We start from the raw sequence: 57,671 nt of genomic DNA, 5'->3' as shown, positions 1-57,671 counted from the left end.
TACATCATCCAAATGTACATAGACAAAATCTTCTTGAATATTTAATTCAGGGATAAAATTTTGGATGCGGGTACAGAAATACTGCTGGCAAAGGCTTAAAGCAGTTTCTACATCGGTACAGCTGAGAAATGCAAAGCCTAAAGCCCCATGCGACGTCGGTCGTAATTTAAAGCCATATTCAATGCCTAGACGTGGATTACCCGTCAGCTTTAAGGCGTTGACCACCAGTTTTGACCACTGGTGCGCACTCATTTTGGCATCGGCTTGTTTCATTTCTGCGAGCCTTAATCCCGTACCAGACAAAACTGTTTCAGTATCAATGGCATAATCATGCACAATTTCTAATAATAAATGTGCATAAGAAACTGAAATAGTTTCCTGAAACAATCCAAACGGATCTCGCATCGAACATCCACTGTCCTAAAATGATCATCAATATGGCATAGTCCCACCTATTGTGCGAGTGTTTTATTGGGAATAATGACTGCAATCAAAAAAACAACGCAGAATGAGGAAGCGCTTCAATGACCACCATGACGCTTGATCAGCAACAGTCTATTTATGTTCTCACCTTAACCAATGGCGATCAGGACAATGTCTTAAACCAAGATGTGCTGAATGAATATATCGAGATCTTTGATGAGATCGAGCGCCATTCGCATAATGCTTGCCTAGTCATTCAAAGCGACCATCCTAAAACATTTTGCAATGGCTTAGACCTCGCTTGGCTAATGCAACAATCCATGCAAGATAAAAAAGCCTTTACCTTAGAACTGGAAAATATGCTGCTACGCTTGGCCTTGCTTAACCTCCCTGTGATTGCGGAAATTAATGGCAATGCTTATGCAGGTGGTGCAATCTTGGCATCTGCATGTGACTTCCGCTTAATGCGCGCAGACAAAGGACGTTTTTGCTTTCCTGAAGTCAAACTGACCATTCCTTTTACCGACTGTATTGCAGAAATTGTGCAACTCCTTCCCAATCAGCATGCGATTTGGGAGATGTCCTTAACAGGCAAATCCATGACAGGGATTGAGTGCTTAGACGCACATGTGGTTCATCAGCTTCATCCTGCCGAATCATTAAATACTGAAGTATTTAAGTTTGCCGAAGAAATGTCACAAAAGCATCGTCTAACCTATGCCGTGATTAAACGTCAGTTGCGCCATCGGATTGTTGAGATTGCCAAACAACGACAGCTCTACAATCCAGAAAAATTTGCACATCCTTTTATGATTTAAATTAGCCTTTATAACAACTCGAATATAGGACATCGACATGAGTAATATGCAAGGAAAAACCATTTTTATTACGGGTGGCAGCCGAGGAATTGGCCGAGCCATTGCACTGAAAGCAGCACGAGCTGGGGCAAATGTGGTCATTGCAGCAAAAACTGAAGTGGAAACAGCCAAATTATCTGGCACGATTTATAGTGTAGCTGAAGAGATTGAAGCTGCTGGCGGCAGAGCACTGCCCTTACTTTTAGATGTGCGAGATGAACAGCAAATTCATGCTACCATGCAACAAGCAGCCAAAAACTTTGGTGGCATTGATATCTTGATTAATAATGCAGGTGCGATTGCACTCACAGGTGTCGAAGCGACTTCATTAAAACAATATGACCTGATTCAAAGCATTAATCACCGTGCCACTTTTATTTGTGCGCAGGCCGCTTTACCTTATCTCAAACAAGCAGAGCATCCGCATATTCTCAGTCTATCTCCACCTGTGAATATGTCACCGAAATGGTTAGGTATGCTCTCGCCTTATGCATTGTCTAAATATGGCATGACCATTCTGACTTTGGGCATGGCAGAAGAATTTCGATACTATGGTATTTCCTGTAATACCCTCTGGCCTGAAACTTATATCGCAACAGCAGCGGTTTCGAAGAACCTAGGTGAGGAAAATACGCAACAACTCAGCCGAAAACCAGAGATTATGGCGGACGCGGCTTTTGCGATTTATAGTACGAAAAAAGGTGAACTGACTGGACAAAGCCTCACCGATGAACAAGCACTGGCACGGATCGGGATGACTGATTTTGCGCAATATGCCTGTGTCAGCGGCAATACCGAATTACAAAAAGATTTCTTTCTTGATTAATTCAACAATAAAAAAACGACCTTAAAGTTTACACATTAAGGTCGCTCTGATGATATTCAGCCAGTATTAACCTGGGAAAATACCACGCTCTTTACGTGCTTTTAAGATACGCTCACAGCCTAAAATGAAGGCAGCGGTACGTAAGGTACATTCTTTTTCGCTTGATTTGTGCCATACATCATTGATGGCTTGAATCATCAATTTGTCCAGTCTTTCGTTAATTTCTTCTTCAGACCAGAAGTAGCTCGACATATCTTGAACCCATTCAAAGTAAGATACGGTTACACCACCAGCATTACAGATTACGTCAGGCACAACTGTAATACCACGTTGAACCAAAACATCGTCCGCTTCTGGGAATGTTGGGCCGTTCGCACCTTCAAGCACTAACTTCGCAGTTAGTTTTTGAGCACGTTCAACTGTGATTTGGCTTTCCAATGCAGCAGGGATCAAAATATCCATCTCTACATTCCAGAACGCTTCATCACTAATCGCTTGAGCACCCTCAAAGCCACCCACCCCTTGGTGAGTTTGCATGTGAGTTTTTAATGCAGCAAGATCGATCCCTTCAGGGTTGAAAATCGTACCAGTGTGATCTTGAATCGTCACAATGATCGATTTCGAGTCAACGAATAAGTAAGCTGCTTCGCTACCAACGTTACCAAAACCTTGAACCGCAATTTTCGCGCCTTCTAAAGGTAATTTGATTTTTTCAGCCACTTGTTGACCTGTGATAAATACACCACGGCCTGTCGCTTTAATACGACCAAGAGAACCACCTAGGTGTACCGGTTTACCCGTTACAACACCTGTCACCGTATGACCTTGACCCGATGAATAAGTATCCATGATCCAACCCATGACGTTTGGATTAGTACCTACATCTGGAGCAGGGATATCTTTTTGTGGGCCAATGATATGGCTGATTTCACTGGTATAACGACGTGTTAAACGTTCTAATTCACGTGGTGAAAGTTGACGCGGATCAACACGGATGCCACCTTTTGCACCGCCGAATGGTAAATTTACCACCGCAGTTTTAATTGTCATCCATGCTGAAAGAGCCATCACTTCATTTAAATCTACATCTGGGTGATAGCGAATACCGCCTTTACCCGGACCACGTGACAAGTTGTGTTGTACACGATAACCTTCAAAATGACGAATTGTGCCATCGTCCATAACAATTGGCACGTCGACAATCAAAGCACGTTTTGGGCGCTTCAATGTGTCCACATAGTCTTCTAAACCATCTAGATATGGAGCAACACGCTCGATCTGTTCAAGATAAGTTGCCCATGGACCGTCATTTTGAGAGACATAAGATAAATTAGACATGTTTTAACCTTTTGATGAATTCACATGATCCATCAATCAAATATGTAGTTAAAAATTATATAAGCGGCTAATTTGGCAGTTCTACTATCCAAATCAAACCGTGGATTACATTCCGCCACATCAAAAACTTTAATCTTTCCGGTTTCCTTAATGGCCTCTAGTAATGGGTCAAAGACGGATAAATCAATCCCTTTAACCGCAGGTGCGCTTACACCTGGCGCAATGCTAGCACTAAATACATCAAGATCAACTGTAATATACAAATAGTCAACTTTTCCGGTAAAAGCTGTCAACTTTTCGATTAAAGTTTCAACATTTTGTTGCTGCAACTCATAATCGTAAATATAAGTACAATTCAGCCGATCTGCGGTTTCAAATAAAACCTTGGTGTTTGAATGTTTCGCTACGCCAATGCACAAATAATTAAATTCTTGTTGATGCTGTTCAGACAGTTTTGCTGCATTTAAAAAAGGTGTTCCAGAAGTCACCTGTTCAGCTTCACGCAGGTCGAAATGTGCATCGAAATTAATAATGCCGATCTTCTTATTCGGCTCATGATTTTGCAGATATTGAAACAGACCTGAGAAGCTACCAAAAGCCACTTCATGGCCACCGCCTAACACAATCGGCTTCATGCCCTGTTTGAGGCTTCTTTCAACTTGTTCAGCCAATTCAGCCTGTGCTTGTTCCAGTTTTGAACCGTCACATACTACGGTTCCAATATCTGCAATCGTGACAGCTTGATGTACAGGTAAATTGGCTAACTGCGCACGAATGCTATCAGGCGCATCTGCTGCACCCAATCGACCTTTATTGCGCTTAACCCCTTCATCCGAGCTAAATCCAATTAAGGCATAATCCGCTCTTGGCGTGGTATTGACGAGTTGGTGAATCCTTAAGTGTTCAGCACCCTCACCATCTTTACGTCCTTGCCATGTAAATGAATGATTCATCCTGCAAACTCTTTTAAAATAAGCCTAAAACTAGATTGAGATTTCATTGCCATGCTGAATAATCCGCTTTGGTAAATCTCCCCCCAACCAATAAACGATCTCGGATGGATGCTCAATATCCCACGCAATAAAGTCTGCAACTTTACCAGTCTCTAAAGTGCCGTGAGTCTCTTGCAGACCCAATGCATGCGCCGCATGCGTGGTTACGCCCGCTAGAGTTTGCTCTGGGGTTAAACGGAACAAGGTACTGCCCATATTCATCATTAGGCGTAAAGATAATGCTGGTGAGGTGCCTGGATTTAAATCACTCGACAAGGCAATCCTTACGCCATGTTGATGCAAGCTTTCTAAAGGTGGATATTTGGTTTCTCTCAAGAAATAGAATGCGCCAGGTAATAACACTGCTACCGTTCCAGCCGCAGCCATTGCCTTCACATCATCCTCAGTCATAAACTCTAAATGATCTGCCGATAAAGCCTGATACCGTGCGGCCAAGCTAGAGCCACCGAGTGAAGAAAGCTGCTCCGCATGCAGTTTGATCGGTAAATTTAAAGACTGAGCCGTTTTAAATAGGCGTTCAACTTGTGCAGGAGAAAAGGCCAAATATTCACAGAATGCATCGACTGCATCGACGAGCCCTTCTTGATGGAGTTTAGGCAGCATCTCATTACAGATATGCTCAATATAGGCATCGCTTTGATCTTTATACTCAGGTGGCAAAGCGTGCGCTGCCAAACAAGTACTGCGAACCGTCATCGGTAAAGTTTCTGCAACCTGACGAATCACACGCAGCATTTTCCGCTCATTGGCATAGTCCAGACCGTAACCCGACTTAATCTCAATGGTAGTGACACCATCCTTAAGCAGGCAGCGAATTCGTTTCAAAGCCGATGCAAGCAACTCTTGTTCACTTGCTTCACGGGTTGCACGAACGGTACTCGCAATACCACCGCCACTTGCTGCAATTTCAGCATAGCTAACACCTTGCAAGCGTTTTTCAAACTCAACACTACGGTTGCCACCAAATACACTATGGGTATGACAATCAATTAGCCCCGGTGTGACCCAAGCGCCATTCAAATCAATCGTTTCAGCATATACATCGGCAGGAAGGTCTTTAAATGCTCCAATCCAATGAATATGCTGTCCTGAAGTGACCATTGCAGCATGTTCAATACTGGAATATTGCCCATTTTGCATGGTGGCGATATGACAGTTTTTCCAAAGCTTTTTCATTCACAGTTCCTCTCACTGCTCAGGTGGGATAACACCTGAGCAGTTTGATATTTAACTTTCCATTTCGATATTTTGTTGCATGCTTTGATTTTCTTTTACCGTATTTTGCTTGGGCTTCACCCAAATGGTATAAGCAATCCAAAGTAAGATTAACCAGCCTGCCCCGACATAAATTGCAGGTCTGGTATTTGGGAAATATGCCATCATCCCCAAAATAAAGACTAAGAACGCAATTGCAAATGCTGGAGCATACGGCCAACCAATCACTGGGAAATCCAAAGCTTTAATTTCTTCTTTCGACAACTTGCGACGCATTGCAACTTGAGAAAGTAAAATCATCAACCACACCCAAACTGTTGCAAATGTTGCAATCGAAGCAATGATGATGAACACATTTTCAGGAATCAGGTAGTTCAGTAGTACGCCAACCAGCAATACACCAGCCATCACCACAACAGTCATCCAAGGCACCCCGTTTTTAGAGACCTTTTGGAATATCTGCGGTGCTTGTTTGCGATTCGACATACCATACAACATCCGTCCTGCACCAAATACATCACTGTTGATGGCAGACACTGCGGCGGTAATTACGACGATATTCAGAATTGTTGCAGCTGATCCAATTCCGAGATTTTCAAAAATTTGTACAAATGGACTACCTTGGCTACCAATTTGGTTCCACGGGAAAATCGACATCAATACGAAAATCGTCAAAACATAGAACAACAAGATACGTACAGGTACTGCATTAATCGCTTTAGGAATCGACGTTTTCGGGTCTTTTGACTCACCTGCCGTGATGCCAATGATCTCAATTCCACCAAAGGCAAACACAACAACGGCTAAACTTGCAATTAATCCAGCAATCCCGTTTGGCATAAAGCCGTCATGAATCCATAAATTTTGAACACCTGTGGTAAAGCCAGTATGATCAGCGTTAAAACCATAGAACATCAAACCTAAGCCGCCGATAATCATGGCAACAATGGCAGTGACTTTGACAATCGAAAGCCAGAATTCAAGTTCACCAAAGACTTTGACATGAATCAGGTTAATTGCCCCGAGAAACATGATCAGTGACAGAATCCAGATCCAACGAGGGACATCGGGATACCAGAAGCCCATATAGATCCCGAAGGCAGTGACATCAGCCAAGGCTACGATAATCATTTCAAAAACGTAGGTCCATCCCGTGGTAAAACCCGCGAGTGGGCCAATATATTGAGAGGCATAATGGCTGAATGAACCCGAAACTGGATTGCGTACAGCCATTTCACCCAATGCACGCATGACGATATAGACTGCAATCCCTGCAACGATATAAGCAAGTAATACGGATGGACCAGCCATTTTGATGGCTGTTGCTGAACCGTAAAAGAGTCCTGTCCCAATGGCTGAACCCAATGCCAAAAAACGAATATGGCGGGTGTTTAAGCCCCGCTGTAATGTGGAGTGTTGTGACATTATAATCTCCAATCCTTGAGGAAATTTAGTTAGATTCGGCCACTCCATGTGACCGATTTATTGATCACACTTCTGACAAACTTGGTAATAGCTTTGGAATGAGTAGTTCGTTCAAACAACCACTTGCAAGCAATTCACTCGCCTGCTCGATATCGGGTGCAAAGAAACGATCTTCACTGTAATAAGGCACTTGATCACGTAACACTTTACGCGCACGCTCAAGTTTTGGAGAACTCTTCAATCCTTCACGGAAATCAAGCCCCTGACATGCACCTAACCACTCAACTGCAAGAATGCCGCGAACGTTATCAGCCATATACCATAAACGTTTGCCTGCATTCGGTGCCATGGAAACATGGTCTTCCTGATTTGCAGAAGTCGGTAAACTATCAACACTGGCAGGATGTGCAAGTGCTTTATTGTCACTTGCTAACGCAGCGGCTGTTACTTGAGCAATCATGAAGCCAGAGTTGACTCCACCATTGGCAACCAAGAATGGCGGCAATTGTGACATATGACGGTCCATCATCATCGAAATACGACGTTCAGACAGCGAACCAATTTCTGCAATTGCCAATGCAAGGTTGTCCGCAGCCATAGCCACTGGTTCAGCGTGGAAGTTACCACCTGAAATCACATCACCTTCAGCAGCAAAGACTAATGGGTTATCAGATACCGCATTTGATTCAATTGCTAACACTTCTGCGGCTTGACGAATTTGAGTCAAGCACGCCCCCATCACCTGAGGTTGGCAACGAAGTGAGTACGGATCTTGAACCTTGCTACAGTCTTCATGTGAATGCGAAATTTCACTCGATTCAGTCAGTAAGTCACGATAGGCAGCAGCAACATCAATTTGACCACGTTGACCGCGGACTTCATGAATACGTGCATCGAATGGCGCACGTGAACCCAGCATTGCTTCAACGCTTAGACCGCCACATACGGTTGCAGCAGCAAATAAATCTTCTGCTTCGAACAAACCACGTAATGCGTATGCTGTAGAAACCTGTGTCCCATTTAAAAGTGCTAAACCTTCTTTCGCAGCTAAAGAAATTGGCTCTAAACCCGCGATTTTAAGTGCTTCAACCGCTGGCAACCATTCACCTTTATAACGAGCTTTGCTTTCGCCTAATAATACCAAAGACATATGTGCTAATGGTGCCAAGTCACCTGAAGCACCAACAGAACCTTTTAATGGAATATGCGGATAAACTTCTGCATTGATCAACGCCAAAATCGCATCGATCACTTTACGGCGAATACCCGAAAAGCCACGTGCCAAGCTATTTGCTTTCAGCAACATGATCAGACGCACCATCGCATCATCAAGCGGCTCACCCACGCCAGCAGCGTGTGACAGCACCAAAGAACGCTGTAATTGCTCTAAGTCTTCTGGTGCAATTTTAGTTGATGCAAGTAAACCAAAACCCGTATTGATCCCGTAAGCAGTACGGCCTTCATTGACGATTTGTTCGACACAAGCAACACTCGCATTGATCCCAGCAGAAGCGCTGTCATCGAGTTTCACTTTGATTGGATTTAAATAAGCGTGGCGCAGATCTGCTAAGCTAAGTTTGCCGGGTTGAATTAGAAGTTCCATTATTGGCGTCCTGTTTTGCACTCTATTGTTCGCTTACGATGCTGCTTACACAATTGCAAAAAGCATCGTAATGTCCTTGTCTGTTTATTGTGTGATCATTGGCAAGTTCAAGCCTTGCTCTTTGGCACAATCAATCGCAATGTCATAACCTGCATCGGCATGACGCATCACCCCTGTTGCAGGGTCATTGGTCAGTACACGTGCAATACGTGCAGCTGCTTCATCGGTGCCATCACACACGATCACCACACCTGAATGTTGCGAGAAGCCCATACCGACACCACCGCCGTGATGCAATGACACCCAAGTCGCACCGCCTGCAGTATTGAGCAAGGCATTTAATAACGGCCAGTCAGATACAGCATCTGAACCATCTTTCATTGATTCTGTTTCACGGTTTGGACTCGATACTGAACCTGAATCCAAATGGTCACGACCAATCACAATCGGTGCTGAAAGCTCACCGCTACGCACCATTTCATTGAATGCCAAGCCCAATTTTGCACGTAAGCCTAAGCCGACCCAGCAAATACGTGCTGGTAAACCTTGGAAGCTGATGCGTTCACGCGCCATATCTAACCAGCGATGTAAATGTTCATCATCTGGAATGAGTTCTTTTACTTTGGCATCTGTCTTATAGATATCTTCTGGATCACCTGAAAGTGCAGCCCAACGGAATGGACCAACACCACGACAGAACAATGGACGGATATAGGCAGGAACGAAGCCTGGGAAATCAAAGGCATTTGCTACGCCTTCGTCTTGAGCCATTTGACGGATGTTGTTGCCATAGTCAAAGGTTGGAACCCCCATTTTCTGGAAATCTAACATGGCTTGAACATGCTGCGCCATCGATTGTTTCGCCGCTTTGACCACCGCTTCTGGCTCAGTTTTAGCGCGCTGACGGTACTCTTCCCATGTCCAACCAATTGGCAAATAACCATTCAATGGGTCATGTGCGCTGGTTTGGTCAGTCACCATATCTGGATGTACACCGCGACGAACCAATTCAGGTAGAATTTCAGCAGCATTGCCATGTAGTGCAATCGAAACCGCCTTACCTTCTTTGGTATATTTTTCAATACGCGCCAAAGCATCATCTAAATCTGTTGCTTGTTCATCGACATAACGGGTACGTAAACGGAAATCGATGCTGGTTTGTTGGCATTCGATATTAAGTGAGCATGCACCTGCAAGTGTTGCAGCCAAAGGTTGTGCACCACCCATACCGCCTAAACCAGCAGTCAACACCCAACGACCTGTTAAATCGCCGTTATAGTGTTGGCGGCCTGCTTCTACAAAAGTTTCATAAGTGCCTTGTACAATGCCTTGGCTACCAATATAAATCCATGAACCCGCTGTCATCTGCCCATACATTGCAAGACCTTTGGCATCCAATTCATTGAAATGCTCCCAAGTTCCCCAATGTGGAACAAGATTCGAGTTTGCAATCAAAACACGCGGTGCATCTTTATGAGTTTTGAATACGCCGACTGGCTTACCTGATTGAACCAATAAGGTTTCATCTGTTTCTAAATTTTTAAGTGTTTCAACGATCTTGTCAAAACATTCCCAGTTACGTGCAGCACGACCGATACCACCGTAAACAACAAGCTCTTTTGGATTCTCTGCAACATCAGGGTCAAGATTATTCATCAGCATGCGTAAAGGCGCTTCTGTTAACCAGCTTTTTGCATTGAGCTTTGTACCACGTGGTGCGCGAATTTCTACATCACGAAATTTTGTTGTCGTTGTTGTCACAATCGGACTCCTTCCATTGAGTTTGAATCAGCAAATTAACCTGCTTTACTGTATAGCAATGTATTAACTTGTATATACATCCATATACTACACAAAACTTTTATCTTGAAAAGATGCTTTTCAATTCTTTTATGAAAATAAATTACAAACTAATGAAATAAATAGATTTATTTTTTGATCGACAATAAAAAACACATACAACCTGAGGTTGTATGTGTTTTAAGAAAAAGTGAAAAATTAGATTTTTGTGAGTTCGATCAGACAAATTTGCTTTAAACGCTGTGATTTTAAAACCAGTTTTTTCAATGCTTTTTGCTGCTCTATTTTAAGGCTTTGCTGGTGCGCTAAACGAAAAATCTGCCGATCTACTGCAATTTCTAGTGGTTCTGAGCTCTGATTAAAAATAAAAATCAGATCGGCTGAACTGAAAATCTCAGCGCTTGCTGAATCAAAAATCCATTGATAGCGAGAACGCCATTTTTCAGGATTATAAATCAGATTAAAATCCCGAATCGGCCCATCGCTGAGTTCACAACTGGTTGTGCTATCCCCACTGAATTGGGCGGATTCTAAGGTTTTCAAATGCTCGGAATCATCGTCAATATTCAATATGATGCCAGCACCTTCCAATACCGTGAGGATACGCTGCATGCCATTAAACTTGGAAAAATCACCCGAAGTTTTGACATCCGCCATCGAAATACGCCAATCAAAGGCATCCAGACTATCACCGTCACTTCGGGCAAGCTCAATGGTATAACCTGCGCCATTCTTCCACAGCATCTGCTGATAATCAGCTGCGCCTAAGTGTTGAATCATTGAGTAAATTTACCTTCTAGATAGTAACGGCTACCTGGATAGATCAATCGCGCACTAGAAATAAGTTGTTTATTCGACCATGTTCGACGACGAATCAATAGACACGGTTCGGTCTTATTGATTTTCAGCCATTTGCATTCTTGTGCAGAAGCCAAAATTGCTGTCACCACATGTTCGCCTTCGGTCACAGGTGCTTTCGACATTAAATATGCATTGGGTGTAATACTTTTAAAATCTTGTGCCAAGTAATCTGGAATCAACATCGGATCGACCAATCGATCTTCAATCTGTACGGGCACATCATTTTCATAATGCACAATGATCGAGTGAAAGAGCTTTTGTCCTTCTCTAATCTGCATCAACATGCTTTGTTCCGCATTGGCCTGAATCTGTTCCAGTACCAAGACTTCGGCATGGTGCTTATGATTTCGGGCAATGATTTCTTCGGCAATATTATTGACATGAAATAAAGCGGTACGTCCTTGCCCTTCGGCAACAAAAGAACCAACACCTTGGATACGTACCAATAAACCTTCACTGGTCAGTTCGCGTAAGGCACGGTTCACGGTCATGCGGCTACAGCCGAGTAAATTGACCAATTCACTTTCTGAAGGAATCTTTTTATTGACGGTCCATGTTCCTTCATAGATTTTTTGCGAAATCATTTGTTTCACACGTAAATACAAAGGAACAGGACTGTCTTCTTCTAAGGACAAATCTAAATCGTTTTGCTTTGTCGCTCTTGACATTGGCTAAAACTCATACTAAATACTATAAGTCATTGTATATTGAATTTAGAATAATTGTATATACAAGCCTATACAAATAAATAATATGTATTTAATTTATGCGCCAAGACTAAAATTGTCTTACCAACATTACTATCTTGATTAGATTATAAGCTGATCACTTTGATTTATCACCCCAACCTTATCGCTAGAAAAGCTATAGGGATACAACATACATTCAACTCTTTATAATAAATTTGATTATATCTTGCGCTGAACGATACATGTCCCTTTCATCCAGCCTCGAAAGAATGCTCCATCTTTGACAAACTTATTATAATCCTCCTTATTATTTTGAATTCGTTCAAAACCATCTTGTAATGTAATTTCAACAGCATCTAGACTATCGTAAACAGAATTTAGGCCCATATTGTTATAAGCCGCAGCAACCGTTAAAAAAGCATCTTCATGACTGAAGCCATGCTGAATTCGATTTGTATAATAGTCATACAGAAAATTACAGAATGTTTTTACCTGCTTGTTATATTCACGTCGTTCTATATCAGTCGCTGTAAGCTTCTTTCTTTGATAAAACTCTCTGTCCTTCTTGAGTATTGTCAGCCGATCAAGTTTATTTTTTTCTTCGATCTCTTTTAAGTTTTGGGCAGTAATCTGTTTAATCCGTTCAGCCTCTTCTTCTCGTTCCTTTCGCGCTTGTTCTTCCTGTTCCTTTCTTATTTGCGCTTCTTGCTCCTGTCTTATTTGCTCTTCTTGTTGAATTTGTTCATAGTAAAGCTGATCTCTAAATTCTTTTTCATCTGAGACACCCATACAACCACTCAGTATATAGACGTAGTAAAAATCTTCTTGATAATCTTTATCGCCTGACGCGAGATAAGATCCCCCATCGACATACATAAATGGTGTAAAACCGACATAACCTCCAAAAGCATTTTTTGCATTTACCTCTCCACAGACAGCCGTTTCTCCTCTTAAATTCTTCACCACTCGAATATGTTGAAATTGTGCTGATCTAGGGTCTTTTATACTCTCTCTAATACTTTGCTTAGCATTTTGAATAAGAGATGTATTATTTGCATGAGTCATTGCAGGAATAGTAATTAAAATGGCAAGCGTAAGTTTTTTAAGCATGACTTATAATCAAAATATATGTGAGATAAAAAGTATAAATGATCTTGCCAGAAATAAACCTAAGTTACCATTTTTTAAGATAGTATTGACTTAATTATTAAATGTTTTTCAAATCAATCTACATTATTTCGGATGCTCCTCCAAAAAATAATGTAAATTGATTTTCATGATACCTTGCAACTTTGAAAATAGGGTCAGTTATTTAGCCTAAAAGAGTTTTACTTATACCGTATATCGTTTACTTAAACCCCATTCTGCCAAGATACGGCGATACATAGTCGAAGAACGGTCGGCTTCAAAATGTGCTTCCATACTAATATCTAGAGGTAGTTCTTCTGGCTTTTGCGCCTCTACCATCTCTTGATCTTCGGCAAAAATCTGCGCATTAAAATCATACACTGCCTGTAAATCACCTGTGGTATCAAAATTACGGGTTAACGGTACAAATAAACGGGTCTTATTATGCGAGATGGGACAACAGGCATTTAAAATCTTGAGTACCCCGTCATTCGGAAAATGAATGGTCAGCACGGCTGAAAATGGCGGATAAACATCAAAGATCCGTTCCCATAAAAAATCCTCGGGTGCTAAATGCTGCATGCCATGCGGATAGTTGCTGACATTGCTGGTGTAGTTTGTGTGCAAGCCATAATCGGTGCGTTCAGTCGAATATTTAGGTACCACCGGATTATCTCGATCGGCAAAAGCCTGATGATGCACCCAAGCAAAATGTGCCACATCAATAAAGCCTTCCAATTGACGACCACTTGAACCTGCAATATCCACTGACGGCGGCAAAATGGCTTGATGTGCCACACTCTCCCATGTGTCTAATACAGGAAAATTCGCCAAACTTTCATCTCTGCCGAGAATACTGGTCCAGACCAATCCATATTTTAAAACAACAGGAAACTTGGTCAGGGAAAAACGCTCCGAGATTTTAGTTAAATCAGGTTGCGCTGGAATTTTGCTGCATTTGCCATCCTCATTAAAATGTAGTCCATGATAAGGACAGATCAAAGTATCCCCTTCAACCCAACCTTTGCTCAAAGGCACACCACGATGTGGGCAAATATCCCGAGCCAATTGAATCTGCCCTGTTTCGGTCTTATACAAAGCTAGATTCATATCCAATAAGGTCACTTGCTGCGGTTTACTGCTCACATCTTCAATACGTGCCACGGGATACCAATGTTGTGCAAGAATCTGCCAATCCTGATCATCAAATTGGCTATGGCATGGCTTATTTGGAAGATTGATGAATGGAATTGCGTTCATATCCTGCGCTCGTGATTTCGTCTTTCCGCTGTTGTTTGCAGTGTGGAATAGATCATTATTTTCGTCTATTAGAATGATTTACATGACTCATTCTAAAAATTAGAACAGCCTAGGCACTAAAATTGCTTTTGTATTGAAACCTGCTTTATCTCAAGTGAGTTTGCAATGGCGCTGCCATTTTCACGTTTTGCCGATTATTTTATTGCCGTTGCCAAAACAGGCAGTTTAAGAAAAGCGGCCGATCAACTGTTTATTTCTGTCTCCGCCGTGCATCGGCAGATCGTGCTGGCAGAAGAAGAACTCGGCGTGGCTTTATTTGAACGGTTACCCAGTGGACTCAAGCTGACTTTGGCTGGCGAATTACTCTATGCCGATCTACGCAGCTGGCAAAAAGAGTTTCAAATCACTCAGAAACGTTTGAATGAAATCCAAGGCATACAACGCGGTTCAATTGATTTTGGAATGATTGCAGCACTGAGTGAAAGCTTTGTCAGTGCGGTGATGCAGTCCATTATTGAGCAATATCCGTGGATTAATTTTAAGGTTCGTGTCTTGGACAGTGATCGTATCGCGGATCTGGTGATCAATGCTGAACTCGACTTTGGTTTGATTCTGAACCCTAAACATCAGCACCAATTACAAATCAGCGCCTTTATTGAAATGCCCTTGGGTTTCGTGATTCCCAAACAGCATCCTTTAGCCCATAAAGAAAAAATCTACTTCTCCGATACACTGGAATTCAATCATATTATTCCCGCCGAGCCTTTGGTCATTCATGACCATGTTACGGCCTTATATAAAAAGCAGGACTTTCACCCACGTCATACTATCGAGTGCAATGATATCCATATGATGATCTCCTTGCTCAGACAAAACTTAGGCATCAGCATTATGAGTTATCTGGATGCTGCCCCTTATATTGAAAATGGTGAGTTTGAATTTAGAGCAATCAATGACCATGGCCTACATCCAATTACGGTAGCACTTTGTGTTGCACCAAAACGGCAACTTTCTCGGATTGCGCAAATCATGATGAATCAAATCATTATCGAGATGGAGGCACTAAAATCGCGCATGTTAAAGAACATTCATCAATAACATGGTATTTTTGCACCAAAATAAAACACACAAGCTGTTGATTTAAATCAATATAATGTTTGACACTCAAAGATTTAATCGGGTAAGTTGATGTGAAGATTCACCTTTTTACGATTTAGGCATTGCTATGGTTTGGCCCAATACAGACATTGATTTAACAGCAGATTATCCACGTGATATGGTCGGTTATGCCGATCAACCGCCCCATGCCCAATGGCCCAATCAAGCGAAAATTGCGGTGCAGTTTGTGTTGAATTATGAAGAAGGTGGTGAAAAGCATATTTTGCATGGCGATGAAGGATCAGAGCAGTTTTTGTCTGAAATCAGTGGTGCAGAAAGTTATCCTGCGCGGCATCTTTCGATGGACTCGATTTATGAATATGGCTCACGGGTCGGTTTCTGGCGCATTCAACAGGAATTTGCCAAACGCCAATTACCCATGACCATTTTTGCTGTGGCAATGGCTTTGCAACGAAATCCATTGGTGGTCGAAGCGATCAAACAACATCACTATGATGTGGTATCGCATGGCTTACGCTGGATTCATTATCAAAATATGGATATTGAAACTGAGAAACAACATATGACGGAAGCCATGCACATCCTCAAAGATTTGTTTGGTGAAATGCCAACGGGTTGGTATACAGGCCGCGATAGCCCGAATACCCGTCAGTTATTGGCGGAATATGATCAGGTGCAATATGACAGTGATTATTACGGCGATGACTTACCTTTTTGGACAACACTCCGCAATGCAGCGGGTGCAATCCGTCCGCATTTAATTATTCCCTATACACTTGATACCAATGACATGAAGTTTGCATCTCCTACGGGTTTTAATCGTAGTGAGGATTTTTTTGAATATTTAAAAGATGCTTTTGATGTTCTCTATGCAGAGGGAGCAACTCATCCGAAAATGTTGTCTATTGGTATGCATTGCCGCATTTTAGGACGTCCTGCCCGCTTTAAGGCGCTGCAACGCTTCTTGGATTATGTACAAAATCATGATCGGGTCTGGATTTGTACCCGTCAGCAGATTGCCGAGCATTGGTATAGACATCATCCTTTTCAAGCTTAGGCTTTTTAAAACGTCATCATGTGTCATATATCCGATTTAAACAATTTTTCCAAAGAAAATAAGTTTTAAGATACTCCTTTAGAATAAGGAAATGATCAGGATGAAAGTACAATATTTTGCAGCGAGTACACTAGATGGATTTATCGCAACGGAAGATGATTCTTTAGAATGGTTATTTGCATTGGGCGAACTGGATAACTCGAGTTATCCCACATTTATTGCAAATGTTGGCGCTTTGGTCATGGGCTCAGCAACTTATGAATGGATATTGAATAACGCAGAGCAAGTTGCTGCCGAAACAGGTTCAGCTTGGCCTTATACTCAGCCAACTTGGGTATTTTCCAGTCGTAAACTACCCTTGATTGAAGGTGCAGATATCCATTTTGTACAAGGAGAAGTTAGCCCTGTTTATTCTGAAATAAAATCCATTATTGAGGATAAGAATATCTGGATTGTAGGCGGTGGCGAATTGGCAGGTCAGTTCTATGATGCAAATTTGCTTGATGAGCTTATTATACAAATTGGCTCAGTTACCCTTGCAAAAGGAAAAGCTCTTTTCCCCCGCAGAACACTTGCTCCAACACTTAAACTAAACTCTGTTCATCAAATGGGTGAAGGTATGGTTGAATTACATTATAGCGTTGCGCGGAGTACAACGATTTAATGGGCAGGATTTTGAACCTTCTAAACAGCCTGTTTTACCTACCGAGTAGATCGCATTAAGGTCATCGAGGAACACTAAAACTCAATCTAAATAGCCCACTTTGTTGAATAAAATGGGTTATTCGGAAGAGTTTTTCAGTTTTTAGCTGATACAATTTTATGACCTGATTGTAAATCGATGAGATGCGTTTATACGACATTTCTTAATACCCAAAAAGGAAAAATTAAAAAGGAAGAATGCTTATGGCGCTTATTTCATGCCCCGAATGCAGCCGTCAGGTTTCGACCCAAGCCAACTCCTGCCCGCATTGCGGTTATCCTCTGCAGACGCAACATAACACACCCGAGCCAAGAACATTGCAATCACCGCAGGTGTTAAGCCGCGCCATCATGGCACTCGGCGCTTGGTTGGTCACGCCCTGGATCGCGCGACTCCTGTTCGGACTAGCGGTGCTGGTATTTGCCTATCTTTCACTCAATAGCTAATCAAATATCTTCATTAAAGAACTACATCGCCATATTGTTATACAGGTGTATACATAAGTATTGTAGCCAAAGATAAGCATTCGAAGGACTTAAATCGACTTAATTAAAACAAAATACGGCCAACATATAAGTAGAGTGATTAGACATGTTTTCAATGAACAGATTCATGGTGCTAGGAATAGCATTGCTCGCGTGCTCCTGCACGAAGTCACCCTCGGCTGACGAGGAAAAGGTCAATGATGCGACTGCGAATACAGCCAAAGTCGCAGCCAAGTCCGCTGGGGATGTCGACTTCCCAGTAATTCCGCAGATCGTCGTGCCAGAGATCGTCGGTATCGGCCCAGCCCAGCGAGCGCTGGAAACATCGATGCAAGATATTATTGACCCAGTGGCTGGCATCAGTGTCAAGCCCGCCAACTGTACTACCGACGGCGCATTAGTCAACGATGCGGGCATTACCAGCATGGATGCGCAAGGCAATCTGTCGCGCAACGGTGATGAAGGCATCTTCCATATCGATGCAGACGGCAGTGGTACCGCCAACTACGAAGGCGGTGTCATCGTCATCAACGCCGATGGCAGTGGCACAATCAACGGCAATGGCGACGTTGGCGCTGACGATGGGATCATCTCGGTCGAGGCAGACGGTTCGGGCACATATAACGGCAAGTACGGCATCATCGTGCTGGACGGCAAAGGCGGTGGTACTTGGAACGGCGGCCACGGGGTGATTCGCAACCAAGGTGATGGTTCAGGCAGTTGGAATGGCCCACAAGGCATCGTCACCATCAACGCCGACGGCAGCGGTACATGGAACGGTCCACACGGGTTGGTGAGCAACGACGGTAAAGGCAATGGCAGCATTGGCACACCAGCACGTCAAGTGAAAATGGCACCAATTCCCAAGGTCGCTCCAGCTGGCAAGTTTCCACCGTTAAAAAAATTCGCCCCATCAGGCGCGCCATGCGGGTTCATCATCACTCTCAGTGATCAAGTGTTGTTTGATTTCGACAAGTCAGATATCCGTCCTGACGCAGCCAAGGTGCTGGACACCTTGGCCATGGCCTTGCAGAAAGTGCCAGCCAAGGCAATCGAAATTCGTGGTCATACTGATGCCAAGGGCAGTGATGCCTATAATCTGGATTTGTCCGAGCACCGTGCCAAATCCGTGGGCATGGCCTTGCGCCAGCGTGGTGCTGCAACCGATGCCAGCACGCGTGGTTACGGCGAGTCGCAGCCAGTAGCGCCCAACGAGGTCAGCGGTCAAGACAACCCTGCTGGCCGACAGTTGAACAGGCGGGTGGAAATCTTCGTGCGTACTTGATGATGCTAGCGGGCCAACAATGGTCACGTTTTATGCTCGTAAGCGTATTGCAATAGCTCAGTATTGCAATGCGCATTTGATGAACGATAAAACCTTGTATCTTGTCTATAATAGATTCCAATCTGGCAACTGATGATATGCCTAGGTTTTTTTATTACTCGCTGGACTTAGTTGAATGAATACTTAAAGATACCCGCAAATGCGATGAGTTTCCCCTGCTACAATATCTCAACTTTAGCTTAGGCTATTTTCGCCATTTCCATACTTCGCTGTTGTAACAGCTTCACCGCTTGCTTAGCTTGCCAACCCAACTCCATCATATCCAGATCAGGAATCTGATCATTTTCCATCACCATTTTCCCTGCTACAAACATCGCTTTAATATGCGCGCGCCCACCACTTGCCACAGGCCCAATCGCCATATCATGCAAGCCAAAATAACGAGGATCATCTAACTGATAAATGACCAAGTCAGCCTGTTGCCCCACCTCAATTGTACCGACTTGATCAAGTCCCAAGATTTTCGCACCACCCACCGTTCCCCAACGGATCACATCCTCAATACTAGCAGCATCTGCGCCACCTTCAAATTGTCCACCCAGATATTGTGGTGTCGCCAACATCCCTTTTCTGGCCCGTTGTAATAACCAAGCGGCATGGGTTTCAGACAACATATCTGCGGCTTCATTGGAACCCGCACCATCTACCCCAATCGAAATGGTCATGCCTGCCTGTTCCAGAGCAACCAGATCAGCAATACCGCTACCCAAACGCGCATTACTCTGCGGACAGTGCGCGATTCCTGTTTGAGTTTGGCCCAACAACTGAATTTCTTCTGGCAATAATTTCACCAGATGTGCAAACCACACATCACTGCCAATCCAGTCCTGTTCAGCACAGAATTGGACTGGGGTCATAGCAAACTTAGCTCTAGCTGCATCTAGATAATCCACTGTTTCGGATAAATGACTATGCATCCGAATCCCCAGTTGTCTGGCGATTTTGGCACTTTCCCGTAATTGCTGTGCTGTGGTCGAATGTAAAGTTGAAGTGGGTGCCATCACGATTTTTCGGAAAGCATTTGAATCTGGCTGATGATAGTGCTGCACCAAACGCTCAAGATCCGCTATATAGTCTTCAAATTTCTCTGGACGTAAGGCTTGAGGTAACTCACTTTCCAAACCACGGGTAAGTGTTGCGCCACCACGACACAGCACAAAGCGCATACCCAATTTTTCGGCTTCATCAAATAAAATTGCAGCACCATCAAAAGGCATTTGTGGCCAATATAAATAATGATGGTCTGCTACCGTTGCACAACCTGAACGTAATAATTCAATCAAACCAATACGCACTGCAATCCGAAAAGTCGCCTCATCAAATGCACCACGAAATCGATACGGTGTACACGCCAACCACGAAGTCAGACTTTGATTCAGTCCTTGTGGTTCACCCTTGAGTAAAGACTGAAATAGATGATGATGGGTATTCACCCATGCAGGGTAAATCACGCAATCTTTGGCATTCACAACCTGTTCATTCGGCTGCGCGATTAGCCGCCCTATTTCCGTAATTTTTCCTGATTGAATGCGGATATCGGTGGATGTGCAGCGTGCTGCTTCACCAGTTAAACCAGTCAAAATGGCATGAGCATTTTGAATTAAATAGCTATTATTTAAAGTCACTGAACTCATACTTGCTCACTCTCATGCCATTTACTTAAAAACAACTGGCTTAATAAAGACATGACGACAAATAAGCCCAGACCCGTACAGGTAATCAGGAATAATGCAGCAAACATCAAGGGTAAATCCAACTGAAAACCGGCTTGTAAGATTTGATAAGCCAAGCCTGCACTGGTTCCACCCGCGCCTGCAACAAACTCAGAAACCACAGCACCAATCAGCGCCAAGCCACAGGAAATCCGTAAGCCACCAAAGAAATAAGGCAAAGCATTCGGCACACGTAAACGCATCAGAATTTGCCAGCGACTGGCTTTATTGATTTGAAAAAGATTGAGCAAACCTTTATTGACACTACGCAGACCCAAGGTGGTATTGGTCAGTATTGGAAAAACCGCGACTAACATGGCACACACCACCAATGCCAAAGTGGTATTTTGAATCCAGATGATGACCAGAGGTGCGATTGCAACAATCGGTGTGACCTGAAATAAAATGGCATACGGCATAAAACAGGCTTCGAGCACACGACTTTGTACAAATACAAAAGCGATCAATGTGCCAATGATTACAGCGCAGATAAAAGCCAATAAGGTGATTTTTAAAGTTACCCATAAACTACCGAATAGCACACTAGACTGATTAATCAGTGCCATCACAATATCACTGGGCTTCGGCACGACATAAACAGGCACTTCCAGTTGTTGAAAACTCAGTTGCCAAAACATGAGAAAAATCAAGCCAAGCCCAAGTGGAGCAACAATACGTTGTACGGTTGGATGTTGTAGCAATGGTTTAATCATGATCATGTCCTCCGCTTGCCTCAGCCAATAATTGCGATAGATGTGAACATTGTTGAATAAAAATGTCTGAACTTCGGAAAGACTCATCACGTTGATAAGGCCCTTTAATGTTTAGATCCGCGACTACGCGTCCCGGTCGTGCACCCATTACAATGACCCGTGAAGACAGATACACCGCTTCGTAAATACTATGCGTGACAAATACCACCGTGAGATCTCGTTCTGACCATAATTGACGGATATCACTATCCAATTTATGGCGGGTAAACTCATCCAATGCGCCAAAAGGTTCATCCATCAGTAATAGATCAGGTTCAGTCACCAAAGCTCTGGCCAAAGAGGCACGCATTTGCATTCCACCCGAAAGTTCACGTGGATAAGCGGTGCCGAATTTCTCTAAACCAACGGCTTTTAAAGCAGCTTGGACTTTGGGCGTACTGGTTGATTTGGCAATATGCTGTAAATCCAAAGGTAAACGCACATTGTCTTCAATATTGGCCCATGGCATTAACGTTGCTTCCTGAAACACCATGGCCATTTTGCATTGAGATTGCATTTCAGCTTTGCCATTCCAGCGCACCAAACCTGCTGAAGGCTGTTCCAGATCGGCGAACATTTTTAGCAAGGTACTTTTACCGCAGCCTGATGGCCCCAATAATGAAACAATTTCACCGCGGGCAATATTTAAATCCAGTCGCTGTAAGGCATTGGTGCCATTGGGATAGGTTTTTTCAACTCCTCTCGCCATAATCATCGGCGTGATAAAGGTTGAAGATTCATGTATTGGTGTATCAATTGCTAAAGCAGAATTCATGTGGTTTCCCCTTCGTGCGAGTGTCCTATTTTGTTAACCCTTTCACCCTGACTTACTTTTCAGGCAAGTATCTAAGATTATTTGGCAGCTTTAACAAACTGCGTGGTATAAGCGGCTTTCCAATTGGTTTGGGCTTTGAGTAAACCTGCGTTCACCATAAAATCTCGGGTTGCTTTCCAACGTGCGTCTGTCATCACGCCAATGCCTTGGGTCTTAGCATCTCCACCATCAATCAGTTTTAATTTGCGCATTTGCCCGACCGCAAAAGTCAGCAGTTCATCATTCATATTCGGGTTTTCTTTTTTAATGATGCTATTGCCCAAACGTGGATCAGCTAAATAGTTTTTCCATCCTTCCATCGATGCCTGAACAAAACGGCGCAGTACATCAGGTTTATTTTGAATGACATCATTGCGAGTCACTAAAATGCCGCCATAGGCTGGATAACCCGCATCAGCAAATAAAAAGAAATTACTTGATGGTTCTGCTTTTTTCGCCTGAAAGACTTCCGAGGTGGCATAGGCTTGCTGTACTACATTTTTGCCTGCTAAGAATGGCTGCATATTGAAGGTATAAGGGCGTGCCTGCGCGGCATCTAATTTATATTTGCCTTTTAACCAAGGCCACCAGCTTGCTTGTCCGCTGGTCGAGACTAGAATGGTTTTGCTTTTGAGATCGGCCAAAGACTTTACATCGCTGTGAGTTAACACACCTTGTGGATCAAATTGAAATGGTGCTGCCACCGCTTTGATGGGAAAGTTACTTTCGATGCCTTTTAAGACCTGTAGATCATAATTAATAATAATGTCGGCACGTTTTGACAATAATAAGGTCATGTTATTGACCTGTGGGCCACCAATTTTAATATCGACATCAAGCCCGTATTTTTTATAAATTCCTTGTGCCAGTGCTTGGTAATATCCCCCTTGCTCGGCTTGTGCAAACCAAGTAGTTTGTAAAACCAGTTTATCGGCTGCAAAACTGGTTGAGCTAAGAACTGTACCTAGCCCTAATAACGCGCCCGCGATAACAGTACGTCGTCCTTTGCCCACATAGTGCTGAATATTCATATTAAGACCCCTAAATCTGTATGGATTCATCTTGCTATTCTTTTTAGGGGGTCAATCAATGTATAAGCTACACATTTCTCTCAAAACCAAAAATCAATTGGCTTTGTCCCCAAAAGAGGAACAGCAAACGCTGTAGAGCAATGTCCCGTATGTTTGCAACATACTGACCGCTTATACTCAATCATGATTTAGCAAGCTCTGTGCCAAGATTGATTTGATCTTGTTTTTTATAGCAATTCTCTAGGTTGGATTTATTATTAGTTGTTTTTAGATGAATCAACTGCATTGAGTCTTTGGTTTTGTATGCAGTTTAATGGTGCGTTAAGTAAGTACAGATGCACTCTAAATGAACTATGCGACCGAATAAATTGATCTTTTAAATAACGAGGTTACATGTCGACAATCATTCTGAAATTAGATTTAAAAAAATAAGTCGCCATCAAGTTCCCGAAATACATTCCTCAAAGTACCCATCAATCGTCACTATAGCGGGTAAAAAATCCAAATGTTGTGGTGACTCAAAAAGAATCATTATATTGATCCGATTATCACCACCGCCAAAATAATTTTCATCGGAGACCTCTATTTCACAAGGGGAAAGATACTGCCAGATATGATGCACATCAGAACCAAAGTCGCTTGGAAGAAGTTCACAATCCACAAAAACATCAACCATTGCCTTACTTGCCAATGTCTTGATGGTCGCAACATCAGAAAGCAAACGCGTCATTGCTGCAATCTGAGCATCGGTTGGACCACCACGTTTTGCTCGAACAATAACCCGAAACATCCCTTCGAATGCATCAAGTTCAACCTCTCCCAGCCAATGTGCACTGCCATATTTCAATAATCCAAATGGTGGGCAATTTATTGTATGCCGATTAAATACACTCATTACTGTCCTGTATTGCAGATAGCCTAGCTCTTGGTTTTATTCTACGCCCGATTGACGCCTTATATTTAAATGAAACACACCCCAAACTAAACCATTCAACATAGCTCAAAATTCAGGCCAATCTTAGCATCAATCTATTTCACTTTATAAACTGGCACAAAAAGTGCTTCATTCTTTCTGTCAGAGTAGAAGCGTTCAGCATAGTCAGTTACATCGACTGCTATGCGGGTCATTGCTCAGAAATCAGCTCATGCTCTTCATTAGGAAATGTCTTTTGAAGAACGTGCGGCTCTTTTTTGAATGTGGCCCCGTCTCTTTCAATCTATTTGATTGGGTCACGGTTTATCCAAAAGATGAGGTTGAAATATGAATAGCGCCAATATGACTCCAATCGCTGAACATGACTACAGCTTAGAAGAACTGCAAAAAGAAGCGCGTATGGGAGCTTTGGGTCAAGAAACTTTTGAACGCGAAGTTCGAGTAATTGATTTATCTGACTTTGAACAACGCAAATATGAAATTGCGGAACAACTCTGGGCGGCTGCCACTGATATTGGTTTCTTTCAGGTCTCGCATCATGGTATTCCGCTTGAGCAGATTCAAACTGCATTTGACATGACACAACAGTTTTTTGCTCTGCCTGAACCAGTCAAAGCACGCTACCCACTCCATCGAAATGCAGGTTGGGAAAGTAAGGCCCAAGTCCGTCCATCGACCAGTACCCCAGACCAAAAAGAATCCTACCAAATTACTCGTCCACGTATGGATGGGCTTTATCCAACAGAGCAAGAGCTACCTGACTTTAAAAATACCATGCTTGAATTTGAACAGGCGTGTTGGCATGTGGGTATGAAAATACTCTCCTGTTTTGCTTATAAACTGGGTTTTGCTGATAACTTCTTTAGCCTTGCCCATGATCCTGAACAAGACAGTTATCAAAGCACTTTAAGAATGCTGCATTACTATGCCATTGATCCAGCGTTAAAAGATCAATTAGGTCTATGGCGTGCAGGCGCACATACCGATTTTGATTGTTTAACCTTATTATTCCAACGGAATGGTCAAGGTGGTCTGCAAGTCTGCCCAGGTAAAGATATGGAACAACAGCAATGGACCAGTATCGAACCACGGGATGATGTCATCACCTGTAATATCGGCGATATGTTAATGCGTTGGAGTGATGATCAATTGCCATCTAATTTCCACCGTGTCAAAAATCCAGAAGCAGATGAATATCAAGGCGCACGTTATAGCCTCGCCTTCTTCTGCCAAGCCAATGAAGATGTGCTGATCGAAAGCCCACAACAGAAATATCCAGCAATTACAGCGAAGGAATATTTAAAACAAAGAATTAGTGCAAATTTTAAAGGGAAGTACTGATTTTAGCCATTCAGCCAGTAAAAATACTGGCTGAATTTAGTTTAAACACTAGCATTAAGCTCGATAATGATTAAACTTACCTTGTAAAGAACTTTATCATTTAAGAATATTACATTCAGGATTAGCTTTTTGAATTTCTGCATACTTAGCATTAATATCAGCTACTTTTTTCTTATCCTCTTCAGATGCAAATAATTCTGCAATATCAGGTTGAGGTATTTTTGATAATTCTGCTCGGTATTCGCTTTCAAGTTTTCCGCATTTAGCTTGATACTCATCTTTTTCTTTTTTCAAAACATCGAATTGATCTTTAGAAATACGCTCTTAAGTTACAAAATTAACTTTAAGTTCAGAATTATTTTCTCTTAAGCTAAAAACTAGAGGAGTTTCACCACCAGATGTCAGTGTATTACCTTCTGACCGAAGATTTCGAAGAAACTCTCCAGTAAGAGCATCTGACATATCATAACCACCATTATTTGCCTTATCTCAATAATTAGCTTATTTCTTAAATCTGGTGTTCCTTTATTTTTCCAATACCCTAAAAATAAATCATCAACTTTTTCACTGGATTTCTCTTGAGTTTGAATTGTTGATTTTTCATTTGAATTTCGATCACCTTCAGGTTTAGAACAAGCTGCAAGTAATACAATCAATAGTGACAATACAATTTTTTTCATTTTCACAGTTTTACTTTAAAATCGAAAAGCAAGAATAACTTAAATTAGTTTAAATAAATCATTACAGAGAATACTAATCTGTATAAAAAATGTTTAAACTACAACTGGTATTTTATTAATACCCAAATATCACTTTCCGACAGAACAAAATTCCACTAACTGATAAATATCACAATTAGTGCCGCCACCAATCCGATCTACTACCAGAAAATCGCTATTTACTTCCAAAGTAATTAAAGAATGCTGCATTACTATGCCATTGATCCAGCTTTAAAAGATCAATTAGGTCTATGGCGTGCAGGTGCACATACCGATTTTGATTGTTTAACCTTATTGTTCCAACGTAACGGTCAAGGTGGTCTGCAAGTCTGTTCAGGCAAAGATATGGAACAGCAACAATGGACCAGTATCGAACCACTGGATGATGTGATCACCTGTAATATCGGCGATATGTTGATGCGTTGGAGTGATGATCAATTACCTTCTAATTTCCACCGAGTCAAAAATCCAGAAGCAAATGAGTATCAAGGAGCACGTTATAGCCTCGCCTTCTTCTGCCAAGCCAATGAAGATGTGCTGATCGAAAGCCCATAAAAGAAATATCCAGCAATTACAGCCAAGGAATATTTAAAACAAAGAATTAGTGCGAATTTTAAAGGGAAATACTAATCGTTGATTCAGTGTAGACAGAGGCAAATTGTCTCTGTCTGCTATTAAAAAATTATCGATTTATTTTTCTGTTTATGATCTTTTCCGTGATCTCTCCAACGTATTTTAATATTCACGCTGGATTTTCCGTCCTAAAAACTTTTCTATTTCATCAAACATTTGGTCAATTTCAAGCACCAGCAAATCGGGGTGGTTTCTTAGCCATTGCCCGTTTAACAGGGTTAAATTTTCAGTATTATTTAAGTCATAAAACGCATCATTGTTAAGTGCATCTCTAGTTAGGTTAGGACCAAAATATTCGCTATTAATATATTTTTCCAGTTCACCATCGAGTAGGTTGTCTACTTTTTCACATTGTTGAATAAACAATTGCAAATGCTTCTCTGCACCTATTTTTTTAAGGCTATTGCTGATTTCCTCATTTAACTCTGGCGACCATTGTGTGTTCCATACAAACTGCGAAAAATTACCATTGTTGTATTGAGCTAAATAAAAATCCACGTAGAAACTGCTCATAGCATCGGGGTGGATAGACTCTATATCAATGCCTTCTTCTCTCAATACATTCACTACTGAAATATTAGATCCAATCAGTCTAAAAGTGTCACTACTCTCAAAGGCTTTTTTTGAGACAAAGATTTTGTTTAACTGCCGCATGAGTAAATTTTCCCTTTGGTTTTAAGCTGGAAGTTTCAGACCAAATTTAAAAGCCAATTTTATTTCTCTTTCATGAGAATAAGCTGATCCTTGCCAAAGCTCTCCAGCTTTTAACTTTGCAAATGTTTGAACAATATTACGCCGCCATGTTAATGGTCAGCTATTTAATTCTGACCCTAAACTATTGTTTTATCTGGTCTGAGCACGTTTGAGAATAGCATCCCAATCTATCTGCACGAGATTCGATAATTCAGTTTTGAAGTAACTATCATGGTGCCCGATATATGCGGGAAAATTTATTAATGTATGAATATTCCATTGTTGAGCAAACCATTGCTCTATCAGTGTTGACGCAGTTGCCAAAGGATCAACTTCATCCCATTCTTCATCATTGGCATAATTATCGTAGTCATATATCTCCACAGGAATTGCAATCGTATTATCAATTAGAAAGTCATGTGTATTAGAATTAATAGAATTACCGCACTCATCCATCGCCCATAAGCTCACAGAAAATTGACTATCAAACTGTGATGAATCGTATTCTATAAGCAAGAACTTTGTTGTCTCATGCCATGATCGATTAGACAACATGGCTAACTCTTTGTTTAATTGATGTTCTATAGATGTTAAATGTGCTTGCGCAACCTTAATAAACTTCTTTTTATCAATACTCATTAGGATCGCTCAACATCGATTCAATATATTTTAAATATTAAGATTTATAAGAACAAGGCAAAACTCTTGACTAAAAAATGATTTCATATTGCCTTCAAGAACATAAGACTTCTCTTGCAGGGGATCTTCTGGTTCTATTTCGTAAACCCTGTAAGAAATAAAATTATATCAAGGAAAGAACCTAAAAAACCTTCCAAATGAACTAGATTAATAAACAGAATAGGCCTTTTAAAAGAAAATATGAAAGCATAGTTTAATGGTTACAAATTCACGATCTCTGACTGTACTAAAGCCTCAGTGATCCAGCTCGGTTTAGATAAATGATGGACATCACAATTACTGCCGCCACCAATACGATCCACTACCAGAAAATCACTATTTGCTTCCAAAGTAATTAAAGGATGATGCCATACCCCTTGATGGTAGGTAATTCCCTGCTGCCCATTGCTGATAAAAGCTTGAATCCGCTGCTCATCAGGTCGCGTTTGATCAAAAGGCAACGCCACAACAACAATAAACTGCTGTTGCTGCAATGGAATAAAAGACTGTGAACCATAAGGATGTCGTTCTAACATCTCAATCTGAAATGGAATGGGAGTTGCAAAAAGATTATGAAAAATACTCATCCCTACGGCGACCTGATCACCTGATATCTGTGCCAGAGATAAGGCGTGATAGCGTTCAGTGAGTCCCTGATTAATCGGAATAAAGTCTTTGTTACTCTTTTCAATCACATCCCCAAAAGCAGCAAAACTGTCTTGAGTTAAAGGCCGAATTTCAATATTTTTTTCATGCATAGGTTTATTCTCTTCAATTTCTTATTGGCCTCATTGGGTCACAATGAGGCTATTCATTCATGAGAAATTATTTAAGCGCTTTCCCCCATAAACGAATCCGACTAATCCCGCCATCAGGAATCATATTGACGCGGATATAATTCACTTTTTGATGCTGAAGCACTTCTGCAACATATTCATGAATATTGTCCATGGTCAAAGGCTGCTGTTCCAATACAAAAGGCCAGAACATACTCTGCGGAATAAGTTGCGCATCAGTCGCATCTTCAACATAAGCGGCTTGAATCGAACAAAAAGCGGGAAAATTCCCTTTAAAATACGCGGTATCGACGTCAATTTTTTCAATCTGCCCGGTTTGTCCCAAGGCAATAATGCACCAGTCAAAACCAGGAGCACGGCGACGTTTGGTCTCCCAACCATCGCCCATATTTAAACCACGATCAGGGCTGAGTAAATTATTCGGATGGCCAAAATGCGCATCGCTAAAGGCCACAATACGCCCGCCATTTTTTAAACCAATCAAATCCATCTGCTGGGTTGTATCGACATTTTCGAGCAGCACACGGCCATAGACTCTTAAACGAGCAATACCGCCATCAGGGAAAATATTAATGCGAATATGGGTAATTTTCTGAGCAGCGCAGTCGAAAAAATGATGCTGATCTGGAGATAAAACCGAATTTTCTAATAACGTCGTCCAAGTGATACCTTCTAATTGATTATCTGGTGCATAGCAGCCCTCAATAGAAGCAGAGGCTGGATAATTACCTGTAAAGAATGAGGTATCAATATCAAATCCAGATACAGTCCCTGTTGCGCCTAAACGAACAATACACCAATCATAACCAGACTCACGTTTACGTCGCGTTTCCCACCCATCCATCCATTTGCCATTGTCATCATATTTTCCTTCAATGAATTGAGCGGGTGTGCTTTGCAACATTCTTGCCGCTTCTGCAAAAAACTCATCAGAACAACTGACGATACTTGCACCAATTCTGGCATCAGCAAGATTGGTGGACGCCTGCAAATGGGTCGGTAAAGCTACGGTTTTAGCAACATGCACTGTCATTGATCATTCCTGAAGGTTTCATTTCTATTCTATTATGCAAGATCCAGTCCAACTGGTCTGACCTGTTATTAAAAATATAGCTATTTTTAAGCAACAGCGCCAACAAAAAGATAAATTTTGTGTAGAATCAAACTGTTTATTTTATATTTAAGGTGTGTTGCTGATGAGTCCACAGGCGATGCTCAATGGAAAATCATCTCAGGTGACTGAGCAAGCGGTGGAAGTGATTCATCAACGCATTCAACAAAATACGTATGCAGTCGGTTCTGCCTTACCATCGCAACGTGATCTTGCCCTCCAGTTGGGAATCAGTCGTGCTTCTTTACGTGAGGCATTAACCCGTCTTGCCGCTTTAGGCTTATTGGAAATCAAGGCGGGTAAAGGGGTTTATGTGATTTCGCAACATAGCCAAGCCGCAGAACAATGGGATGGCGAACACCGTGTTTCGCTTAAAGATTTCTATCAATTACGTTATGTACTGGAAGGTTTCTGTGCCCTGCTTGCATGTGAATATTTAACCGAACAGGATAAGTCGACCCTACAGCAACACTACCAATCCCTTGCCAGTGCAATCAAAGAACAAAACTGGCAGGCAGCCTCTGAATTTGATTATGCTTTTCATCAGCACATTATTGAACTTAGCCATAATCAATCAATTATTCAAACACTTAAAATGCATACTGAATGGATTAAAAAAAGCCAGATCCTACCTTTTGTTCAACCTAATCTGGCATTTAAAACTATTCAAGAACATGAGTTAATTCTGCAAGCCTTATTTCATCAGGATGCAGCTGCGGCTGAAAAAGCTATGCAAGCGCATATTATTGGTGCTGCACAACGGGCGGGTGTGTACTTTTCTCGACATGAGAATGTTTAAAAAACTCCTTATTTAATTTGAATATATGCATCTATTCACTATCGTGACTGGCGGCATGGATGCCGCCTGTTTAGCTGTGGTATCAGGGAAGTACCATCAGCTAGACAAAGGATTTTTGTTACTTTTGATCCTTCAAAAGTAAAGTAAAAAACTATCGTATTAAAGTCTACCAAAGCAAATTATTTATAATGTGTTTTAAACATAGGTATCCTTTCGCAATCACACTCGTTTAAAAAAAAATCTTACTTGTGTTTTAGATAAAAACTTGAACTTTTATTAATGCACCACTTTGCCCCATGCTTTGAACCATATCCATGCAGCCTTTCTATTTTTGCTTTTTAATAAAGCAAATTGTCTGGTATGACCAGTAAAACCAGTTGCTAAAATTGGCACACTTCTCGCTTAGAACTGTTTAGAAACTTATTTATATTTTAGGGTCTGAACAATGAATATTGCGATTGTAGGTGCAGGTATGGGCGGTTTGACTGCTGGTATCGCTTTAAAAAAATTTGGTCATCAGGTCACGATCTATGAACAAGCTGCCGAAATCTTACCCGTCGGCGCCGCTATTTCACTGTGGTCAAATGGGGTGAAGTGCCTCAACTATCTGGGCTTAACCGATCAAATTCAGGCGCTTGGTGGACAAATGGAATCTTTGGCCTATGTGGATGGACTGAGCCAACAAACCATGACTCAATTTAGCTTATCACCATTATATAAAGAAGTCGGACAACGTGCCTATCCTGTCGCCCGAGCTGATCTACAACAATTATTAATGCAACAATTTGGTCTGGCAGATATCAAACTGGGCATGAAAATGACCGAGATTGAAAGCCATCAAGATGATGTCACCCTTCATTTTCAGGATGGCTCACAAATTACAGCCGATTTACTGATTGGTGCAGATGGCACACATTCGCTCACCCGAAAATTTGTCCTCGGTTACCAAGTTGAACGTCGCTATGCAGGTTATGTGAATTGGAATGGTTTGGTTGATATTGATGAAGCGATTGCACCTGCCATGCAATGGACGACGTATATCGGTGAAGGTAAGCGTGTTTCACTGATGCCCGTTGCCCAAAATCGTTTCTATTTTTTCTTTGATGTGCCGCTAGCGGCTGGTTTGGAAAATCAGCGTGAACAGTATAAGCAAGACCTGAAATCCCATTTCAGCGGTTGGTGTGAACCTGTACAAAAACTGATTGAACGTTTAGATGTGCAAAAAACCAATCGTGTCGAAATTCATGACATTGAACCGTTTATGGATTTTTATAGAGGACGTGTGGTGCTACTCGGTGATGCAGCGCATAGCACCACCCCTGATATCGGACAAGGCGGCTGTCAAGCCATGGAAGATGCGATTTACCTCGCCCGCGCCTTACAAATCAATACCTTTGGTTTAGAGGATGCATTGGCGCGTTATCAAAACAAGCGCAATGATCGCACTAAAGAAATGGTGCTCCGAGCCCGTAAGCGTTGCGATGTCACCCATATGAAAGATCCTCAAGTGACTGAAGAATGGTATCAATCGCTGTACCAAGAACAAGGCTCACATATCATGCAAGGGATTATCAGTAATATTATTGGCAATCCACTCGATTAGATTAAAAAGGGGGCGCTTATCAGCCCCCTCCTTTAAATCAATCACGATTTCTTAAGCCGCCAATAAGGCTTTTGCTGCAGCACGATGTTTTGCTTTCAGTTCTTCTAAATCAAGCCCTTGAATCTCTCCATGTTTGACTCGCCACTGGCCTGCGACCATCACATGTTCCGCTTTATCCGCACCGCACAAGAGCAAGGCTGCAATTGGGTCATGACTACCTGAGAATTTCAATTCATCGAGCTTATAACAGGCTAAATCGGCCTGATAATCAGGCGCAAATTGTCCTAAATGCTGTCCACGCCCTAATAGCTGTGCGGAACCGTGGGTTCCCCAATGCAAGGCCAACTCAGGAGTAATCCGTTCAGCACCGTATTTTAAACGTTGTAAATACATGGCCTGACGAACTTCCAGAATTAAATTTGAAGCATCTCCAGAGGCGGAACCATCAACGCCCAACCCCACCTTGGCACCTGCCTGCATTAAATCAAGGGTTGGGCAAATCCCTGAGGCGAGGCGCATATTGGAATGTGGACAATGACAGATTCCCACACCCGCCTGCCCTAAACGCTGAATTTCATCTGCATTAAAATGAATACCATGTGCCAACCATGTCCGTTCATTTAGCCAACCCACGTGTTCTAAATAATCCACCGTGCGCATGCCAAACTTTTCCAGACAGAAGCTTTCCTCATCCAAGGTTTCCGCAAGATGTGTATGCAATCGAACATCCAGTGTTTGGGCAAGTTGCGCGCTTTCTCGCATAATCTCCTGTGTCACCGAAAAGGGTGAGCATGGGGCTAAGGCAATATTGACCATGCCATTATCCCCGCGTTGATGATAGGTCTGCACCAAGCGTTCACTGTCCCTTAAAATGACCTCCATACTTTGCACGGTATGCTGTGGCGGTAAACCACCCTGTTCTTGTCCAAGACTCATCGAACCTCGGGTTAACATCACCCGCATTCCCAATTGCTGTGCGGCATTGATTTGAATATCAATTGCATCGGTCAATTGTTGCGGGAATAAATAATGATGATCCGCAGCAAAGGTACAACCCGATAACAACAACTCGGCCAAAGCCACTTGAGTCGCCACATGTAACTGTTCTGGATTTAGACGTGCCCATACTGGGTACAGATTAACCAACCATGGAAATAAAGGGAGATTAACCACAGGTGCCCAAGCTCGAGTCAAGGTTTGATAAAAATGATGGTGGCTATTTACCAAGCCAGGAATCACCACCAGGTCTTTGGCATCGAATACCTCATCACAGGGCTGACTGGGTTGCTGATCCTTTGCCAAAACCTCGATGATTTTATTATTTTCAATCACCAAGCCATTACTCGCATCGAGTTGATTCGCGGTATAAATTGCAAGTGGTTGTTTAATCCAGATTCTTGAACGGCAATTTAAGCTGGCCATCATGATTATTACCTCGTCCTTTAAAATTTGTAGCTCAGTGCAAAACGGTTTTGTAAGAAATTCTTGTCATAGCGCGGAGAAGTCTGAATCCCTGCAAAATTACTGACACTAAAACCTTTCAAAGCACCCGTGAAGTTATAAATGCCAAACAGCATGTATTCAGATTGGTTTCGACTGGCGACATTCTCTGCCTCCTTTAAATCCATAAATGAATAACGTGCTCCAGCAATCACTTGATCGGTGAGTTTGCCCTCCAAAGACAGCATCAAGGCATTGCCCGCGCCTAGATCTTGGGTACTGGTAAAAAAAGGTTGTGCAAAGATTTCACCAGACGATGTCTGACTGGCATAAGGCATAAGCAGCGCACCATTTAAATAGCTCTTTTGATCGGGCTTAATATAGTTATAGGCCAGCTTCAAACTGGCAGCCGGTAAAACTTTCAACGCAGCTTGAACACCCCAAACCTGACTATTGATCTCGCCTGCAAGTGCCTTGCCCTGATCCTTGCCAGACATATATTGCAGTGACAATTCAGGAGCATAATTCAATTTTGGAAATGCCAGATCCGCTTGGGTATAGATCAAACGCAGATAATCATCATAATCCTGATACCACAGTTGGGTTTTTAGGGTCTTATCATCCGCTAATGCAAAACGTTTCCCTGCACCAATCGACCAGACTCCATCAGTTTGCAAGTTTGGGTTTTGACGTGAGCTTTTGGTGAACTCATCTTCTGCATAACTTTTATATTTATTCACTTTGGTCAGGCGCAGGAAATCATTGTTATTCCCGATCTGTACATCCGCAGCTTGATATAAGAACATCAAGACACGGCGATCCGCATAATCGCCCATAAAAGGCAAATTGAGACGCTGATTACCGACGGTCACCCGAGCCATATCATTTTTCCACGTCAGATAGGCTTCTGCTAAACCATCACGATCTTCTTTTAATTCAGAGACTTCATCATTCTTGTTTTTCTCATCCAAACGACGCTGAATATCATAGCCAACCCCTGCCTGTACCCCATAAAAAGGCGCTGTTTCATATTTGATATAGCCGCCAATCACCGTGGTATCTTGATTTAAATTATTCACAAAATAACCATTATTGAGTGAATAATACGTAGACTTGACCACGCCATGCACACTGCCACAGGCCAATACAGCAGAGATCGATTCAATTGAATTGTCCTGAGGCTGACAATCTTGTTGCAGATTAAATAAAGCATTTAAGCTGGTATCAGCAGCCCATGCAGGTAGCGTTGTCCCCATTGCGACTGCGAAAGCAACCGATGTTAAGCGAATTTTTTGCATAGATATCCCCTAGATCTTTGATCTAAAAATTGATTTAAAACCTTTAAAACCGACCGGCTGATGCTTTAAAAATCTTGCTTTGCACTTTTTTAAAGCCAAAAACGCCCCCAGACCTATTCAAAATTAAATAAGCGACTTTTAACGATGTGCAGGTAAAAAGCAGGATTCAGTCTGAACATTCAAGCCTGAATCCCTGATGATTAATGCCCTGAGTTCAAGGGCAAGCTTGCCACTTCCACTGATTTTTTAGTGAATGGAAGATGATTAAAAATGATGTTCAGTAGAATTGCAGTGATACAGGTCGAACTGATCCCAGAGTGTAATAACATCTGCACAGAAACAGGAAATTGTGCATAAAACTCATGGTTTACAATCGGAATCATGCCGATCGCCAATGAGGTCGCGACAATAATCAGGTTCTTATGCTCGTTATAATCCACTTTCGCTAAAGTGCGAATGCCACTGGCTGCGACTGTTCCAAACAGGACAATCCCCGCTCCGCCTAATACGGGCATCGGAATAGATGCGACTAAACGCCCCACAATCGGCAGCAAACCTAAAACAATCAGAATTCCGCCTGCAGTTGCCACCACGAATCGGCTTTTAATTCCAGTAATCGCCACCAGTCCAACATTCTGTGCAAATGCCGTTTGCATAAATGAACCAAAGATCGGTGAGATTGCACTCGATAACATGTCGGCACGTAAACCATCCCCAATCCGTTTAGAATCGACTTTGCTGCCCACGATTTCACCAATCGCAATAATATCTGCGGTGGTTTCCGTCATCACCACCAAGGTCACAATCACCATGGAAAGAATGGCAGAAAACTCAAAGACAGGAGAACCGAAGTGGAAAAAGCTCGGCAAAGCAAAGATAGAGCCTGAACTGACATTAGAAAAATCAGTGAATCCTGCAAAATAAGCCAGAATTGTTCCCAACACAATGGCAATCAAAATCGCAAGCCGACGCAAGATCTGACTGCGTAACATACTAAAAATAATCACAATCGCTAGGGTCATTAATGCCAAACCAACATTGGCTGGATCCCCCCAGTTTTCAGCTTTGGGATTGCCGCCCATAATCCAGCGGATTGCCACAGGCGTCAGCGAAATACCGATCATGGTAATCACACAACCCGTCACCACGGGTGGAAAGAAACGGATAATTTTTGCGAAAAATGGCGTAAGCAGCAGGCCAATAATCGACGCCACAATCACAGCACCAAACGCCGAGGCCAAACCACCACCAGTGGTCACAATGGCAAGAATAGTGGCGACGCCTGCAAAAGAGACGCCCTGAACAATCGGCAATTTTGCGCCTAAATGCTTGAAACCAACGGTTTGCAAAACGGTGGCAATTCCCCCAACAAATAATGCAGCCGCCACCAGTAGTCCAATTTCAGAGGCTTGCAAGCCCGCCGCAGCACCAATAATGAGCGGCGGTGCAATGATGCCGCCATACATGGTCAAGACATGTTGCAAACCATAAATCAGGTTTTTGTTCATGCCTAAATATTGATGTTCTGCTGATCCGTGAGCCTCACGGTCTAGGTTGTCTTGCTGCATGGGTTAATTCCTCAAATTAAATTCATAATGTCCACATTGCTTGAGTTGGTTTAGCTGCCACGATAGGTTGAATATGAAAACGGACTGATTAATAACGGCACGTGATAATGCTGTTGAATATCCATGACCTTAAAATCAATACATACGCGTGGATAAAAACTTTCGGTATTTAAAGCTTGAAAATAATCGGCAACTTCCAAAATTAATTGGTAATTGCCTTGCACAAATACATCGATGTTGAATGTTTTAATACGGCCATCGGCATCAGTAAATTGTTGATCCAATAAGATGTAATTCTGATCTACTTGCTGCAGTAATTTCACCAGTACCTTTGACGCAGGCTGACCCAGTGATGCATTTAAAATATGTGTGCTGATACCCGCCATTATCGAATCTCCTGATTTAAACGAAGCAGTGCAATTTCCCCCAATTGCTGCTTCACTTCGGCCTGCTCTTGTTCTACTGTATTTTTGAGTCGGCGTTGCAGCTCAAACAATATCTGCTGCCCAGAACGACCTGCCGCACGAATCAGATAGATATGCCCAAATTTGTGCTCATAATCTAAATTGCCCTGATAAAGTGCCAGTTGCAGCACTGCATCGGTTTGGATCTGCCCTTGCTCTTGCTGAGAAAACTGCTGTTCTTTTTCAGACAACACCGCTGCCGCTTTTTTCTCACCAATACGTGGATGTTGCGCCAAAGCTACAGAAATTTCAGGCCATTGCCAGGTTTGCGCTTGTGCAAGCGCAGTTTGATAAAGCTGTTCTTTAGAGCTGTAAGGACGTTGCTGTAGCAGTTCAGAAATCCAAGTGGGAATGTGCACACAGCCTTGCAAAACCCGTTTGGCCGCATCTGAATCTAGCTGATTGAATGTTTCGAGTTGCATTGCTGCTCCAATTTAACGCATTGTCTGACTGGTCAGACCAGATATCGTAAATTAAGCAATGAATATGCCAACTCTTTTCTCTGAATAGAAAAAGCTATTTTTTGGTTTTAATTTATTTAATCAATACAAATTTAATTATTAAAAACTGAATAATCCATATTTTATTTATAATCTATTTTAAAAAATAAAAAATCACTCTTTGATATATAATTATTGACTATAAAAAACTCATCTGCTAGCTTTTTATATGCTCAAACGATCTTATGTATTTAGAGCACTTACATAATAATTTAAGATCAAATAAAAACCAAAAATCATGATTTATTCTAATAATCAAAAGAGAAAATAATATGTGTACCGAGTTTATTCTACCTCAAGCAACAGGCTATCGCATCTCTGGACGTACTATGGATTTTGCCGCCACCTTTACTTGGCAACTGGCTGCAATCCCATTGGCAACGCCCTTAAAGGCAATTGATAGCTTAAGTCCGAATACACCAACTTATCACTGGACTGCAAAATATGGTTTTATGGGGATTGGGATTAAGCTCCCTTTAAATCTGCTTGATACCAAACTATGTGATGCCATGAATACAGAAGGATTTTCGGCAGCTGCACTTTGGTTACCACCTTCCCGTTATCCTAAAAAAACTGATGCACCACCAAATGCCAAATTGATTTCAGCGTTGGATATTTGTGGCTGGGCTGCGTCTAACTACAACTCAGTTGAAACCTTAAAAAAAGATTTATACGCCATTCAACAAGGACAGCCCACTTCGCTAGGGGAAGTCTTATATTTTTGGGATCCGCTACAATTTTCTGAGCACAGCGAGTTTAATCATACAGATGAACTCAAAAATTTAATCCCGATTCATTTCCAGTTTCACGATAAAACTGGGGCGAGTCTGGTACTTGAATTTCGTGATGGGCAATTATCAATTACCGACAATACCGATATTGGGGTCATGACCAATACCCCATTTATTGAATGGCATCGTACCAACTTGGAAAATTATCTGGGCGTTACCAATGTTGAAACGGACAGCCAGACCATCATTGGTCTCAATGTGAATAAAGCTGGTAATGGTGGTGGTTCAATCGGGCTCTCTTCTTCCGCATTGCCTTCTGATCGATTCTTACGTACAGCTTTTACGCTGAATTACTCTATTCCTTGGTTAAATCAAACACAACGCCCAAGTAATACTGCCGCGATTGCCCATGTAATGAATGTGATTAAAGGCATCTATGTTACTCGCGAACAATGCATTGACCAAAGTGGCAATATCAAAGGTGACTATACTCAATGGGAAATTGTTCGTGATCACAGCAATCAGGTTTTCTATATCGCAACAACCGCAAGCTTAGGTTTTTGGCAAATTAACTTCTCGGATTACCAACTGGGGCAAAATGCTCAACCACAATTTGCTGTGATTTCTGATGCGACAGATATGCCCATGTTAAAGGCGACGGCTTAAGATCAAATCAATAAAAAACGGCAATCACTAAGATTGCCGTTTTGTTTATTTCAATTTCAGCTTAATTCAAACTATATGCAATCACATAATCACCATGATCAGGCGACTGACGTGCACCGCCCGCAGTAATCAGCACATACTGTTTGCCATTTTTTGGAGATACATAGCTGATTGGTGTCGCTTGACTCCCTACAGGTAAACGCGCTTTCCATAACTCTTTGCCCGAAGACGAATCCAATGCACGCAAGTAATAATCCTGAGTTGCGGCAAAGAATACCACCCCACCTTGAGTTGCCATTGGACCACCAATGGTCGGCATGCCAATTGGAACAGGTAAACCCATTTTGATTCCCATTGGGCCAGTATCCTGCACGGTTCCCATAGGTACTTGCCACGCCACCTGACGGGTTTTCATATCCACTGCCGTCATGGTGCCATATGGTGGTTTTTGACAAGGAATCATCAATTTCGACCAGAAACGATCTTTATTGACTTTGTAAGGTGTTCCTTTCATTGGCACCGCACCCATACCCGTATTGACTTTTTCACCACCATTGGCCTGAACAGCCAAGTCTTCTGGGGTTTGTTCAATCAACTGAATCCATAAGCCTAAGCGCATGTCATTGACGAACATATATTGATGGCTTGGATCAAAGGCAATACTGCCCCAGTTCATGCCGCCCAAAGAACCTGGGAAGCTCAATGACTTATCGGTACCTGGTGCAGTAAATAAGCCTTCATAACGCATTGATTTGAAGTTGATACGGCACATCAACTGGTCAAATGGTGTTGCACCCCACATATCCGATTCGGTTAAGGTTTGATTGCCAATCTGTGGCATTTCCACCGAACGTGGTTGAGTCGGGCTGTATTGCTCACCTTTGATATCGGCAGGTTTCACTGGCTGCTCAATCACTTTGGTGAGTGGTTGGCCTGTGACACGATCCAAAACAAAGAACTGACCTGATTTGGTGCCAATCACCACAGCAGGTTTATTGCTGCCATCTTGCATTGGGAAATCCACCAAGCTGGGTTGCATTGGCAAATCAAAATCCCAAAGGTCATTATGAACGGTCTGATAGACCCACTTTTCCTTCCCCGTGGTCGCATCTAAAGCCAGAACAGAAGAATTATATTTATGGTCTAAAGGTTGACGATTACCGCCCCATACATCCACAGATGAGCTACCCATTGGCAAGAATACCGTGTTCATTTGTGGATCATAAGACATCGCTGCCCAAGAGTTGGCAGAACTGCGCTTATAGGTTTCACCTTCTTTTAGCACATGGTTTGGATCAGGATTACGTGGATCAAAGGCCCAACGTAATTCACCTGTAATGACATCGTATGCACGAATCACCCCACCCGGCATATCTGCGGCAAAATTATCGGCAATACGGCTACCCACCACAATTACAGTTCCTGCAATGGTTGGCGCAGATGTCACCTCAAAACGTGGTGCAGTGGTGCCCTCACCTAGACCTTTCAGAAGATCTACTGTTCCCTCTACACCAAAATCTTTACAACGTTCGCCAGTATCTGCATTGACTGCGATTAAGCGACCATCTGGTGTATTGGTATAGACTCGACGTAAGCATGAAGTATTATTTGCCACCGCTTTTACCTGTGTCGCTCCAGCCAAAGTCGGCTGAACCAGCGCTTGGGTAGAATCAAAATAAGCAACACCACGGCAACGTTCCCATGCATCTGACTTGGAGTTGACTTCTGCTTTCCAAAGTTGTTTACCAGAGTCCGCTTCCAAGGCAAAAATATTGTTATGCGGCGTACACAAGAAAATCTTATTGCCTACTTGTAACGGTGTCATTTGGTCTTCTGCACCATTTCCAGAACCCGTGGTGAAATCACCCGTACGGAAACGCCAGACCTCTTTTAATTGATGTACATTATCTCGTGTGATCTGATCCAATGCAGCAAAACGGCTCCCCCCTGAATCTTGACCATAATGCTGCCAGTTGGTCTGTTTCATATCGGTTTTCACAGGAACCAAAGGCAAGGCCTGTCCAGAGGCTGCAACCGTTGGGTGTGGCTGGAACATCTGATAAAGACCAATCACCATGCCAATGACCGTCAATATCCCGAGACCATAAGCAGGTAGATCAGCGCTCGGTTGAAATTGATAACGGCGGATGGCAGGTAAAGTAAACATCAGCGCGGCAAATAAGCCTGCTGGGAACATCAGTCTTGAAAATAAAGGCCAGAATTCCCAACCCGCATCAATCAATGACCAGATGATCGTTCCTGCAAAAACTAGACTGAATAACCAGACACCCAGCGCTTTTTTCTTAAAAATAAAAACAGCAGAGATCAGCGTGAATACACCCGAGATCACGAAATACCATGATCCACCCAACGTCGCGAGTTGAAACCCACCGACGGTAAAAAACAAGCCTGTGAGTAACAAAACTAAGGCCAAAATAAAGCACCATATTTTGAGTATGGTCTGTGAGCTTGAAGTTTCAGTCATCGCTCATTCTCCTATATTAGAAATTCACGCGCATGCTCAGGCCTGCAACCCATGCATCATCGACCTCTTTAACACCCGCAGGTTGATGGATATATTGCAAGTTCGGTCTCAACATCACCGCAGGTGACCACTGATAGGTGTAATTCAGTTCAACATTGAGCTCATCACGCTGAACGGGTACATAATCTGCAGCAAGCGCATCGTATTGCTGATAACCGCGAGTTTCATTGAGTGCAATTTGACGATCTTTATAACGATCATTGACGAGATAATTGGCAATACCAAAACCAATTGAGTCATTTGGACGACCATCAAAAGGTCCTTTGTACCAGAGAGCTAATTGCTGCGTACTTTGAACTGCTGTGGTGGCTTTATCATTAATTACGGCATTGAAACTGACGTACAAGCCACGCTTTGGATCATTGCCTGTTTGACTCAGTTGTTGTTGTGCATTGAGCCAGAAACTATGTTTACCATCATGTACTTTACCGACGGTCGCAATATCATTGGCTTCGGCTGTTGAATAGAGTGCCCCGATTTTATATTCGCCTGATAAGCCATTAAAGGCAGCAAGTTTTGGTCGCCATGCCAGTTCGACAGGAATTGTTGCCCCTTTGACATGGTCCATATCCAAATTAAAACCATCACGATTGCGATCAGTTTTAATATTATCTGGATTAACTTCGTAGACACCGACACCTAACGTCCATTCAGGTGCGAATTGATACTTAACATTGGCACCCCATAATCCAACAGGCAAGTTATACCAAATTGAACCAATCGACTTCCCAAGCTGACCACCACACAGTAACAGGTTCTGAAATTCACATTGCGAGCCATTAAAATCTTCAGACATGCCCATACGACCAATCTTGAACTGCACCGTATTATCCACGAAGCCCTTTTTCAACCATGCCTGACTCAGACGCCAGATTTTGCCGCGACCATAGATTTCCTGTGAATTGCCTAGTACACTAGAACGCGGATCTTTAATTCGATCCAAGGTTAAGGCATTACCATCACGTTTGGTGATTAAAAGGCTGGCACTGGTATCTTTCCAGCCCGCAATTTTCTCTAAATCGAAATTGGCACCTAACGACAGTTGTGCGGCATTTTTAAAGGTATTGTCATCGTTATAGCCTCCATCCAAGTTGGTGGCACTTTGACTCATGATCGAGGCCGTAAATTTATAGCCTTCTTTTTCCAATTGCTGACGCTGACCATTCCAATCACCGAGTAACCATTGACGATCCTGTGACCATAGTTGATCGGCAAAGCTAGATTGAGCAGCACATACAGCAACTGCCAGACAGCTCAGTTTGAGCAATAATGCATTCGACTTCATATTCGGCCTCCTTGCCGTTTATTTCAGTTTTACAGCTGAACTGAGTTCAGATGTTGCACCTACACGGTCAGTGATCGTTGCTGTCACTGAAGCCACTTGGGTTGTTGGTTTCCAAGTCAGCGTTGCGGTTCCTTGTGCATTGGTTGCAGCAACCGCTGAACCTAAATAAAGCTCTGCTTCATTTGAATGTGCCGATGTGTTGCCAAAAAACTCGACCTGATAACGCTGGTTCGGCTGGCCTTTGACTTCCACTGCAATTTGTCCTTTTGACAGGCTTAGTTTTGGTGTCTGAATATTCTGGTTGGGTTGAGCATTACAGCCTTGCTCATCTGGTGTGTTGCAGGTTTTTTGCAAGTTGGCAGGATCAATTTTGACCCCATGTCCACGTGAACCCACAAAATGTGCATGCTCTAAACCCGGAATATCGAAGATAATCGTGCCAACACGTTGATTCGGTACGCAACTTCCACCCGCCTCACAACGTTTAATGTCTTTGCCATTATTCCAGATTAAGTTTTTGGTCAGAGTAATGTGGGCATTGGCATCTTTTTCAGAGCGGATCGCTATTCCCACCCGATTGCCATGTACTTTATTGCTGTCAAAAATGTTGCCATCACCGGTCAGGTTAAAACCATTGGAGTTATTGGTCAGTTCGTTATAGGCAATGTAGTTGCGCTTGCCCCAGTTGATTTGTAAACCATCTGAGTAATTTTCAAATTTATTACCCACCACCGCATTGTCATTGCCCCACAAGATTTCAATGCCTTGTGAAGGTTCAGGATTTGCTGCTGTAGAAATAAAATGATTATTGGCGACCAAGTTAAATGCTGCGCCACGAGTCAGTTCAAGCCCATCGCCATTGTCCTGAAAGTAGTTGTTCAATACTTTGTTGTTATTGGTGGTGGTCGCTGTTGGATTGCCTTTGCCATCATCACCTGTCAGCATCACCCCCGCACCACCATAGTTATGCATAATACGGTTGTTTTGAATCAAGTTATTGCTGGCACGATTCATCAAAATCCCAATACAGAAATGACGAATTTCCAAGCCTTGGATGGTGACCCCATTGATGTCACGTAATACGATGCCCGGCAAGGTGGTTGTACGAACATTGGTCCCGAATTGCCCTTCGACTGCACCTGGGCAGGCTTCGACCCCTGTGCCTTTAATATAATTTGATCCATCGATCGCGATAAACTCGCCTGTGTTCGCCCATTGCGTACCAATGATTTTTACAGGCGCTTTGATCTCAGGTAATGGACTGTTGACCTTGATTGCATAGGGTGCTTTTCCTACCGCTTGAATCAGAATCTCACTGGCTTCTGTCGGTTTGCTATTGGCTTGTTCAATTGCCCAACGTAAAGAACCTTTATCATTGTCATCTTGATAACGATCAACAATATAAGTTTCTGCTGCTGCCCAACCCGAAACTGCCATAGCGATGGCTAAAGTACTTAAACGTACATAGATTGATTTCATGTGTTAAAATCCTTTTATATTATTGTGTTGGTTGAACTGTTTTTAAAAACTGTTTCAGTTGCGTCACATCAATCTGCCCCGGTGCAGAAGCTTCACCAATCATGCCAAAACTAAAACTGCCGCCCATGTTGGCTGTCGCAATTCGAGAAATGGTGCCGAGTTTACCCATCGACATGGTGAGTAATGGCTTTTTGGATTGTTGACTCACTTTTAAAGTCGCATTCATCAGGGTAAATACATCCTGTCTGTTTTGCGGCATCACTGCAATTTTCAGAATATCGGCGCCTAACTCATCCTGTTTAAGTAAACGTTTGATGATTTCAGTCTCAGGTGGTGTTCTTTGAAAATCATGATTGGACATCACGATCAGCACTTTTTTCACATGCGCCAATTTGACAGTATTCTTCACAATTTGCTGATCACGGAACATTTCCACATCAAGCATGTCCATAAATGGCTGCTGTAAATACGCCTGATAGGTCTTGCCATAATCTGCATCGCTAATTGTTAATTGCCCGCCTTCATTATGAGTACGAATTGTGGCAATCATTGGCTTAGCACCCAGAATCTGTTTTAGCTCTTGGCCCAAGGTAATCACTTGCTTGCTATCATTGGCAAAATTGAGTAAATCAATCCGAAACTCCGCGAGATCAGCATCTGGATTCGCTGCGATCACTTTTGCCTGAGCAATTGCCTGCTCTTTGGTTTTGGCTGTGATGGGTACAATAGTTTTGACAGGCAGCTTTGCCAGTTCAGCTAACTCAACCTGCTTTTGGACACGGTCCTGTGCTTGTACTGTTTGAACCATCAAGAAGGGGCTAACAAGCAACATCACTGCTGCCAGTGTTTTCATTTTCATCTGTATCGTCCTTAATAATAGATTTGTTCATTCGGCGGCGTCTTACCGCGTTTTCATTTCATTTTTAATCTCTCCTCACCCATCAAAAGTGAGGAGTATTTTTCAATTTCAGGATCTAAGTGATTCCATAATCAGTCCATCTTTGAAAGAAAGATATTTAAAGGAATGCCTAAATATCAAAGAACACGGTTTCATCATCACCCTGAATACGAATATCAAAGCGATAAACCACTTCACCATCCACTTCACTGCGTTTGGCGATTAAAGTCTGGCGACGTACTGCCCATTCAATGCTGTTTAGAATTGGATCATTGGCATTGGCATCCACTTCATCTTCAAAATAAATACGGGTATGCAAACCAATATTGATACCACGGGCAAAAACTGCGACAGCAATATGCGGTGCCTGAATTGAGCCTTTACGGCCTGCAACAGCGCCTGGTTTTACCGTATTAAAACTCCAGAAGCCTGTTTCAAAATTAGCCCCTGTACGGCCCCAACCTAGAAAATGCGGATCGGCAGTTTTGCCTTGGGTATCTGCCTGACTTGGATAAACCCCATTGGCATCCGCCTGCCAGATTTCCAGCAATACATCTCGTAATGGCAAACCCAGCCCGTCAAACACTTGACCTTCCAGACGAATCCGTTGACCTTGAGTTTGCTCATCCACCAACTGGTGATTGAAATTATGCTCAAATACTTCGATATTGGCTTGTTGCGGTAGTAGACCGATATGTACATAAGGACCACCCGTTTGTGATGGGGTTTCCTTCAATTCCTGAAAATTCCATGCATTCATTGTTGGTCTCCCTTAAGTCAAATCATTTTCAAAATAAGTCGCACGACGACCACGAAGATGAATATCAAAGCGGTAACAACGGCTATCTGCTTCAATAAAATTGTTTTTATCTTCCAATGCAATCAAGGCACGACGTTGGTCTTCAGATGGAATGGTTTTTAAAATCGGGCAAGTATCAATCAAGGTATCGCCTTCAAAATAGAACTGCGAAATCAGGCGCTGAGCCCAACCATCTGCAATCAGGGAGAAATGAATATGTGCTGGGCGCCACTCATTAATCCGGTTACGCCAAGGATAAGGGCCGGGTTTAATCGTACGGAAAATAAAGAAACCATTTTCATCAGTTAAAGTACGACCACAGCCCCCAAAGTTAGGGTCCATCGCACCAATAAATTTATCATTTGGATGACGATACCGACCTGAAGCATTGGCCTGCCACACTTCTAATAAGGCATTTTTCACAGGACGACCAAACTGATCACGCACATATCCATGCACAATAATCCGTTCACCAACAGGTAGACCTTCTTTGGCGTAATTCAAGATCAGGTCATTATCTTTAGGGCCAAAAATACTCGGTGAAAAATGCGGTGATGTGACTTCAGTCAAGGTTTCATTAATTGAGATCAAGGCATTCTTGGGCGAGCGTAATACACTGGTCTTATAACCAGGTGTATATGCTGGCGGATGATCATCGGTATTACGTTGTGGGTATGCCCCTAATGTATGCTTTAACATGCCTGTCTCCTTAATCCTGTGGTTGTGCTGCAACGGGTTGCACGTCGATGCCAAGTTCTTTAAAGACGTCTTCGGCCATATGCATCGCCGCATTGGCTGCGGGCAAACCAGCATATAAAGCACTATGTAAAATCAGTTCCTTTAATTCATCTTTAGTCACACCGTTATTGAAGCAGGCACGTAAATGCATTCTGAGTTCGTCTTCACGACCCAAAGCCAATAAGATGGCAATCGTGACCAAACTACGGGTATGACGTGGCAAGCCTTCACGTGACCAGACTTCGCCCCACGCAAAACGACTAATAAAATTCTGGAAATCCTGATTGAAATCATTGAGGTTCGCTAAAGAGCGGCCGACATGTGTTTCACCCAGTACTTCAGTACGGACTTTTAGTCCTTGTTGATAACGTTGTTCATCATTCATGAAGGTTGCTCCTCATTTTGAAAATATGAGCCTTAAGTTGCATCGGTATGAGCAACGAGAGATTTAACAAAAATTGCGATGGCCGCTGCCGTAGCAGGAATCATCAATAAACTGAGAATGGCAGTAAACGACCAGTCATTACCCAATAGCACTGCACCAATCCATGCACCAAACACGGCACCGAAACGGCCAATCCCAGTCATCCACGCAATACCCGTTGCACGACATTGGGTTGGATAGAAACGCGCACTTAAGGCTGGCATAGACGATTGCGCACCATTAATGGCAATGCCTGCACAGAGCACCAACACAGCCAATAAAGTTGGATTGCTCAGGCTTTGCCCAACCGCAACGGCAAATAAACCTGCAATAAAATAGAAGCCCGAAATAATGCGATTTGGATTAAAACGATCCATTGCCCAACCAATGAACAAGGCACTGAGTACGCCACCGAATTGGAACAATCCGCCGATAAACGCAGCGCGCTCCATGGTTGCACCTGTTTCACGCATTAAAGTTGGTAACCAGCTGGTCAGTAAATAAATCACCACCAAACCCATAAAATAGGTCGACCACAATAAAACCGTGCCTTTGGCATATTGTTTGGAGAACAGCATGCCAAATACATTTTTCTTTTCTGCAACAGCAGACTGTTCTTCTGGAATATGGAAATGTTCGACTGTTTGAACTTTTTCAGGTGCAATATGGCTTAAAATTTTACGGACTTTTGCAGGGTCTTGACCTTTCACGATGAGGAAACGATAGGACTCAGGTAATAAGAAAATCACCAAGACCATCAGAATTAATGGTGTCCATCCACCCAATAAAAACAGACTATGCCAACCATACGTTGGAATCAGCCAACTGCTGATAAATCCACCTGTTGCCATACCTAAGTTGTAGCCACAGAACATACAGGTCACCAATAAAGAACGACTCCGTTGCGGGCAATATTCTGAAAACAAGGTGGTCGCATTCGGCATCGCCGCGCCTAAACCAATGCCGGTTAAAAAGCGCAATACCACTAAACTATTTAAGTCTGGCGCATAAGCCGAAGCCAAGGTGAAACCACCAAAGATCAACATGGAAATGGTTAAAACGATTTTCCGTCCAAATCGATCCGCTGTTGGTCCTGAAACCAGTGCACCAATGATCATGCCGCCGAGTGCAGCACTCATCACTGGCCCGAGTTGAGAGCGATCAATGCCCCAATCCTGAGCCAAAGCGGGTGCAATAAAACCCATTGCGGCAGTATCGATTCCATCGACAAATACAATGAGAAAACAAATAATTGCGATCATCCATTGATACTTGCTCACAGGTGCCTCATTAATCAGTGCCTGCGCATCCATACTGTTTTTTTGGGCAGCAAATTCCTGTGCCATAGTTGCCTCCTTGTAGGCGAATTCCTTTCTAACCCTTATGGTTATATGTTTTGAATAAACTTAGACAATGTCTGATTGAACACTTGCGGTTGTTCAATATTGGATAAATGCGACGCTGCCAAGATTTCAAGCTGACTGGTTGCAATGAGTTGATGCATAAACTCTGCATCTTGAACCGTTGTGACAGGATCGTATTGCCCTGCAATAATTAACGTTGGAATCTGAATTTGATGCAGTTGATCTCGAACATCAGCATCCGCTAAAGCACGACATGCATTGGCATAACCCTGTGCAGGTGTCAGCGCAAGACTTTGAATGGTCTTTTGCGCTAAAACATCATGCGCATAATCAAAATGTTCACTAAACCAACGTGTATGCGTGGTCTTTACAATTTCGGCCAAGCCCTTTTGTTCAACACTCTCTGCACGGCTATTCCACGCTTCGGCAGTACCAATTTTTGCAGCTGAATTTGCCACGCTAATACTGTGAAAACGTTCAGGATGTTGGATGGCTAAAGCCAATGCAGTAATCCCGCCCATTGAAATGCCACAGAAATGAACTTTTTCAATGGCTAAGGCATCCAGAATATCAACCACATCTTCAACTAGATTTTGCAATGCACTATTGGCAATGACTGCGCTTGCACCATGCCCACGTGTGTCATAGGTGATGACCTGATAATGATCAGTCAAAGCTGCAACTTGTGCCTGCCACATCTCGTGGTCAGTTCCCAAAGAGTTGGAGAACATAATGACTGGCGCATCTTTCGGACCTTGCACTTGAACTGCAAGCGGTTGTCCTTGGCGATTATTGATATGCGTGATCATGTGCTTACTCTCCTTTTGCTGCGTGTAGCACGGCATCAATTTGCGCCTGAATATTTCCCAGATAAGTTGCTGGCTTGAACAGCGCATCTAATGCTTGATCACTAAAATGGACATTTACTTGATCCATGCTGGATAACACGATTTTTAAATGCTGCTGTTGAGCAACTGCTTGCTGACATGCTTGCTCAACCAAATGGTGTGCATTCATACGCCCAATCTTGGGTGCAAGTGCCATCATCACCGCTTCGGCCATGATTAAACCTTGTGTACATTCAAGATTGCGTTGCATCGCCTCTGCATTGACTTGCAGATGCTTAAGCACATCGCAGCTACGTTCTAAAGCACCCGCACATAACTGGAAAATTTCTGGGATTGCCAGCCATTCTGCATGCCATGCACCCAAAGCACGTTCATGCTCTTGCAGCATGCTTTGATAGACACTTGCCATTAAGGCAGGCACACGATTGGCTGCGGCAAGAATTGAGGCTGCTGCAACAGGATTACGCTTATGTGGCATGGTTGATGAACCACCACGCCCTTTTGCTGCTGGTTCAAAAACTTCTGCGATTTCGGTTTGCATCAGCAATGACCAATCTTTTGCCATCTTGCCAACATTTCCAACGATCAAAGCAAGCATACTGGCAAGTTCAACCATACGGTCGCGTTCACCATGCCAAGTACATTCTGGTACGGTTAAATTGAGTTGCTCAGCAAAAGCTTCGACCACCGCTGAACCTTGATCTTGTAAAGATGCCAGTGAGCCTGCTGCACCACCGAGCTGTGCAGTCAATACACGAGTTTTCATTGCCTGTAAGCGATCAAGATCACGTTTCAAGGCTGCTGCCCATCGCGCAAATTTATGTCCCAAAGTAATCGGCAAAGCTTGCTGTAACCAAGTCCGTCCAATCATGACCTGATGGCGGTATTGCTGGGCTTGCTTTAAGGACGTTTGATACGCCTGTTGCAGTTGCTGTTCGATCAATATCAAGGCATCACGACTCTGCAAAATCGTTGCCGTATCAATGATGTCTTGACTGGTCGCACCCCAATGCACATAGCGAGCAGCATCTTCATCTTGCTGTTTCACCAAAGCGGTGAATTGCTTGACCAATGGAATCGCAACATTACCAGCCAATCCTGCTGCTGTAGCCAACGCATCCAAATCGATTTTTGCTACAGCATTTTGGCCGACCTGTTCAATCATCGTTGCCGCTGAAGCAGGAATCACATTGACCTGTGCCTGAGCTTTGGCTAAAGCCACTTCGGCTTGAATCATATAACTCAATAAAGCTTGATCACTAAAAATGGCAGTGACTTCAGGCTGATAAAATAAGCTGGCGTATAACTGGCTCATGACAGACCTCACTCAACACGTTGAATAATCAAGGCAATGCCCTGACCAACACCAATACACATCGAACACAGGGCGTACTGACCTTTGATCTGTTCAAGTTGATTCAAGGCCGTTGTCACCAAACGCGCACCTGAAGCACCCAAAGGATGACCCAAAGCAATCGCACCACCATTCGGATTAATTCGTGCATCATCATCACTCAAGCCTAAATCACGGGTCACCGCTAAAGCTTGCGCCGCAAAGGCTTCGTTTAGTTCAATCACATCCATCTGATCTAAAGTCAAATTGGCCTGTTTCAGTAATTTCTTGATGGTAGGTGCAGGTGCAAAACCCATAATCCGTGGTTCTACACCAACGGTAGTCGCTGCAATGATTTTGGCACGTGCTTTGAGCTGGTATTTTTCCACCGCTTCGTCCGAAGCAATCAACACAGCGGCTGCACCATCATTAATCCCAGAGGCATTACCCGCCGTGACGGTACCTTCAGCTTTAACCACACCCTTAAGTTTAGTTAGTGCTTCTAAGGTGGTTGATGCACGTGGATGCTCATCTGCATCTACCACAATCGCATCACCCTTACGCTGTGGAATCGTCACAGGCACGATTTCATTGCTGAAGAAACCTTTGGCTTGTGCGGTTGCAGTACGTTGTTGGCTGTTGAGCGCAAACTGATCTTGATCAGCACGATTGATATTGAACTGTTCCGCCACGTTTTCCGCGGTTTGCGGCATGCTGTCGACACCATACATTTCTTTCAGTTTTGGATTGATAAAACGCCAGCCCATGGTGGTGTCTTCAATCTTTTGACTACGGCCAAAGGAGCTGTCGGATTTACCCATCACATAGGGTGCACGGCTCATGCTTTCCACACCACCCGCAATAATCAGGTCTGCTTCATTGGCTTTAATCGCACGTGCAGCCATGGCAATCGCATCCAGTGATGAACCACACAAACGGTTTACTGTGGTGGCGGGCACTTGATAAGGCAAACCTGCCAATAATGCGGACATACGTCCCACATTACGGTTGTCTTCACCCGCTTGGTTGGCACAGCCATAGATCACATCATCGACTTGTTGCCAATCGACACTTGGATTACGTTGCATCAAAGCCTGAATTGGAATGGCTCCGAGGTCATCGGCACGTACAGGGGCTAATCCGCCAGCATAACGACCAAATGGGGTACGGATAGCATCAATGATATAAGCGTTTTTCATGTGTTTTCCTTTATCTAAAATCCCTCCCAACCTCCCTTTAATAAAGGGAGGAGTTCCCCTCTTTTTAAAGAGGGGTTAGGGGAGATTTATTATCCTTGCGTCGCATCAATCAACTGAGCACCCGTCAAAGCTTGCAATTCCTCAAAGCTCAGACCGTCTACTTTCTCAATCACTTTTAAACCGTCAGCAGTTACATCAATCACACACAGGTCGGTATAAATTCGATCAACACATTTCAGTCCTGTTGCTGGATATGAAAGTGCTTCAACAATCTTGGGTTCACCTTGCTTGGTGTTGTGATCGGTGGTGATAAATACTTTCTTGGCACCCACTGCTAAATCCATGGCACCACCGACTGCAGGAATCGCATCTGCTGCACCAGTATGCCAGTTGGCCAGATCACCATTGGCTGCCACTTGGAAAGCACCTAATACCGCAATATCCAAATGCCCACCACGCATCATGGCAAAGGAATCACCATGATGGAAAAAACTGCCGCCCGTCAGCATGGTGACGTATTCTTTACCCGCATTGATTAACTCAGGGTCTTCTTCACCTTTGGCAGGCGGTGGACCAAATGCCAGTAAGCCATTTTCCGAATGCAGAAATACATCTTTATCAGCAGGAAGATAATTGGAAATCTTGGTAGGTAAGCCAATACCGAGATTGACATAAGCACCATCAGGAATATCTTGCGCCACACGTTCAGCAATCTGGTCACGGCTTAGTTTTTGATAGCTCATGTTTATGCTCCTGTGCCATTGGCTGCATCGACAGCGACCACATGCTGTACAAAAATCCCAGGGGTAATGATGTGTTCAGGATCAACCTGACCGAGTTCAACCAGTTCGGAAACTTGCGCAATGGTGACATCCGCCGCCATGGCCATGATTGGGCCAAAGTTACGCGCAGATTTGTTGTAGACCAGATTGCCCCAGCGATCGCCTTTGTGTGCTTTGATCAAGGCAAAGTCGGCTCTAATTGGATACTCAAGCACATAGTCTTTGCCATCGATATGACGGGTTTCTTTGCCTTCCGCCAATAAAGTACCGAAGCCAGTTGGCGTGAAGACAGCACCTAAGCCCATACCTGCCGCTTGAATACGGCATGCCAGATTGCCTTGTGGCACGAGTTCCAGTTCAATCTTGCCAGCACGATACAGTTCATCGAAGACCCATGAATCCGACTGACGTGGGAAAGAACAGATGATTTTACGTACTGCCCCTGTTTTAAGCAGTTTAGCCAAACCATAATCGCCATTGCCTGCATTGTTATTGACGATGACTAAGTCTTTAATACCAAGTTCGATTAGTCCATCAATCAGTTCAGCGGGTTGTCCTGCGGTGCCAAAGCCACCAATCATGATGGTTGCGCCATCCTTGATCTGTGACAGTGCCTCAGTCAATGTGAGCGTACTTTTATCAATCATCTACCTACTTCCTGTACGATGCATCACTCGTATTTTCATCCTGAAAACCGATGAAATTAAGTCGAGTGCTTTGTTCGGATTTCTTCTATTTATTCTTGATAAATTCTGCGCTGAGTTCTAGGTTTAAAAGTGCATTTTGTTCGATGATTAATTTTTATGTTCGATCATCGAACATTATCCAAGTAAAATAGTCATCTTTCCCGTAGAATGTTTTATAAAGAAACCGTTTTAGCAAGGATGTCTAAATTATGGAAAATGATCAGGAAAAGAATCCGCGTTTGATTCATCATAACGAAAATAAAAAGACCATTCGGCATGAAGACTTTATTGCAGGAATCGCTAAAGGCTTAGCAATTTTGGAATGCTTTGGACCAGAACGACATCGCTTAAATATGAGTACCGCCGCTGAAAAAACAGGAATGACCCGCGCGGCTGCGCGACGCCATTTACTCACTTTAGAATACTTAGGCTATTTGGATTTTGACGGACATTATTATTATTTATCGCCCAAAATCCTTAAATTCTCAGGGGCTTATTTGGATGGTTCCACACTTCCGAAAATATGTCAGCCCTTATTAAATCTTTTAACCAATCAAACCTCGTTGATTTACTCTGTGATGGTTTTAGATGGTTATGAAGCGATTACTATTGCCCGTAGTGCCGCTCATCAACAAACCGATCGGGTCAATCCTTATGGCTTACATTTAGGCAATCGGCTCCCTGCCCATGCGACTTCTGCTGGCAAAATTCTGCTTGCACATTTAACACCAGAAGAACAAAAACGATGGTTAGAAAAATACCCGTTAAAACGTCTCACCAAATATACCCATACCGAAACTGATCTATTTTTAGAATTATTGCATGAAATCAAAGAACAAGACTGGTGCTATTCCTGTGAAGAACATGAATTGGGAGTGCATGCTGTGGCTGTACCTATATATGATTCCAATGCAGCCGTTGTTGCTGCCTTAAATATCGTGTCTCCGACCATGCGCACCACCAAGGATTATTTAATTGCCCATATTTTACCTTTACTACAAGAAACGGCTCGCGATTTACGCCAAATCATTTAATCAGACAAAAAAAAGCCACATCTGGAAATGTGGCGAAAGGTGTATTGCTGCTACGGCTTATGTCCGTATCTTTAAATTAACCACCCTTGCTTAAATGAACATTAAAGTTTTTAACGATCATTATGTTTTGTGTCTCTGTATGTAAACAGGAACTCAGTTGCTTCCATTTAACTTTGGTACTGCATAATCACCAACTCACATTGACACGTCGATTGGGTGCAAGACAACCGATCAATTGTTGATTATGCTGATCACCTGTACATTGCTGATATACATCAGTTTTGCTATTGGCCTGTATTTGAATACGATTTCCATCAATACCTTGAGCAACCAATAACTTTGCAACCGTATTGGCCCGCTGCGAAGACAAACGATAGTTGTAGGCGAACTTACCCAAAGGATCGGTAAAGCCTGCGACAATAATCGGAGTATTAGAACTTTCTGCTTTTATTCTTTGAGCAATATCCGCAATCGAGGTTGTACCCGTCTCAATCGCGGTTTCATCAAAGCGATCAAAAGCAAAGAATATACTGGCTGCCTTCGTTGCAGCTACAGGAGCAACGACAGGTTTCTCAGGTAATTGATTATTCTCCCCCCACGCAATCAAACCCTCACATGCTTCTCCTTTCCACGAAAGTTTTTCCGCAATATAGTGTTTATCAAAATCAACTCTTAGCTGACAACGTTGATATTTTTGTGTTTTGGGAATACGGATATCAAGTACATAATTCCATGTTTTAACAGAAAAAATCCCTTCACTAAATTGTGGATTTCCCAATAGATGGCGGATTTGATCTTTGGTTAAACCGGTATCTAAACGTGCAACGCTGTCATATTCATAGCGCTTCACCTGCTTTAGATAGCTTTTATCAATATTGGGAAAAGTGACTTCACCTTGCTGAACCTGTTTCATATCATCGGCTTGTGCGTAGATTGAAGGAAACCCGATCACCAACACGCTGATCATCAATAATGTATCTTTTCTCATTTCTTGCTCCAAATTCTTATAAATTTATGTTGGGAGAGTCTGGCTCTCCCTTTTTTTCATTATTTTAATCAAGCACAGTGCTCACGCCGACACGTACCAATGCCCCACCTTGACTGCCAAGCGCAGCACCACTGGTAAGTGACCAACGACCATTATCTGCTGTTTTTCTTAGAGTCACACCTACAGCATTCTGATTATTATAATAACCAGCACCAACGGCTAAGGTGACTTTACCAGCGACATATGGGGCTTGTTCCAGTGCCGCATTTGCAGCAATACCCGCAGACATTTTTTCTTCTAAATTGTCAATGCGCCCATTGGTTTCATAGAAGACTTGCTCGATTCGATCACCCAAGTTATTAATTTGATTGCCTATATTAATATTGGCTTGATTCAATGCACCAAGCGCATCTCCTACATTGTTATAGGAACCGTTATTTACATTGTAGGTCGGTTCAGTAAATTTGCCATTTTCATACTTTGCACCGCCACCAAGTGACTTGGTAATATATTGGTTCGATGTATTCAATTGTGAGCCATTCACCGCTTCTTTCGACGTGCTATTGACGGCTCCATCTGCAACATTGCTAATAACTTTGTTGCCCGCATTAATACCTGCTTTAGTAATCTGAACATCACCAACGGTTACATTATCTGCCGTCACTTTCTGCGAAGTAACGGTTTTAAAAGTAACATCATCAGTCGTTGCAACTTTGAACTCTTTACCACCGGAGCTATTTACAGTTTCTGTTACCGTCATATTTTGACCTGCAACCACTGTAGAATGCTGTCCCGCTTTTTGGTTAATTGAACTAATGGCATCGTTGATATTGGTTGCACCTGTCCCACCAATATTGGTAATGGTATTTCCATCGCCACCAACGAAAGCCCCATCTCCCAACATGTCATGCAATTGACTACCATTCATCGCATCTTTACTGTTTTTAGCGATGCTGCCCTCTGCAACGTTGGTGATTTTTTTATTAGCTGCATCAATTCCACTTTGGGTGACACTCGGCCCGTCTTTAATACTTAGACCGTTGTTATTGAGCGTGGTATTTCCAGCTTGGACACTATCCACCTTAATATCTTTAGCCAAATCAACTGTGACATTATTCCCTGTATTATTAACTTTGATATTTCCATCTTTATTTGCAAAATCGACGGTATCTGTCGGTTTTACTTGGCTTGAGTTTTGCCCATTGGTAGTTAAATTCCAACCTTTACTCACCGTTTGCACAGTATTGTTGACTGATTTAATCGCATCATGAATGGTACTCTCACCAGTGTTCCCAATATTGTTATTGATAAATGTGCCTGTATTTGGATCATAAGTAGTTGTGCCACCAATGATGTTTTTCACGCCATCTCCAACTGCAAATAATTGGCTGCCATTTACAGCATCAGTCGAAGTCGCATTCACATCACCCTTTGCCACATTAGTGATCTTTTGATTGCCTGCATTGATTCCGTTTTTGCTAATACTTGGGCTATTCGCGACCGCATTACCACTGCCATCGACAAAGCTGAGGCCATTGCTATTGATCAATGTGCCTGCTGCATTCACGCTATTCACGGCTAAGTCTTTGGAGAGTTCAATCGCAAGCTTACCTTGATCTACCTTCGTGGTGATGTTGCTGTCGGCGCCAACCACATCCACCGTTTGTCCCAGTTTCTTCTGAACGGAATTACCATCCGCCGCAGTTAAACCAAAGCCAGTATCGGTTAAACCTGTCTGGATTTGTTTTAATTGCTCTTCTGTCGCTGCACGGCCTTGAGTCGCAAAGTCCGCACTACTGATATCTTTATTGCTTAGACCTTCAAGTGTGCCTTTGCCT

The 57,671-nt window shown here is 42.9% G+C and carries 54 protein-coding genes and 1 pseudogene (1 of these 55 only partly in view); 13 read left to right on the top strand and 42 right to left on the bottom strand.

Going from position 1 to position 57,671, the window contains the following annotated elements:
* Nucleotides 1-405, bottom strand: the 5' end (the start) of a protein-coding gene (locus A7P55_RS13690) for an AraC family transcriptional regulator (protein WP_171552515.1). Its footprint begins 678 nt before the window's first position; only the first 405 of its 1,083 coding nucleotides appear in the window; its start codon is at nucleotides 403-405; its stop codon lies off the left edge, out of view.
* 119 nt (nucleotides 406-524) lie between these two features.
* Between A7P55_RS13690 and A7P55_RS13685 the strand changes: the two genes are divergently transcribed.
* The gene (locus A7P55_RS13685) at nucleotides 525-1,241 is read left to right on the top strand and encodes an enoyl-CoA hydratase/isomerase family protein (RefSeq protein WP_004806256.1); all 717 of its coding nucleotides are present in this window, start codon (nucleotides 525-527) and stop codon (nucleotides 1,239-1,241) included.
* Between the two features lie 37 nt (nucleotides 1,242-1,278).
* Nucleotides 1,279-2,106 (top strand): NAD(P)-dependent oxidoreductase, encoded by an 828-nt coding sequence (locus A7P55_RS13680; protein ID WP_171552514.1) that lies wholly within the window; start codon nucleotides 1,279-1,281, stop codon nucleotides 2,104-2,106.
* Between the two features lie 66 nt (nucleotides 2,107-2,172).
* Here the strand turns inward: A7P55_RS13680 and A7P55_RS13675 are convergent, their stop codons facing one another.
* From A7P55_RS13675 to A7P55_RS13630, 10 genes are all read right to left on the bottom strand, one after another.
* Nucleotides 2,173-3,444, bottom strand: a complete 1,272-nt coding sequence (locus tag A7P55_RS13675; RefSeq protein ID WP_171552513.1) for a Glu/Leu/Phe/Val dehydrogenase — start codon at nucleotides 3,442-3,444, stop codon at nucleotides 2,173-2,175.
* Nucleotides 3,445-3,476: 32 nt separating this feature from the next.
* Nucleotides 3,477-4,397, bottom strand: coding sequence for a formimidoylglutamase (hutG, locus tag A7P55_RS13670; RefSeq protein ID WP_171552512.1), 921 nt, complete (start codon nucleotides 4,395-4,397; stop codon nucleotides 3,477-3,479).
* 30 nt (nucleotides 4,398-4,427) lie between these two features.
* A complete protein-coding gene (hutI, locus tag A7P55_RS13665; RefSeq protein WP_171552511.1) occupies nucleotides 4,428-5,633 on the bottom strand; it encodes an imidazolonepropionase in 1,206 nt (401 codons plus the stop codon).
* A 51-nt stretch (nucleotides 5,634-5,684) separates the two neighbouring features.
* A complete protein-coding gene (locus tag A7P55_RS13660; protein ID WP_171552510.1) occupies nucleotides 5,685-7,097 on the bottom strand; it encodes an amino acid permease in 1,413 nt (470 codons plus the stop codon).
* 64 nt (nucleotides 7,098-7,161) lie between these two features.
* On the bottom strand, nucleotides 7,162-8,700 hold the full coding sequence (gene hutH, locus A7P55_RS13655; protein WP_171552509.1) for a histidine ammonia-lyase: 1,539 nt from the start codon (nucleotides 8,698-8,700) through the stop codon (nucleotides 7,162-7,164).
* Nucleotides 8,701-8,784: 84 nt separating this feature from the next.
* Nucleotides 8,785-10,461 carry a urocanate hydratase gene (gene hutU / locus A7P55_RS13650; RefSeq protein ID WP_171552508.1) on the bottom strand — a complete coding sequence of 559 codons (1,677 nt, stop codon included), beginning with the start codon at nucleotides 10,459-10,461 and terminating at the stop codon, nucleotides 8,785-8,787.
* Between the two features lie 237 nt (nucleotides 10,462-10,698).
* A complete protein-coding gene (locus A7P55_RS13645; RefSeq protein WP_171552507.1) occupies nucleotides 10,699-11,280 on the bottom strand; it encodes a HutD family protein in 582 nt (193 codons plus the stop codon).
* Complete coding sequence (gene hutC, locus A7P55_RS13640; RefSeq protein ID WP_004654214.1) at nucleotides 11,277-12,029, bottom strand: histidine utilization repressor; 753 nt, start codon at nucleotides 12,027-12,029, stop codon at nucleotides 11,277-11,279. The genes A7P55_RS13645 and hutC overlap by 4 nt, the downstream gene beginning before the upstream one ends.
* 240 nt (nucleotides 12,030-12,269) lie before the next feature.
* A complete protein-coding gene (locus tag A7P55_RS13635) occupies nucleotides 12,270-13,160 on the bottom strand; it encodes a hypothetical protein (RefSeq protein ID WP_171552506.1) in 891 nt (296 codons plus the stop codon).
* 222 nt (nucleotides 13,161-13,382) lie between these two features.
* Nucleotides 13,383-14,438 (bottom strand): aromatic ring-hydroxylating dioxygenase subunit alpha, encoded by a 1,056-nt coding sequence (locus A7P55_RS13630; protein WP_171552505.1) that lies wholly within the window; start codon nucleotides 14,436-14,438, stop codon nucleotides 13,383-13,385.
* A 165-nt stretch (nucleotides 14,439-14,603) separates the two neighbouring features.
* On the opposite strand from A7P55_RS13630, the gene A7P55_RS13625 reads away from it, so the two are divergent.
* From A7P55_RS13625 to A7P55_RS13605, 5 genes are all read left to right on the top strand, one after another.
* Complete coding sequence (locus tag A7P55_RS13625) at nucleotides 14,604-15,536, top strand: LysR family transcriptional regulator (protein WP_065342275.1); 933 nt, start codon at nucleotides 14,604-14,606, stop codon at nucleotides 15,534-15,536.
* A 127-nt stretch (nucleotides 15,537-15,663) separates the two neighbouring features.
* The gene (gene puuE / locus A7P55_RS13620) at nucleotides 15,664-16,614 is read left to right on the top strand and encodes an allantoinase PuuE (protein WP_171552504.1); all 951 of its coding nucleotides are present in this window, start codon (nucleotides 15,664-15,666) and stop codon (nucleotides 16,612-16,614) included.
* Nucleotides 16,615-16,714: 100 nt separating this feature from the next.
* Nucleotides 16,715-17,278 carry a dihydrofolate reductase family protein gene (locus A7P55_RS13615; RefSeq protein WP_016542931.1) on the top strand — a complete coding sequence of 188 codons (564 nt, stop codon included), beginning with the start codon at nucleotides 16,715-16,717 and terminating at the stop codon, nucleotides 17,276-17,278.
* Nucleotides 17,279-17,520: 242 nt separating this feature from the next.
* A complete protein-coding gene (locus A7P55_RS13610) occupies nucleotides 17,521-17,763 on the top strand; it encodes a zinc ribbon domain-containing protein (protein ID WP_016542930.1) in 243 nt (80 codons plus the stop codon).
* A 145-nt stretch (nucleotides 17,764-17,908) separates the two neighbouring features.
* Nucleotides 17,909-19,087 carry an OmpA family protein gene (locus A7P55_RS13605; protein WP_016660332.1) on the top strand — a complete coding sequence of 393 codons (1,179 nt, stop codon included), beginning with the start codon at nucleotides 17,909-17,911 and terminating at the stop codon, nucleotides 19,085-19,087.
* Nucleotides 19,088-19,326: 239 nt separating this feature from the next.
* On the opposite strand, the gene A7P55_RS13600 is transcribed toward A7P55_RS13605, so the two are convergent.
* From A7P55_RS13600 to A7P55_RS13580, 5 genes are all read right to left on the bottom strand, one after another.
* Nucleotides 19,327-20,781, bottom strand: coding sequence for an amidohydrolase family protein (locus tag A7P55_RS13600; RefSeq protein WP_171552503.1), 1,455 nt, complete (start codon nucleotides 20,779-20,781; stop codon nucleotides 19,327-19,329).
* A complete protein-coding gene (locus tag A7P55_RS13595; RefSeq protein ID WP_171552502.1) occupies nucleotides 20,778-21,572 on the bottom strand; it encodes an ABC transporter permease in 795 nt (264 codons plus the stop codon). The genes A7P55_RS13600 and A7P55_RS13595 overlap by 4 nt, the downstream gene beginning before the upstream one ends.
* Entirely contained in the window at nucleotides 21,565-22,386 is an 822-nt protein-coding gene (locus tag A7P55_RS13590) for an ABC transporter ATP-binding protein (protein ID WP_171552501.1), read from the bottom strand. The genes A7P55_RS13595 and A7P55_RS13590 overlap by 8 nt, the downstream gene beginning before the upstream one ends.
* A 77-nt stretch (nucleotides 22,387-22,463) precedes the next feature.
* Nucleotides 22,464-23,456, bottom strand: a complete 993-nt coding sequence (locus tag A7P55_RS13585) for an ABC transporter substrate-binding protein (protein ID WP_016542925.1) — start codon at nucleotides 23,454-23,456, stop codon at nucleotides 22,464-22,466.
* Between the two features lie 439 nt (nucleotides 23,457-23,895).
* Nucleotides 23,896-24,351: a hypothetical protein gene (locus tag A7P55_RS13580; RefSeq protein WP_171552500.1), complete on the bottom strand. Its 456-nt coding sequence runs from the start codon at nucleotides 24,349-24,351 to the stop codon at nucleotides 23,896-23,898.
* 366 nt (nucleotides 24,352-24,717) lie between these two features.
* On the opposite strand from A7P55_RS13580, the gene A7P55_RS13575 reads away from it, so the two are divergent.
* Nucleotides 24,718-25,731 carry a 2OG-Fe(II) oxygenase family protein gene (locus A7P55_RS13575; RefSeq protein ID WP_065342281.1) on the top strand — a complete coding sequence of 338 codons (1,014 nt, stop codon included), beginning with the start codon at nucleotides 24,718-24,720 and terminating at the stop codon, nucleotides 25,729-25,731.
* A 96-nt stretch (nucleotides 25,732-25,827) separates the two neighbouring features.
* Here A7P55_RS13575 and A7P55_RS13570 read toward each other — a convergent pair whose 3' ends face one another.
* Both A7P55_RS13570 and A7P55_RS13565 read right to left on the bottom strand, forming a co-directional pair.
* Nucleotides 25,828-26,025 (bottom strand): hypothetical protein, encoded by a 198-nt coding sequence (locus A7P55_RS13570; protein WP_171552499.1) that lies wholly within the window; start codon nucleotides 26,023-26,025, stop codon nucleotides 25,828-25,830.
* 107 nt (nucleotides 26,026-26,132) lie between these two features.
* Nucleotides 26,133-26,411, bottom strand: a complete 279-nt coding sequence (locus A7P55_RS13565) for a hypothetical protein (RefSeq protein ID WP_171552498.1) — start codon at nucleotides 26,409-26,411, stop codon at nucleotides 26,133-26,135.
* A 222-nt stretch (nucleotides 26,412-26,633) separates the two neighbouring features.
* Here A7P55_RS13565 and A7P55_RS13560 point away from each other — a divergent pair.
* A pseudogene (locus tag A7P55_RS13560) lies at nucleotides 26,634-27,080 on the top strand (2OG-Fe(II) oxygenase family protein); the annotation flags it as partial.
* 105 nt (nucleotides 27,081-27,185) lie between these two features.
* Here the strand turns inward: A7P55_RS13560 and A7P55_RS13555 are convergent.
* The 4 genes from A7P55_RS13555 to alc form a co-directional block, all read right to left on the bottom strand.
* The gene (locus A7P55_RS13555) at nucleotides 27,186-27,737 is read right to left on the bottom strand and encodes a DUF4375 domain-containing protein (protein WP_171552497.1); all 552 of its coding nucleotides are present in this window, start codon (nucleotides 27,735-27,737) and stop codon (nucleotides 27,186-27,188) included.
* 189 nt (nucleotides 27,738-27,926) lie between these two features.
* Nucleotides 27,927-28,415, bottom strand: coding sequence for a hypothetical protein (locus tag A7P55_RS13550; RefSeq protein ID WP_171552496.1), 489 nt, complete (start codon nucleotides 28,413-28,415; stop codon nucleotides 27,927-27,929).
* 260 nt (nucleotides 28,416-28,675) lie between these two features.
* The gene (locus A7P55_RS13545; RefSeq protein WP_171552495.1) at nucleotides 28,676-29,212 is read right to left on the bottom strand and encodes an ureidoglycolate lyase; all 537 of its coding nucleotides are present in this window, start codon (nucleotides 29,210-29,212) and stop codon (nucleotides 28,676-28,678) included.
* 67 nt (nucleotides 29,213-29,279) lie between these two features.
* Nucleotides 29,280-30,284 carry an allantoicase gene (alc, locus tag A7P55_RS13540; protein WP_171552494.1) on the bottom strand — a complete coding sequence of 335 codons (1,005 nt, stop codon included), beginning with the start codon at nucleotides 30,282-30,284 and terminating at the stop codon, nucleotides 29,280-29,282.
* Nucleotides 30,285-30,447: 163 nt separating this feature from the next.
* Between alc and A7P55_RS13535 the strand changes: the two genes are divergently transcribed.
* Nucleotides 30,448-31,161, top strand: coding sequence for an FCD domain-containing protein (locus tag A7P55_RS13535; protein ID WP_016542918.1), 714 nt, complete (start codon nucleotides 30,448-30,450; stop codon nucleotides 31,159-31,161).
* Nucleotides 31,162-31,606: 445 nt separating this feature from the next.
* Entirely contained in the window at nucleotides 31,607-32,764 is a 1,158-nt protein-coding gene (gene hpxO / locus A7P55_RS13530; protein ID WP_171552493.1) for an FAD-dependent urate hydroxylase HpxO, read from the top strand.
* A gap of 51 nt (nucleotides 32,765-32,815) precedes the next feature.
* On the opposite strand, the gene A7P55_RS13525 is transcribed toward hpxO, so the two are convergent.
* From A7P55_RS13525 to uraD, 5 genes are all read right to left on the bottom strand, one after another.
* Nucleotides 32,816-34,189: an 8-oxoguanine deaminase gene (locus A7P55_RS13525; protein WP_171552492.1), complete on the bottom strand. Its 1,374-nt coding sequence runs from the start codon at nucleotides 34,187-34,189 to the stop codon at nucleotides 32,816-32,818.
* A gap of 17 nt (nucleotides 34,190-34,206) precedes the next feature.
* A complete protein-coding gene (locus A7P55_RS13520; protein ID WP_171552491.1) occupies nucleotides 34,207-35,502 on the bottom strand; it encodes an OprD family outer membrane porin in 1,296 nt (431 codons plus the stop codon).
* A 200-nt stretch (nucleotides 35,503-35,702) separates the two neighbouring features.
* Nucleotides 35,703-37,070 carry a nucleobase:cation symporter-2 family protein gene (locus A7P55_RS13515; protein WP_171552490.1) on the bottom strand — a complete coding sequence of 456 codons (1,368 nt, stop codon included), beginning with the start codon at nucleotides 37,068-37,070 and terminating at the stop codon, nucleotides 35,703-35,705.
* A 50-nt stretch (nucleotides 37,071-37,120) separates the two neighbouring features.
* Nucleotides 37,121-37,456 (bottom strand): hydroxyisourate hydrolase, encoded by a 336-nt coding sequence (uraH, locus tag A7P55_RS13510; protein ID WP_171552489.1) that lies wholly within the window; start codon nucleotides 37,454-37,456, stop codon nucleotides 37,121-37,123.
* Entirely contained in the window at nucleotides 37,456-37,956 is a 501-nt protein-coding gene (gene uraD, locus A7P55_RS13505) for a 2-oxo-4-hydroxy-4-carboxy-5-ureidoimidazoline decarboxylase (RefSeq protein ID WP_171552488.1), read from the bottom strand. Before uraD ends, uraH begins: the two co-directional genes overlap by 1 nt.
* 350 nt (nucleotides 37,957-38,306) lie before the next feature.
* On the opposite strand from uraD, the gene A7P55_RS13500 reads away from it, so the two are divergent.
* Complete coding sequence (locus A7P55_RS13500; RefSeq protein WP_171552487.1) at nucleotides 38,307-39,431, top strand: linear amide C-N hydrolase; 1,125 nt, start codon at nucleotides 38,307-38,309, stop codon at nucleotides 39,429-39,431.
* Nucleotides 39,432-39,492: 61 nt separating this feature from the next.
* On the opposite strand, the gene A7P55_RS13495 is transcribed toward A7P55_RS13500, so the two are convergent.
* From A7P55_RS13495 to A7P55_RS13435, 13 genes are all read right to left on the bottom strand, one after another.
* Entirely contained in the window at nucleotides 39,493-41,916 is a 2,424-nt protein-coding gene (locus A7P55_RS13495) for a glucose/quinate/shikimate family membrane-bound PQQ-dependent dehydrogenase (protein WP_171552486.1), read from the bottom strand.
* Nucleotides 41,917-41,932: 16 nt separating this feature from the next.
* Nucleotides 41,933-43,261, bottom strand: coding sequence for a carbohydrate porin (locus tag A7P55_RS13490; RefSeq protein WP_171552485.1), 1,329 nt, complete (start codon nucleotides 43,259-43,261; stop codon nucleotides 41,933-41,935).
* Between the two features lie 18 nt (nucleotides 43,262-43,279).
* Entirely contained in the window at nucleotides 43,280-44,740 is a 1,461-nt protein-coding gene (locus A7P55_RS13485) for a right-handed parallel beta-helix repeat-containing protein (RefSeq protein WP_171552484.1), read from the bottom strand.
* A gap of 19 nt (nucleotides 44,741-44,759) precedes the next feature.
* Complete coding sequence (aroD, locus tag A7P55_RS13480; protein WP_171552483.1) at nucleotides 44,760-45,599, bottom strand: type I 3-dehydroquinate dehydratase; 840 nt, start codon at nucleotides 45,597-45,599, stop codon at nucleotides 44,760-44,762.
* 169 nt (nucleotides 45,600-45,768) lie between these two features.
* Nucleotides 45,769-46,398 carry a protocatechuate 3,4-dioxygenase subunit alpha gene (pcaG, locus tag A7P55_RS13475; protein WP_171552482.1) on the bottom strand — a complete coding sequence of 210 codons (630 nt, stop codon included), beginning with the start codon at nucleotides 46,396-46,398 and terminating at the stop codon, nucleotides 45,769-45,771.
* Between the two features lie 12 nt (nucleotides 46,399-46,410).
* The gene (pcaH, locus tag A7P55_RS13470; protein WP_171552481.1) at nucleotides 46,411-47,136 is read right to left on the bottom strand and encodes a protocatechuate 3,4-dioxygenase subunit beta; all 726 of its coding nucleotides are present in this window, start codon (nucleotides 47,134-47,136) and stop codon (nucleotides 46,411-46,413) included.
* 10 nt (nucleotides 47,137-47,146) lie between these two features.
* Nucleotides 47,147-47,560 (bottom strand): 4-carboxymuconolactone decarboxylase, encoded by a 414-nt coding sequence (gene pcaC / locus A7P55_RS13465; RefSeq protein WP_171552480.1) that lies wholly within the window; start codon nucleotides 47,558-47,560, stop codon nucleotides 47,147-47,149.
* A 32-nt stretch (nucleotides 47,561-47,592) separates the two neighbouring features.
* Nucleotides 47,593-48,945 (bottom strand): MFS transporter, encoded by a 1,353-nt coding sequence (locus A7P55_RS13460; protein ID WP_065342297.1) that lies wholly within the window; start codon nucleotides 48,943-48,945, stop codon nucleotides 47,593-47,595.
* Between the two features lie 41 nt (nucleotides 48,946-48,986).
* On the bottom strand, nucleotides 48,987-49,772 hold the full coding sequence (pcaD, locus tag A7P55_RS13455; RefSeq protein WP_171552479.1) for a 3-oxoadipate enol-lactonase: 786 nt from the start codon (nucleotides 49,770-49,772) through the stop codon (nucleotides 48,987-48,989).
* A 4-nt stretch (nucleotides 49,773-49,776) separates the two neighbouring features.
* The gene (locus A7P55_RS13450; RefSeq protein WP_171552478.1) at nucleotides 49,777-51,126 is read right to left on the bottom strand and encodes a 3-carboxy-cis,cis-muconate cycloisomerase; all 1,350 of its coding nucleotides are present in this window, start codon (nucleotides 51,124-51,126) and stop codon (nucleotides 49,777-49,779) included.
* Nucleotides 51,127-51,134: 8 nt separating this feature from the next.
* Nucleotides 51,135-52,343: a 3-oxoadipyl-CoA thiolase gene (gene pcaF, locus A7P55_RS13445; protein WP_171552477.1), complete on the bottom strand. Its 1,209-nt coding sequence runs from the start codon at nucleotides 52,341-52,343 to the stop codon at nucleotides 51,135-51,137.
* An 89-nt stretch (nucleotides 52,344-52,432) separates the two neighbouring features.
* The gene (locus A7P55_RS13440; protein WP_171552476.1) at nucleotides 52,433-53,086 is read right to left on the bottom strand and encodes a 3-oxoacid CoA-transferase subunit B; all 654 of its coding nucleotides are present in this window, start codon (nucleotides 53,084-53,086) and stop codon (nucleotides 52,433-52,435) included.
* A 2-nt stretch (nucleotides 53,087-53,088) separates the two neighbouring features.
* Nucleotides 53,089-53,772 carry a 3-oxoacid CoA-transferase subunit A gene (locus A7P55_RS13435; RefSeq protein WP_171552475.1) on the bottom strand — a complete coding sequence of 228 codons (684 nt, stop codon included), beginning with the start codon at nucleotides 53,770-53,772 and terminating at the stop codon, nucleotides 53,089-53,091.
* A gap of 248 nt (nucleotides 53,773-54,020) precedes the next feature.
* On the opposite strand from A7P55_RS13435, the gene pcaU reads away from it, so the two are divergent.
* Nucleotides 54,021-54,845 carry an IclR family transcriptional regulator PcaU gene (pcaU, locus tag A7P55_RS13430; RefSeq protein ID WP_171552474.1) on the top strand — a complete coding sequence of 275 codons (825 nt, stop codon included), beginning with the start codon at nucleotides 54,021-54,023 and terminating at the stop codon, nucleotides 54,843-54,845.
* 187 nt (nucleotides 54,846-55,032) lie between these two features.
* Here the strand turns inward: pcaU and A7P55_RS13425 are convergent, their stop codons facing one another.
* Together A7P55_RS13425 and A7P55_RS13420 are read right to left on the bottom strand one after the other, a co-directional pair.
* Nucleotides 55,033-55,833 (bottom strand): OmpA family protein, encoded by an 801-nt coding sequence (locus A7P55_RS13425; protein WP_171552473.1) that lies wholly within the window; start codon nucleotides 55,831-55,833, stop codon nucleotides 55,033-55,035.
* Nucleotides 55,834-55,897: 64 nt separating this feature from the next.
* Nucleotides 55,898-57,671: YadA-like family protein (locus A7P55_RS13420; RefSeq protein WP_171552472.1), on the bottom strand; the 1,774-nt coding region annotated here is incomplete at its 5' end.

It is taken from the genome of Acinetobacter sp. Ac_5812, from assembly GCF_013072695.1.
Lineage (GTDB): Bacteria > Pseudomonadota > Gammaproteobacteria > Pseudomonadales > Moraxellaceae > Acinetobacter.
The sequence above is the reverse complement of the archived record's forward strand: the minus strand, read 5'-3'. Positions and strand labels throughout refer to the sequence as shown.

Excerpts from the sequence above, each read along its gene's own strand:
- A7P55_RS13685 (WP_004806256.1), top strand. The coding sequence starts at position 525 with ATGACCACCATGACGCTTGATCAGCAACAGTCTATTTATGTTCTCACC.
- A7P55_RS13680 (WP_171552514.1), top strand. The coding sequence starts at position 1,279 with ATGAGTAATATGCAAGGAAAAACCATTTTTATTACGGGTGGCAGCCGA.
- A7P55_RS13675 (WP_171552513.1), bottom strand. The coding sequence starts at position 3,444 with ATGTCTAATTTATCTTATGTCTCTCAAAATGACGGTCCATGGGCAACT.
- hutG (WP_171552512.1), bottom strand. The coding sequence starts at position 4,397 with ATGAATCATTCATTTACATGGCAAGGACGTAAAGATGGTGAGGGTGCT.
- hutI (WP_171552511.1), bottom strand. The coding sequence starts at position 5,633 with ATGAAAAAGCTTTGGAAAAACTGTCATATCGCCACCATGCAAAATGGG.
- A7P55_RS13660 (WP_171552510.1), bottom strand. The coding sequence starts at position 7,097 with ATGTCACAACACTCCACATTACAGCGGGGCTTAAACACCCGCCATATT.
- hutH (WP_171552509.1), bottom strand. The coding sequence starts at position 8,700 with ATGGAACTTCTAATTCAACCCGGCAAACTTAGCTTAGCAGATCTGCGC.
- A7P55_RS13645 (WP_171552507.1), bottom strand. The coding sequence starts at position 11,280 with ATGATTCAACACTTAGGCGCAGCTGATTATCAGCAGATGCTGTGGAAG.
- hutC (WP_004654214.1), bottom strand. The coding sequence starts at position 12,029 with ATGTCAAGAGCGACAAAGCAAAACGATTTAGATTTGTCCTTAGAAGAA.
- A7P55_RS13635 (WP_171552506.1), bottom strand. The coding sequence starts at position 13,160 with ATGCTTAAAAAACTTACGCTTGCCATTTTAATTACTATTCCTGCAATG.
- A7P55_RS13630 (WP_171552505.1), bottom strand. The coding sequence starts at position 14,438 with ATGAACGCAATTCCATTCATCAATCTTCCAAATAAGCCATGCCATAGC.
- A7P55_RS13625 (WP_065342275.1), top strand. The coding sequence starts at position 14,604 with ATGGCGCTGCCATTTTCACGTTTTGCCGATTATTTTATTGCCGTTGCC.
- puuE (WP_171552504.1), top strand. The coding sequence starts at position 15,664 with ATGGTTTGGCCCAATACAGACATTGATTTAACAGCAGATTATCCACGT.
- A7P55_RS13615 (WP_016542931.1), top strand. The coding sequence starts at position 16,715 with ATGAAAGTACAATATTTTGCAGCGAGTACACTAGATGGATTTATCGCA.
- A7P55_RS13610 (WP_016542930.1), top strand. The coding sequence starts at position 17,521 with ATGGCGCTTATTTCATGCCCCGAATGCAGCCGTCAGGTTTCGACCCAA.
- A7P55_RS13605 (WP_016660332.1), top strand. The coding sequence starts at position 17,909 with ATGTTTTCAATGAACAGATTCATGGTGCTAGGAATAGCATTGCTCGCG.
- A7P55_RS13600 (WP_171552503.1), bottom strand. The coding sequence starts at position 20,781 with ATGAGTTCAGTGACTTTAAATAATAGCTATTTAATTCAAAATGCTCAT.
- A7P55_RS13595 (WP_171552502.1), bottom strand. The coding sequence starts at position 21,572 with ATGATTAAACCATTGCTACAACATCCAACCGTACAACGTATTGTTGCT.
- A7P55_RS13590 (WP_171552501.1), bottom strand. The coding sequence starts at position 22,386 with ATGAATTCTGCTTTAGCAATTGATACACCAATACATGAATCTTCAACC.
- A7P55_RS13585 (WP_016542925.1), bottom strand. The coding sequence starts at position 23,456 with ATGAATATTCAGCACTATGTGGGCAAAGGACGACGTACTGTTATCGCG.
- A7P55_RS13580 (WP_171552500.1), bottom strand. The coding sequence starts at position 24,351 with ATGAGTGTATTTAATCGGCATACAATAAATTGCCCACCATTTGGATTA.
- A7P55_RS13575 (WP_065342281.1), top strand. The coding sequence starts at position 24,718 with ATGAATAGCGCCAATATGACTCCAATCGCTGAACATGACTACAGCTTA.
- A7P55_RS13565 (WP_171552498.1), bottom strand. The coding sequence starts at position 26,411 with ATGAAAAAAATTGTATTGTCACTATTGATTGTATTACTTGCAGCTTGT.
- A7P55_RS13555 (WP_171552497.1), bottom strand. The coding sequence starts at position 27,737 with ATGCGGCAGTTAAACAAAATCTTTGTCTCAAAAAAAGCCTTTGAGAGT.
- A7P55_RS13550 (WP_171552496.1), bottom strand. The coding sequence starts at position 28,415 with ATGAGTATTGATAAAAAGAAGTTTATTAAGGTTGCGCAAGCACATTTA.
- A7P55_RS13545 (WP_171552495.1), bottom strand. The coding sequence starts at position 29,212 with ATGCATGAAAAAAATATTGAAATTCGGCCTTTAACTCAAGACAGTTTT.
- alc (WP_171552494.1), bottom strand. The coding sequence starts at position 30,284 with ATGACAGTGCATGTTGCTAAAACCGTAGCTTTACCGACCCATTTGCAG.
- A7P55_RS13535 (WP_016542918.1), top strand. The coding sequence starts at position 30,448 with ATGAGTCCACAGGCGATGCTCAATGGAAAATCATCTCAGGTGACTGAG.
- hpxO (WP_171552493.1), top strand. The coding sequence starts at position 31,607 with ATGAATATTGCGATTGTAGGTGCAGGTATGGGCGGTTTGACTGCTGGT.
- A7P55_RS13525 (WP_171552492.1), bottom strand. The coding sequence starts at position 34,189 with ATGATGGCCAGCTTAAATTGCCGTTCAAGAATCTGGATTAAACAACCA.
- A7P55_RS13520 (WP_171552491.1), bottom strand. The coding sequence starts at position 35,502 with ATGCAAAAAATTCGCTTAACATCGGTTGCTTTCGCAGTCGCAATGGGG.
- A7P55_RS13515 (WP_171552490.1), bottom strand. The coding sequence starts at position 37,070 with ATGCAGCAAGACAACCTAGACCGTGAGGCTCACGGATCAGCAGAACAT.
- uraH (WP_171552489.1), bottom strand. The coding sequence starts at position 37,456 with ATGGCGGGTATCAGCACACATATTTTAAATGCATCACTGGGTCAGCCT.
- uraD (WP_171552488.1), bottom strand. The coding sequence starts at position 37,956 with ATGCAACTCGAAACATTCAATCAGCTAGATTCAGATGCGGCCAAACGG.
- A7P55_RS13500 (WP_171552487.1), top strand. The coding sequence starts at position 38,307 with ATGTGTACCGAGTTTATTCTACCTCAAGCAACAGGCTATCGCATCTCT.
- A7P55_RS13495 (WP_171552486.1), bottom strand. The coding sequence starts at position 41,916 with ATGACTGAAACTTCAAGCTCACAGACCATACTCAAAATATGGTGCTTT.
- A7P55_RS13490 (WP_171552485.1), bottom strand. The coding sequence starts at position 43,261 with ATGAAGTCGAATGCATTATTGCTCAAACTGAGCTGTCTGGCAGTTGCT.
- A7P55_RS13485 (WP_171552484.1), bottom strand. The coding sequence starts at position 44,740 with ATGAAATCAATCTATGTACGTTTAAGTACTTTAGCCATCGCTATGGCA.
- aroD (WP_171552483.1), bottom strand. The coding sequence starts at position 45,599 with ATGAAAATGAAAACACTGGCAGCAGTGATGTTGCTTGTTAGCCCCTTC.
- pcaG (WP_171552482.1), bottom strand. The coding sequence starts at position 46,398 with ATGAATGCATGGAATTTTCAGGAATTGAAGGAAACCCCATCACAAACG.
- pcaH (WP_171552481.1), bottom strand. The coding sequence starts at position 47,136 with ATGTTAAAGCATACATTAGGGGCATACCCACAACGTAATACCGATGAT.
- pcaC (WP_171552480.1), bottom strand. The coding sequence starts at position 47,560 with ATGAATGATGAACAACGTTATCAACAAGGACTAAAAGTCCGTACTGAA.
- A7P55_RS13460 (WP_065342297.1), bottom strand. The coding sequence starts at position 48,945 with ATGGCACAGGAATTTGCTGCCCAAAAAAACAGTATGGATGCGCAGGCA.
- pcaD (WP_171552479.1), bottom strand. The coding sequence starts at position 49,772 with ATGATCACGCATATCAATAATCGCCAAGGACAACCGCTTGCAGTTCAA.
- A7P55_RS13450 (WP_171552478.1), bottom strand. The coding sequence starts at position 51,126 with ATGAGCCAGTTATACGCCAGCTTATTTTATCAGCCTGAAGTCACTGCC.
- pcaF (WP_171552477.1), bottom strand. The coding sequence starts at position 52,343 with ATGAAAAACGCTTATATCATTGATGCTATCCGTACCCCATTTGGTCGT.
- A7P55_RS13440 (WP_171552476.1), bottom strand. The coding sequence starts at position 53,086 with ATGAGCTATCAAAAACTAAGCCGTGACCAGATTGCTGAACGTGTGGCG.
- A7P55_RS13435 (WP_171552475.1), bottom strand. The coding sequence starts at position 53,772 with ATGATTGATAAAAGTACGCTCACATTGACTGAGGCACTGTCACAGATC.
- pcaU (WP_171552474.1), top strand. The coding sequence starts at position 54,021 with ATGGAAAATGATCAGGAAAAGAATCCGCGTTTGATTCATCATAACGAA.
- A7P55_RS13425 (WP_171552473.1), bottom strand. The coding sequence starts at position 55,833 with ATGAGAAAAGATACATTATTGATGATCAGCGTGTTGGTGATCGGGTTT.